Origin of the sequence: Mitsuaria sp. BK037, assembly GCF_014193045.1 — a bacterium.
In the GTDB taxonomy this organism is placed as follows: Bacteria; Pseudomonadota; Gammaproteobacteria; order Burkholderiales; family Burkholderiaceae_C; genus Roseateles.
On sequence record NZ_JACHYS010000001.1, the window covers coordinates 511,403 to 565,787 of the forward strand.

The following is a 54,385-nucleotide window of genomic DNA, read 5'->3' on the forward strand; positions in this document are numbered from 1 at the left end:
CCAGGTCATGGTTGCCCGCGACGACGACCGCGCCTGCGGCGCGCAGCGCGCGGACCTGGTCCACCACCCAGCCGGGATCGCTGCCGTAGCCGACGTAATCGCCCAGGAGGGCGAAATGCCCCGCGCCTTGCCGCCGGGCGTGCTCGAGGACGGCCTCGAAAGCCTGGCGGTTGGCGTGCAGGTCGGAGATCAGAGCGGTTTTCATGAGCAGGCACAGGATGCCACGGACGGCTGACGCCAAGCTTCGCATGTTGGCGAGGACCGGGCGAGGACCGGGCGAGGGCCACCCTCATTGGAGCGCAAGGCACGGGCCGGGGCTCCCCCGAACCGGAGGGCCTCCCCCAGACCGGAGGGGTGCTCCCCCTTCGGATGGGCGATGAACAGCGGGAGGCGCGGGTTTCACGCGTTGTGGCGCGCCGGCTCTTTGCTACCCTGGACGGCGACATGGCGCGCTGCGGGGGCGGACGGCTCCGCCGCCAGCGGCAGCGTCGGCACGGGAGAAGACAAGATGACGACGTGGGGATTCGGGCGGCCGGACCGGCCCGCGCGCAGGTGCGCGGGGCCGGCGGCGATCGATCGCTGGACGCGTGCGCCCTGGCGTGCCGCGGGCTGGCTACTCTGCGCACTGGGCCTGGTCGCCGGGACGGCGCGGGCCGACTGCACACGTCCGATCCGGGTGCCGGTGGCGCCCATCGGCATGAGCGTGGTGACCTCGGGCGGCGAGGTCAGCGGCGTCTTCCCGGAGCTGATGCGCAAGGTGGCCGCGGAGACCGGCTGCCAGTTCGAATTCACCGTCGTGCCGCGGGCGCGCGTCGAGGCGATGTTCGCCGCCAACGGCGCTGACGTGCTGGTGCCGGCGACCCGGACCTCCAAGCGCGACCTGCATGGCGACTTCATTCCGGTGATGAAGGCCCGGGCGCTGCTGATCTCGCTGGCGTCGGACCGCGCGCCGATCGAGAGTCTGGCCGAGCTGGCCGAGCGTCGCGAACTGCGCGTGGCGGTGGTGCGCGGTTTCGACTATGGCGAGCCCTACCTGGAGCTGCTCAGGACGCTCAAGGCGCAGCGCCGCCTGGTGGTCGAGGCCGATCCGGCGGCGGTCGTGCGCGCGCTGGAGCGCAGCCTGGCCGACGTCACGGTGATGGCGCCGTCGATCCTGGCGGGAACGCTGCTGCAGGACTCGCGCACGCGGCCGCTGCTGGAGCGGCTGCGGCTGGAGCCGGTGACCGAGCTCACCTGGACCGACAGCGGGATCTACCTGTCGCGCCACCTCGTGGCGAAGGACCGCGAACTGCTCGCCGACGCGCTCGAGCGCAGCGCGCGTTCGGGCGCGGCCTGGAAGACCGTGCAGAAGCACTACCCGGCGGGCTCCTACGAGGAAGGGCTCAAGCCCCTCGCCGCCACGAAGTAGCGCGGCCGCGCCGCACGGAAAAAGGCCCGCGCGAGGCGGGCCTGGTCGTGCCGGAGGGGCCTTTCACCGCTCAGCCGATCCGGCCCAGCAGCAAGTACTCCATCAGCGCCTTCTGCACGTGCATGCGGTTCTCGGCCTCGTCCCAGACCACCGATTGCGGGCCGTCGATCACCTCGGCGGCGACCTCCTCGCCACGATGCGCCGGCAGGCAGTGCATGAACAGCGCGTCCGGCTTGGCCACGGCCATCATGTCCGCGTCGACGCACCAGTCCGCGAAGGCGGCGCGGCGCGCCTCGTTCTCGGCCTCGTAGCCCATGCTGGTCCAGACGTCCGTGGTCACCAGGTCCGCGCCGCGGCAGGCTTCCTTGGGGTCCTGGAAGACCTTGTAGCAGCGGGTGTCCTTGATGCCGGCGACCGCCGGGTCGATCTCGTAGCCGCTGGGCGTGCTCACGTGCACGGTGAAGCCCAGGATCTCCGCCGCCTGCAGCCAGGTGTTGGCCATGTTGTTGCCGTCGCCGACCCAGGCCACCACGCGCCCCTTGAGGCAGTCCATGTCGATCGCGCCGCGGCGGTCCATGCCGCGCTGCTCGATGAAGGTGAACAGGTCCGCCAGGATCTGGCAGGGGTGGTACTCGTTGGTCAGGCCGTTGATCACCGGCACCCGCGAGTGCGCCGCGAAGCGCTCCAGCTTGGTCTGCTCATAGGTGCGGATCATCACGATGTCGACCATGCGGCTGATCACGCGGGCGCTGTCCTCGATCGGCTCGGCGCGGCCCAGCTGGCTGTCGCCGGTGGTCAGGTGCACCACCGAGCCGCCCATCTGGTACATGCCCGCCTCGAAGCTGACGCGGGTCCGCGTCGAGGCCTTCTCGAAGATCATCGCCAGGGTGCGATCCTGCAGCGGCTGGTACTTCTCGTAGTTCTTGAAGCGCCGCTTGATGATCGCGGCGCGGTCGAACAGGTGGGCGTACTCTTCCGCGCGCAGGTCCTTGAACTGCAGGTAGTGACGCATGAGGCGGTCTCCCGGCTTCATGGCGTCGTCGCCGGCGCGGCCAGGAAGGCCTTCACCAGCGGCACCAGTCGTGCCGCGATCTCCGCGGCCTCGGCGCTGGACAGGATCAGCGGCGGCACCAGGCGGATGACCTTGTCGGCCGTCACGCTCAGCAGCAGGCCCGCGTCCATGGCCTGCGTCAGCAGCACGCCGCAGGGGCGGTCCAGCTCGATGCCCAGCATCAGGCCCTGGCCGCGCACCTCGACGACGCCGGGCAGGCCCGCCAGGCCGTGCTCGATCGCCGCCTTCAGCTCGGCGCCGACGGTCGCGGCGTTGGCCAGCAGGCCGTCGGCCTCCATCACCGCCAGCGTCTCGACGCCGGCCCGCATCGCCAGCGGATTGCCGCCGAAGGTGGTGCCGTGGTTGCCCGGTCCGAAGACCTTGGCGGCCTTGTCGCCGCACACCACCGCGCCGATCGGCACGCCCGAGCCCAGGCCCTTGGCCAGCGGCATCACGTCCGGCACGATGCCGGCCCACTGGTGCGCGAACCACTTGCCGGTGCGGCCGATGCCGCACTGCACCTCGTCCAGCATCAGCAGCAGGTCGTGCTCGTCGCAGAGCTTGCGCAGGTCCTTCAGGAAGTCGACGCGCGCGGCGTTGATGCCGCCTTCGCCCTGGATGGTCTCCAGGAAGATCGCGGTCACGCCGGGATGCGCGGCGAGCGCCTGGCGCAGCGCCTCGATGTCGTTCAGGGGCACGCGGACGAAGCCCGGCACCAGCGGGCCGAAGCCGGCCTGGACCTTGGGATTGCCGGTGGCCGACAGCGTCGCGATCGAGCGGCCATGGAAGGCCTTCTCGAACACGATCACCTCGGGATTGGCGTTGCCGCGGTCATGGCCGTACTTGCGCGCGATCTTGAGCGCAGCCTCGTTGGCCTCCAGGCCCGAGTTGCAGAAGAACACGTTGGTCAGGCCCGACAGCGCGCAGAGCCTGGCCGCGAGCTGCTCCTGCAGCGGGACGTGGTAGTAGTTGCTGGTGTGGATCAGCTTGCCCACCTGGTCCCGCAGCGCCGCCACCAGCCTCGGATGGTTGTGTCCGAGGGTGTTGACGGCGATCCCGCCCAGGCCGTCCAGGTATCGTCGGCCGGCCGTGTCCCACACCCAGGCGCCTTCGCCGTGCGACAGGGCGATCGGCAGGCGGCCGTAGGTTTGCATCACATGGGGTTCGGTCGGGGCGGCGAACGAGGAGTCCGGGGCGTTCATCAAGTCTCCAGGAAGTAGGAGGGGCAAGGGGGAAGCGGCCGATTCTACGGGTCGACCCCGGCGGGTGAGGAGATTCCTCCTGGACAGCGTCGGCAGGCCGGCTGACCAATGGGCGAGCAGAAGGCCATGTGTGCTGCGGCGCAACACATCCGAGGCACAATAGCGGTTTTGCCTGCCGCGGTTGACCCTCGTCAAAGGAGTGCCGCAGCCGCCGCGGGCCGGGACGCAGACCGAGTAGCCAATGACTGAGCAGCCCAAGCCGCGAGAAGTGTTCATCCAGGGGATCACCACGGATGGTCGCACCTTCCGCCCGAGCGACTGGGCTGAACGTCTGGCTGGCGCCATGTCCTGCTTTCGGCCCGGCGGCACCCGCAGCGGCCGAGACGCCTACCTCGGTTATTCCCCCTACTGCGTGCCGCGCGTCGTCAACGGCGTGAAGTGCGTGATCGTCAACGAGGCGCTGAAGTCGGTCGAGCCGATGGCCTGGGACTTCGTCATGAACTTCGCCCGCGACAACAAGCTGCAGGTCGTCGACGCCTGCCTGCTGCCCGACGGGCGCGAGTCCGGCAAGGCCTGAGCGACGGCCCCTCCCCGGGAGGGTGAAGGCCCGGCCCGATCGGGCCATCGTCAGCGCGCCCCTCCTCGCCTACGCTGCCGGGTTCCCCGCGACCCTTAGCCCGAGCGCCCGGACATGGCCGTCCTTCCCACCGACGCGGCCCCGCGGGCCGCGGCCGCCCTGCCGGAACTGCAGGAGTTGCTGCGCCTGATCGATCAGGGGGGATCGATGCTGCAGGCCCGCGAGTTGGCGAGCGTCGCCACCTCCGCCGGCGCGCTCCCGGTGATCGGCGTGACCCTGGGCAACCCCGATCCGTCGGTTCCTGCGCTCGGGTTCATCGGCGGTGTTCATGGGCTGGAGCGCATCGGCGCGCAGGTGGTGCTGGCTTACCTCGGCAGCCTGGTGCGGCGGCTGCGCTGGGATTTGAGCCTGCACCAGCAGCTCGAGTCGCTGCGGCTGGTGTTCCTCCCCGTGGTCAATCCGGGCGGCGTCCAGGCCGGCACGCGCGCGAACCTGCGAGGCGTGGACCTGATGCGCAACGCGCCGCAGGACGCCGACCGCGGCGTGCCCTTCCTGATCGGCGGGCATCGCCTGACCCGGCAACTGCCGTACTTCCGCGGCCCGGGCGGCGCGCCGATGGAGGCGGAGAGCGAGGCCCTGTGCCGCTTCGTCCGCGAGGAGCTGCTGGGGCGGCCGGTCGCGGTGTCCATCGACTTTCACAGCGGCTTCGGCCTGCGCGACCGCATCTGGTTCCCGTACGCGCGCACGCGCCGGCCGATGCGCCACCTCGCGGAGATCCACGCGCTGTGCGAGGTGCTCGATCAATGCCTGTCCCCGCATCCCTACGTGATGGAGCCGCAGAGCCGGCATTACCTGACCCATGGCGACCTGTGGGACCACCTGTACGACGAGGCGCTCTCCCTTGATCGGGGGATCTTCCTGCCGATGACGCTCGAAATGGGGTCATGGCTGTGGGTCAAGAAAAATCCGCGCCAGCTACTCTCCCGGCACGGCATGTTCAACCCGCTGATCGAACATCGACAGCAACGGGTCTTGCGCCGGCACATGGCTTGGATGGATTTCATGACTCGCGCGACGCAGAGCGCGTTCCGGTGGCTGCCGGGGCCGGACACACGAATCGATCACGGGGAGCAGGCGTTGATCCGCTGGTATCGGAGGACGGTCCGATGAGCATGCACACCTGGGTGCTGCTGCGTGGCCTGACACGCGAGAGCGGCCATTGGGGCGACTTTCCGGCGCGCCTGCAGCGGGCGTTGCTGGTGCAGCAGCCCGATGCGCGACTGGAGTTGCTGGACCTGCCCGGCAATGGCGACAAGCACCGGCAGAGCAGTCCCACCCATGTGGACGCCATGATGGAGGCCTGCCGCGCGGAACTGCGCCGGCGCGGCGTGCCGCCGCCGTACCAGGTGCTGGCGATGTCGCTGGGCGCGATGGTCGCCAGCGAGTGGGCGGCGCGGCATCCGGGCGAGCTCGACGGCGTCGTGCTGATCAACACCAGCCTGAGGCCGTTCAGCGCCTTCTTCAGGCGGCTGCGGCCGTCGAACTACTGGTCCTTGCTGATGCTGAGCCTGACGCGGCTGAGCCTGCGCCGGCGCGAGGCCAAGGTGCTGCAGATGACGACGCGGCTGCAGCGCCAGCCCGACCAGGTGATTGATGACTGGGTCTCCATCCAGCGACGGCGCCCGGTGCGCCGTCGCAACGCGCTGCGCCAGCTGCTGGCGGCAGCGCGCTACAGAGCCAGCCTGGCCAAGCCCGAGCCGCCGATGCTGCTGCTGTGCAGCCAGGGTGATTCGCTGGTGGACTGGCGCTGCTCGCAGGCCATCAGCCGCGCCTGGGGGGCGCCGCTGCGGCTGCACAAGCACGCCGGCCACGACCTGCCGTTGGATGACGGAGACTGGGTGGCGCGCAACGTCGTGGACTGGCTCCACGTGCGCGAGGTGGTCGGCCAGATCACCACCCCCATGCCGCTTTGATGCGGGAACGAAAAAGCCCGCCGAAGGCGGGCTTTGTTCGTGCACCAGAGCTGGAACTTGGTTATCAGGCGGCCAGCGCCTTGATCTTGGCGGACAGGCGGCTCTTGTGACGAGCAGCCTTGTTCTTGTGGAAGATGCCCTTGTCGGCGACCGAATCGATCACGGGCTGGGCGGTCTTGAACAGGTCGGCGGCCTTGGCCTTGTCGCCAGTGACGATCGCCTTTTGCACGTTCTTGATGACCGTGCGGAACTTCGAACGCAGCGCCGAGTTGGCGGCGTTCAGCTTGACGTCTTGACGTGCGCGCTTGCGGCCCGAGGCCAGACGCACGGTTTTCTTCTTGGCTTTGGAAGAGCTTGCCATTGTCTTATGGGTCCAGTTGGTGCAAAGACGGCGAGTATAGCAGCCAGGAATGGAAAAACCAAATCCGCGGCATTGCGGCTGAGCGGGACACCCATAATGCGCGGTCGCCCGCCGGGCACCCCCGCGCCTTTGCGCTCCGCCGCGCCGCTCCCCGCATGAATCTGCTCCGCACCGCCTCCGTCGTCTCGATCTTCACGCTGTTGTCCCGCATCACCGGGCTGGTTCGCGAGCAGATGGTGGCCGGCCTGTTCGGCGCGAACGCGATGACCGACGCCTACAACGTCGCCTTCCGCATTCCCAACATGCTGCGGCGACTGTTCGCCGAAGGCGCGTTCTCGCAGGCCTTCGTGCCGGCGCTGGCCGCGGCCCGCGCCAGGGACGGCGATGACGCCACCCGGCACCTGATCGACGCCGTCGCGACGGTGCTGCTGTGGGCGCTGCTGGTGACCTGCGTGCTGGGCGTGGTCGGCGCGCCGGTGCTGGTGTGGGCGCTCGGCGCGGGACTGTCCGCGCCCGCCCACGAGGCGGCCGTCGTGATGACGCGCTGGATGTTCCCCTACATCGGCTTCATGTCGCTGGTGGCGCTGTCGGCAGGCATCCTGAACACATGGAAGCGCTTCGTCGTGCCCGCGGTGACGCCGGTGCTGCTGAACCTGGCCTCGCTCGCCTGCGGCTACGGGCTGGCGCCGGTGCTGGAGCGCCATGGCTACGCGCCGATCTATTCGCTGGCGGTGGGCGTGATGGTGGGCGGGCTGCTGCAGCTCGCGCTGCAGGTGCCGGCGCTGACGAAGATCGGACTGATGCCGCGTTTCGCGCTGGGCCTGTCCGGCCTGCGCCGCGCCGCCGCGGACGAGGGCGTGCGCCAGGTCTTGCGCAAGATGGGGCCGGCGCTGCTGGGCGTCGGCGTGGCGCAGCTGTCGCTGCTGATCAACACGCAGATCGCGATCGCGGTGGGCGAGGGCGCCGCATCCTGGCTGACGTACGCGGACCGGCTGATGGAATTCCCGATCGCGCTGCTCGGCGTCGCGCTGGGCGTGGTGCTGACGCCGCAACTGGCCGCCAGCACCGCCAAGGGCGAGACCGAGAAGTACTCGGGCCTGCTCGACTGGGGCCTGCGCCTGACGCTGCTGCTGGCGCTGCCCTGCGCGGTCGCGCTGGTGGTCTTCGCCGAGCCGCTGGTGGCGGTGCTCTATCAGCGCGGCGCCTTCCGGGCCGCCGACGTCACCAGCACCGCCCACGCGGTCATGGGCTACGGGCTCGGGCTGATGGGGCTGGTGTCGATCAAGGTGCTGGCGCCCGGCTTCTACGCGCGCCAGGACATGCGCACGCCGGTGCGCATCGCCGTCGGCGTGCTGGTGCTGACGCAGCTCTTCAACGCGATCTTCGTCTTCGGCTTGCAGATCGGCGTCGCCGGTCTGTCGCTGTCGATCGGCCTGGGGGCGGTGGTCAACGCGCTGCTGCTGCTGCGCGGGCTGCGCCGGCTGGGCACCTACACGCCGGAAGCCGGCTGGGCGCTGTTCCTGCTGCGCGTGCTGATCGCCAGCGCGGCGATGGGCGCGCTGCAGTGGTGGCTGGCCGGGCACTTCGCCTGGGTCGGCGGCAAGGGCTTCCACTTCGAGCTGGCGCGCGCCGGGTGGATGGCGCTGAGCCTGGGGGCGTCGGCGCTGCTGTATTTCGGCGTGCTGCTGCTGCTGGGCGTGAAGCTGCGCCACTTCGCGCGGCGGGCCTGAGCGCCGGGGCGTGAGTTTCCGGACTCGGGAACCGCGCCGATGACGCCGGCAGGCCAGGGCGTAGACTCGGGCGCATGAGTTCGCCCCTGCAGTGGACGGTGCCGTCGGCGCTGGACTATTTCTCGACGCTGGTTGCCGACGACGACACGCTGAACCTGGCCGAAGCCGCCGCCGCGATCGCGCTGGACGACGTCCCCCGGCTGGACGTGCAGCAGGTGATGGCGGAGCTGGACCGGCTCGGCGAGCGGCTGCGCCAGCGCCTGCCGGCCGATGCGCCGCCCAGCCACCGGCTCCGGATGCTCAACCAGTACTTCCATGGCGAGCTCGGCTTCGCGGGCAACGTCAACGACTACTACGCCATCGGCAACAGCTACCTGCACCAGGTGCTGGCGACGCGGCGCGGCATCCCGATCACGCTGGCGATCATCTACATGGAGCTGGCGGCCCATGTCGGCCTGCGGGTCAAGGGCGTCAGCTTTCCGGGGCACTTCCTGATGAAGCTGCGGCTGCCGCAGGGCGAGGTGGTGCTGGACCCGTTCAGCGGGCGCTCGCTGGGGCGCGGCGAGCTCGACGAGTTCCTCAGCCCCTGGCGCGAGCGCGCCGGGCTGATGCCGCAGGAGCCGATGTCGCTGGATGCCTTCCTGGGGACCGCGTCGCCGCGCCAGATCCTGGCGCGCATGCTGCGCAACCTCAAGCAGATCCACATGGACCGGCAGGACCTGCCCCGGCTGCTGGCCGTGCAGCGCAAGCTGGTGGCGCTGCTGCCGGGGGACCGCGTCGAGCAGGTCGAGCTGGAGCAGTGCCTGCAGCAGATCCGGGACGGCGAAGGCGGGCCGGCGACCTTCCACTGAGGCCCGGTTTCCCTGCCCGTCCTCCGTCGACCCCCGCCTCCGGGTGGTCGGCGAGGCGGGAGGGTGGGAGGCGCCGCTTAGAATCCCGCTCCTTGAGGGCCGGGGCCTGGCATCGCCGCCGGGTCTCCCTCCATCCAACGCTGAAGTGGTTTGAAGCAGATCCCGCTGTCGCTCGGTCCCGAGCCCGACTACACCTTTGACACGCTCCTCACCGGCGCCAACACTGCGGCCCTCACGCACGTGCTGGGGCTGGGCGCGGGTTCGCCGCCGGTCTTCCTGTGGGGGCCGCCGGGCAGCGGCAAGACGCACCTGCTGCGCGCGCTCGCCCAGCACTGGCAGCACGCCGGCGCGCAGGTCGGCTGGTACGACGCCGACACGCCGCTGCCCTGGGAACTGCCCACCCACCCCAGCCTGCTGCTGCTCGACGACACGCAGCGCTTCGACGACGGCCGGCAGCATGCGGCCTTCGCGCTGTTCGTCGAGGCCGCGACGTTGGGGCTGGCGGTGGTCTCGACCGGCACCGCGCCGCCGGTGGACCTCGCGCTGCGCGAGGACCTGCGCACGCGCCTGGGCTGGGGCCCGACCTTCGCGCTGGTGCCGCTGTCCGAGGCCGAGGTGCGCGCCGTGCTGCGCCGCGAGGCCGACCGCCGCGGCATCGCGCTGACCGACGACGTCATCGACTACCTGCTCACCCGCTACGCCCGCGACCTCAAGCACCTGATGACGCTGCTCGACGGGCTGGACGAATTCGCCCTGGCCAGCAAGCGGGCCGTCACCGTGCCGCTGCTGCGCCAGATGCTCGCCGACCAGGGCGCGCCCGCCTGAGGCGCGTCGTGCCGCTGGTTGCAACGATTTCAAGGTTTTTCAAGGACATCACGTGGACCTGACCCTGTTCGACCTGGACGGCACCCTGATCCCGCAGGACTCGGATCACGCCTTCGGCGCCTACATGGTGGAGATCGGCTGGGCCGACGGCGCCGCCTGGGCGGCCCGCAACGACGAGTTCTACGCGCAGTACCAGCGCGGCGAGCTCGACCTGGACGAATACGTCGAGTTCGCCACCTCCGTCTGGCGCGCCCGTCCGCTGGCCGAGGCCGAGGCCGCCCGCGCCGAATTCATGAGCCGGGTCGTCGCGCCGATGTTGCGCGACAATGCGCGCGCACTGGTGCAGCGCCACCTGGATGCCGGGGATCTCGTGGTCGTGGTGACCGCGACCAATGAATTCGTGACCGCGCCGATCGCCCAGGCCTTCGGCATCGATCACCTGATCGCCGTGCAGCTGGAACGCGACGCGGCCGGCGCGTTCACCGGTCGCGTGCGCGGCACCCCGTCCTTCCAGGCGGGCAAGATCGTGCGCGTGAACGAGTGGCTGGCCGCGCAGGGCCGGCGCTGGGAGGATTTCGAGCGCGTGCATTTCTACAGCGACTCGATGAACGACCTGCCGCTGCTGGAGCGGGTCAGCCATCCGGTGGCGACCAATCCCACCGCGGCCCTCGAGACGCTGGCGCGCGAGCGCGGCTGGCCGATATTGAAGCTGTTCGAATGATTAAAAAACTGATCAACAAGCTGTTGGGCAAGCCCGAGGGGACCGCCACGCCGCTGGGCAAGCGGGTGGAAATCGCCGCCGAGGAGCACCGCATCGATCCGGCGCTGCTGGACGAGCGCGGCGTCAAGGTCGTCAAGGGGCTGACCGACGCGGGCTTCGAGGCCTACATCGTCGGCGGCGCCGTGCGCGACCTGCTGCTGGGACGCCGGCCCAAGGACTTCGACGTCGCCACCAACGCCACCCCGGAACAGGTCAAGAACCAGTTCCGCCGCGCCTTCATCATCGGCCGGCGCTTCCGCATCGTCCACGTGGTCTACGGCCGGGGCCGCGAGCACGAGGTCATCGAGGTCTCGACCTTCCGGGCGCTGCTCAAGGAGGACGATGCCGAGCAGGTGCAGGGCAACGAGAAGACGTCCAAGAGCGCGCTGGATGGCAAGTCGCACGTCGTCGACGCGTCCGGCCGGGTGCTGCGCGACAACGTCTGGGGCCCGCAGATCGAGGACGCCGCGCGCCGCGACTTCACCGTCAACGCGATGTACTACGACCCGCAGCGCGAGCTGGTGGTCGACTACCACGGCGGCCTGGCCGATGCGCGCAAGAAGGTGCTGCGCATGATCGGCGACCCCGAGACCCGCTACCGCGAGGACCCGGTGCGCATTCTGCGCGCGGTGCGCTTCGCCGCCAAGCTGGGGTTCACGATCGAGCCCAAGACGCGCGCGCCGATCGTGGCGATGGGGCCGCTGCTCGCGAACGTGCCGCTGTCGCGGATGTTCGACGAGATGATCAAGCTGCTGCAGACCGGCCACGCGCTGGCCAGCATCGAGGAACTGCGCAAGCAGGGCCTGGCGCGCGGCGTGTTCCCGATCCTGGACGCGGTGCTGGACAAGGACGGCGCGCTGCCCGACAACGTGCACGGCAAGTTCGTCCGGCTGGCGCTGGAGGACACCGACAAGCGGGTGGCCGAGGGCCGCTCGGTGGCGCCGAGCTTCATGCTCGCCTGCATGCTGTGGGGCGAGGTCCAGCAGCGCTGGCAGCGCCTGATCGACGGCGGCGAAGGCGCGGTGCCCGCGCTGCAGCAGGCCATCGACCTGGTCTTCGACGCGCGCGTGGGCGACATCTCCGGCCGCGGCAAGCTGGCCGCGGACATGCGCGAGATCTGGATGATGCAGCCGCGCTTCGAGCGCCGCACCGGCAGCGGCCCGCACCGCCTGATCGAACAGCCGCGCTACCGCGCCGGCTTCGACTTCCTGGCGCTGCGCGCCGAGGCGGGCGAGATCGATCCGGCGCTGGCCGACTGGTGGGAGGACTTCGCGCTGGGCAGCGAGGACGACCGCCGCGCGCTGCTCGATCAGGCGCGCGAGACGCAGCGCCAGACCGGTCCGCGCAGCAAGCCCAAGGCGGGCGGCGGACGGGTGCATTCGGTGCCGCGCGGTTCGGTGGCGGCCGGCAACGTGCCGGCGGTGCCGGTGGCCGGCGAATCGGCCGCGGCCTTGCCCATCGATCCCGAGGTGATGGACGGGGAGGGCGGCGCGGCCCATCCGGCCAAGAAGCGCCGCCGTCGTCGCAAGCCGAAGTCGGCGGGTGCCGGCGAAGCGTCGAGCGCCGCGCCGGCGTCCTCCGCCGACGAATGATCACGGCCTACGTCGGCCTGGGCGCCAACCTCGGCGACCTGCGGCGCACGCTGGAGGCGGCGCTGGCCGACCTCGCCGACCTGAAGGACCTGAGCGTCGAGGCCGTCTCCGGCGCCTGGCGCAGCGCGCCGGTCGGCTGCGAAGGGCCCGACTATCTCAATGCGGTCGCGCGCGTGCGCACCGGCCTGGCCCCGCTGGCCCTGCTCGAGGCGCTTCAGGCGATCGAACAGCGCCACGGGCGCGAGCGGCCCTATGTCAACGCGCCGCGCACGCTCGACCTCGACCTGCTCCTCTACGGCGACGAGACCCTCGCACTCGAACGCCTGACCGTGCCCCATCCGCGGCTGCATCAGCGCGCCTTCGTCCTCAAGCCCTTGCTGGAGCTCGATCCGGCGTTGAGCGCGCCGGGGCTGGGCGATCTGCGGAGCCATCTACCCGGCGTCGCCGACCAGGCGATCGAACGCGAGGACGAGCCGTTGCGCCGGCCCCATGGCCCGTTCGGGCCCCAGGCCGCTACACTTGCCGGTTTTCCGTGACACGGAAATGAACCATTTGTGACGATCCGGCGTGGATCGCACCGCGCGGAGCCTCCCCATGTTTTTCGGCAAGCTGCTGCCCCGTGAGGGCAATTTTTTTGAACTGTTCAATGAGCACGGCACGCAGATCGTGGAAGGCGCCCGCGCCTTCATGCTCATGATCCAGAACTACAACGACCTGACGCTGCGCGAGAAGTACGCCGCCGAGGTCGACAAGGCCGAGCACCACGCCGACCGCATCACCGCCGAGGTGAACCGGCTGCTGCACCGGACCTTCATCACGCCGATCGACCGCGAGCAGATCCACGGCCTGATCAACGCGATGGACGACATCCTGGACCTGCTGCAGGACTCCAGCGAAACCATGCAGCTCTACGACGTGCGCTCCATCCCCGACGAAGTGCTGCGCCTGGGCGAGCTCTCGGCCAAGTGCTGCGAGCGCGTCAAGCATGCCGTCACGCTGCTGCCCAAGCTCAGCGAGCCGCACACCGCCGAAGCCGCCATCAAGGCCTGCGAGGAGATCGACAAGCTCGAGTCCGATGCCGACCGCGTGATGCGCGCCGCGATGTCCAAGCTGTTCCGCGAGCAGGAGGACGTGCGCGAGCTGATCAAGCTCAAGGCCATCTACGAGCAGCTGGAGTCGATCTCCGACCGCTGCGAGGACGTGGCCAACCTGATCGAGGGCATCGTCCTCGAGAACTCCTGATCCGATAGCGGAGCGTCTGCTATGGGAACGATGCAGGTGGCCTTCTGGGTCGTGGCCATGCTGGTGGTGCTGGCCATCGCCTTCGACTTCATGAACGGCTTCCACGATGCGGCCAACTCGATCGCGACGGTCGTGTCGACCGGCGTGCTCAAGCCGCAGCAGGCCGTGCTGTTCGCGGCCTTCTTCAACGTGATCGCGGTGCTGTTCTTCGAGCTGAAGGTGGCGGCGACGATCGGCAAGGGCTCGATCGACGCGAGCATCGTCGATCACCATGTGATCTTCGGCGCCTTGATCGGCGCGATCGCATGGAACGTGATCACCTGGTTCTACGGCATCCCGTCGAGCTCGTCGCACGCGCTGATCGGCGGCCTGGTGGGCGCGGCGATCGCCAAGGCGGGCACCAAGGGCCTGATCATGAGCGGCATCGGCAAGACGGTGCTGTTCATCTTCGTGTCGCCGCTGCTGGGCTTCCTGCTCGGCTCCTTGCTGATGGTGGCGGTGGCCTGGCTGTTCCGGCGCAGCTCGCCGCTGCGCGTGGACAACTGGTTCAGACGGCTGCAGCTGGTCTCGGCCGGCCTGTACAGCCTGGGCCACGGCGGCAATGACGCGCAGAAGACGATCGGCCTGATCTGGATGCTGCTGATCGCGTCGGGCTACGCGAGTGCCGGCGAGCACTCGCCGCCGACCTGGGTGATCGTCGTCTGCTACCTGGCCATCGGCCTGGGGACCATGTTCGGCGGCTGGCGCATCGTCCGCACGATGGGGCAGAAGATCACCAAGCTCAAGCCGGTCGGCGGCTTCTGCGCGGAAACCGGCGGAGCGATCACGCTGTTCCTGGCCACCGCGCTGGGGATTCCGGTGTCGACGACGCACACCATCACCGGCGCCATCGTCGGCGTGGGTTCGACGCAGCGCGCGTCATCGGTGCGCTGGGGCGTGGCCGGCAACATCGTCTGGGCCTGGATCTTCACGATCCCGGCGTCGGCCTTCATCGGCGGGCTGTTCTACTGGATCAGCTTCACGCTGTTCTGAGCGGGCTGGGGCGGGCTGCGCTCGCGGGCGGCTACTGGCTGATCTCGCGGGCGGCTTCGACCTGGGATTCGAAATAGCGCTGCGCCGAGAACGCGATCGTCGCCATCAGGCAGGCGCCGCCCACCATCAGGCAGGCGATGACGCCGAGGATCGGCCACCAGCCGGTCTTGCGCACCGGCTGGCCCGGATTGAAGCGCTCGGCCCAGCGCTCGTCCGGCATCAGGCCGTAGACGATGCCGGCCAGCATGCTCTGCGCCAGCATCAGCCCCAGCAGCGGAATCAGGAACCAGGCCACGACGTCGTCCTGGCCCAGGGTATCCATCCGGTGGACGCCATACAGCCCCAGCAGCGTCGGCAGCGGGTGCAACCAGCCCAGCCGGTCGCCGAAGCCGTGGAGATAGAAGCGGTGCGCCCCGAGGCTGCCAAGCGCGAAGCTCAGCCAGGTGGCCACGGTCTTGGACTTGGCGTCCGCGCCGCCGCCGTCGGTCGGGGCAAGGGCGCTCATGCGGCGGGCGTCGGATCCGGGGTGGCCGGCGCGGTCGCCGGGGCGGCGCCGGTGGGCGAGCTGGTGTCGCCCTGGCCCAGCTGGCGCTGCATCAGCACCACGTCCAGCCACTTGCCGAACTTCCACCCGGCGGCCTTCATGACGCCGACGTCCTCGAAGCCGTGGCTGCGGTGGACGCCGATGGAGCCCAGGTTCTGCGAATCGCCGATGACGGCGATCATCTGCCGCGCGCCGGCGGCTTCGCAGCGCGCGATCAGCTCCGCTAGCAGCAGGCGGCCGACGCCTTGTCCCTGCGCCTGTGGCGCGAGGTAGATCGAGTCCTCGACGAAATAGCGATAGGCCAGGCGCGGGCGGAAATAGTTGGCATACGCGTAGCCGAGCACCTGTCCGTCACGCTCCGCGACCAGGTAGGGCAGGCTGCGGCTGAGCACCTCGGTCCGGCGGCGGGCCATCTCGGCGCGATCGGGGACCTCGGTCTCGAAAGTGCCGGTGCCGTGCAGCACCGCGTGTTCGTAGATCTGCTGGATCGCGGCGATGTCGCCTTCCAGGCTGGGGCGGATCAGGAGCGGGGAGGAACTGCTGGTGGTTGTCGTCATTGGGGGAGGAGGACAAAGCGTCAAGAGCGAGTTTATAATGCCGGGTTTTGGCGCTGGCCCCTGGGTGTGGCTGTCACGCTTCGAAGCTTCCTGATCCGGGGCTGAGGGGGCGAAAGACGGACCGGGGGCGTATCTACGGTGCCAGCTGCCGACCTGTCCCGGGGACTCGATGCGCGACACACGCGCTCCCCGCACGGAACGGTCGGTTCATTGTCTGCTTGCCCCTGTGTGTCTCCCTGGTGCGGTGGAACGCTCAAAACCTGAAGGATAGATCATGGTCGTGATTCGACTCTCCCGCGGTGGCTCCAAGAAGCGTCCGTTCTACAACATCGTCGTGACCGACAGCCGCAACCGCCGCGACGGCCGCTTCATCGAGCGCGTCGGCTTCTACAACCCGGTCGCCTCCGGCAATGCCGAAGGCCTGCGCGTCTCGCAAGACCGCGTGTCGTACTGGGTCGGCGTGGGCGCCCAGCTGTCGCCGGCCGTCGCCCGCCTGGTCGACGTGTCCAAGAAGGCTGCCGCTCCGGCCGCCGCCGCTGCCTGATCCTCGGATCGCAGTGATGAAGCAGGCGCCTGACGACGTGATCGAGTCCTCCCCGGCCTTTCCGGAAGACGCCATCGAAGTCGGGCGCGTGCTGGACGCCTGGGGCATCAAGGGCTGGCTGAAGATCCTCAGCCACTCCGCCGATGCCCAGGCGCTCTTCGCCTCTCGCCGCTGGTTCCTGAAGCCCAGCGAGAAGGCCCTGCCGGGCAAGCCGCATGTCGTGCCGCCCGTGCTCAAGATCCTGGCTGTCCGCGACCACGCGGACGGCATCGTCGCCCAGGTGGAGGGCGTGGCCGACCGCAATGGCGCCGAAGCGCTCAAGGGCGCCCGCATCTTCGTCTCGCGCAGCGTGTTCCCCGAGACGGACGACGGCGAGTTCTACTGGGTCGACCTGATCGGCATGTCGGTCGTCAACAAGGACGGCACCACGCTGGGCGAGGTGATCGACCTGATCGACACCGGCCCCCACTGCGTGCTGCGCATCCTGCCCGCCGGCAAGACCGCACCGGTCAAGCCCGATGAAGAGATCCTGATCCCGTTCGTGAACGCCTATGTCGGCGACGTCGACAAGGCCGCGCGGGTCATCCCGGTCGACTGGGATCTCGACTACTGAAGCCGCGGGCCTGACTGCCCATGCGCTTCGACGTTCTCACCCTGTTCCCCGAACTCTTCGACCCCTTCCTGCGGGTCGGCGTGACGCGTCGCGCCTATGAGAGTCGGCAGGTCGACGTGCGTCTGTGGCAGATGCGCGATTACGCCGAGGACAACTACCGCCGCGTCGACGACCGCCCGTTCGGCGGCGGTCCCGGCATGGTGATGCTGGCCGCGCCGCTGGAGCGCGCGCTGGCTGCCGTGAAGGCCGATCGTGCCACCGCCCATCCGGGCGTGCCCGCCGTGATCCATTTCAGCCCGACCGGCCGCCGGCTCGACCAGGCGCTGGCGCGCGAGTTGGCCACGGGCGAGGGCGCCATCCTGCTGTGCGGCCGCTACGAAGGCATCGACCAGCGCGTGCTGGACCGCCACGTGACGATGGAGATCAGCCTGGGCGACTTCGTGTTGTCGGGCGGCGAACTGCCGGCGATCGCAATGCTGGACGCCATCGCCCGCCTGCAGGACGGCGTGCTCAACGATGCCGCCTCGCACCAGCAGGACAGCTTCTCCGACGGCCTGCTGGACTGCCCCCACTTCAGCCGTCCCGAGGTCCTGGAGACGCCCGAAGGACCGTTGCCGGTGCCGCCGGTGCTGCTGTCCGGCCACCATGCCGAGATCGCGCGCTGGCGCCGCGAGCAGTCGCTGGCGCTGACGCTGGCGCGTCGCCCGGAGCTGATCGAGGCCGCGCGCCGCGACGGCCGGCTTGACAAGAAGGACGAGAAATTCCTCGCCTCGCTCGCCGGTGGGACGGCTGTCAGGCCGCACAAAGTTTGACGGTCGCCCGCCCACGTCTATAATCGCCGGTTTTGCCGATCCTCTACCGGGCTGATGGGGCAAGGGCAGTACAGGACCAAGGGAAACCAGGGTCCAGGGTGCTGTTGGTTGAATCCCCACGCGGGCGGCGCCGAAGATGTCTTTCGATGGCGGCCAGTCCTGGAATCATCCTGATTCGCGCCGGCACGATCACCAGGAGATCCTCGTGAATCTGATCCAGACCCTCGAGCAAGAAGAAATTGCTCGCCTGAACAAGACCATCCCCGCGTTCGCCCCCGGCGACACCGTGATCGTCAACGTGAACGTCGTCGAAGGCACCCGCAAGCGCGTGCAGGCCTACGAAGGCGTGGTCATCGCCCGCCGCAACCGCGGTCTGAACTCCAACTTCATCGTCCGCAAGATCTCGAGCGGCGAAGGCGTGGAGCGTACCTTCCAGCTGTACAGCCCCCTGATCGCCTCGATCGAGGTCAAGCGCCGCGGCGACGTCCGTCGCGCCAAGCTGTACTACCTGCGTGAGCGTTCGGGCAAGTCGGCGCGCATCAAGGAAAAGCTGTCCTTCAAGGCAGCCGAATAATCCTTCGGCGCACGCCCCCTCAAAGCCGCTCCAAGGCCCTGCCCGGAGCGGCTTTGTCGTTTCTGGCGTCCAATCGGGGCTTCGCGCCCCGGGCGCCCACGAACAAGTCCGGCTCACCGGACGATCCCGCCGCATGTCGACGCCTTCCCCCAGCCGTCCCGCCATCAAGGATCCCCGCGTCGTTCCCGTCGCCGGCACCGATGCCCACCTGCCGGCCGTTCCGCCGGAGCGCCTGACCCCCGCCTGGCTGCGCCAGCGCTTCCTCCATCCGCCCGACATCGATCCGGAGATTCCCGGCGACGGCGGCATCTTCCCCGGCCGCATCACGACCCAGGCGGCGGTGCTGGTGCCGCTGGTCCAGCGGGCGTCCGGCCTGCAGGTGCTGCTGACGCAGCGCACCGCGCACCTGCGCGACCACGCCGGCCAGGTGAGCTTCCCCGGCGGCCGCGCCGAGCCCGAGGACGGCTCGCCCGAGCGCACCGCGCTGCGCGAGGCGCAGGAGGAGATCGGGCTGGAGGAGCATCACGTCGACCTGATCGGCCAGTTGCCGGTCTACCGCACGGTGACCGCCTACGAGGTCACCCCGGTGGTCGCGTTGGTGCGCCCCGACTTCTCGCTGCGGCTGGACGCGTTCGAGGTGGCCGAGGCCTTCGAGGTGCCGCTGGCCTTCCTGATGGACCCGGCCCACCACCAGCGCCACAGCTTCGAGTACGAGGTCCCCGGCACGGACGGCCCGCTGATGGGACGACGCCAGTTCCTCTCCATGCCGTGGACGGGGCCAGGTCTTGCGGTCTCGAACGCGGACCCCGACGTCGCCCTCACCGCGGCCAGTCCGAAGGAGTTCTTCATCTGGGGCGCGACGGCGGCGATGTTGCGCAATCTCTACCGCTTCCTGCAGGTCTGACGCCCGCTATCATCCCGGGCCATGAACTTCTTCGCGGTCTTGCTGGCGCTGGTGTGCGAGCAGCTCAAGCCTCTGCCGCACGGGAACCCGGTCCACCAGGGCATGATCGCCTGGGTGCGCTGGACCGGGCGCAACTTCGACGCGGGACGGTCGCATCACGCGGCCGTCGTGTGGACGATCACCGTCGTCGGCCCGGCGCTGCTGGTCGGCGCGATCTACGCGCTGGTGCGCCCCTACAGCCTGCTGCTGTCGCTGGCACTGGACGTGCTGGTGCTCTACCTGACGCTGGGCTTCCGCCAGTTCAGCCACTACTTCACCGACATCCGCGACGCGCTCGAGCGCGGTGACGAGCTCGAGGCCCGTCGCCTGCTGGCCGAATGGCGCCATCTGGACGCCAGCGAGCTGCCGCGTACCGAGCTGCTGCGGCATGTACTGGAGCACTCGCTGCTGGCGGCGCACCGGCATGTCTTCGGTGTCTTCTTCTGGTTCGTGCTGTTCTCGACGCTGGGCCTGGGGCCGGCCGGCGCGGTGCTGTACCGGATGGCCGAATTCGCCGGCCGCTACTGGGCCTTCAAGAGCCGCACGCTGGACGCGCCGACCAACGAGCGCCTGATGGCGCTGTCGCGCAAGCTGTTCGGCATGATCGACCACATCCCGGCGCGCCTGACGGCGACCGGCTTCGCCATCGTCGGCAATTTCGAAGAGGCGGTGAACGCCTGGCGTCGCGACGCGGCGCTCTGGGCGCATGACAACGAGGGCATCATCCTGGCCTCCGCGGCCGGCGCCGTCGGCGTGCAGCTGGGCGGCAGCGCCGCGCCGGGCGTGACCCCCGACCGCAGCAAGACCTTCGAGTCCGGCGGCGACATGGACGCCACCCGCGCCGAGGGCTCGACCGGCGGCGTGCCGCCGCAGCTGGGCCACCTGCAGAGCGTCGTCGGCCTGGTCTGGCGCTCGGTGGTGCTGTGGATGATGCTGCTGGCGCTGCTGACGCTGGCGAACCTGGTCGGCTGAACGACGCTCAGGCGTCGCGCACGTCGGCAAGCACCTGCTGGCCGAAGTCGTCGCGCGCCAGGAAACGCAGCACGCGCGTCGCGGTGTCCTCGGCGCTGACGAGCTGGCCCTCGGCCTTGAACGCGGCGAAGCGGTCGCGGTCCGGGAACTTCGACGCATCGCCACCGCGCAGCTGCGCCTGCATGTCGGTGTCGATGATGCCTGGCGCCAGTGACACGACACGCGCCGCCCGCTCGCCCTGCGCGGCCTTGTGTTCCTCGTCCAGCGCCATCGCGCGGCTGAGGTTGTCCATGCCGGCCTTGGCCGCGCAGTACAGGGCGCTGCCGGCCATCGCGCGGCGACCCAACCCGGACGAGATGTTCAGCACCTTGCGCGCCGCCGGCCAGTCGCGCGTGGCGTCGAGGAAGGCGGCGCTCAGCAGCACCGTGGCCTCCAGGCCGACGCGCAGCGCGGCGGACAGCACCTCCAGCGATTCCCCGTCGATCGGTCCCGGCGGCGTGACGACACCGGCGTTGTTGATCAGCGTGGCCGAGCGCCAGTCGCGCGGCTGCGTGCGCAGCCAGTCGGCCAGGTGCCGCGCAATCGCCAGCGGCGCGGACAGGTCCGCCTGCCATTGCTGCAGCGGCAGGCCGCGCTCGTGGGCGAAGCGCTCCAGCGCCTCGCTGCGCCCGCGGGCGATGCCGACCACCAGGTGACCGGCCGCTAGCGACTGGCGCGCCAGCGCTTCGCCCAGGCCGCGGGAACTGCCGGTGATCACGGTGAGGGCGGTGGGGGCGTTCGGGACGCCGGGGGCGTCGGGGGAAGGGGACATGACGAGGACTCCTGGGTCGGACGGCGCAAGGGGCGCTCAGAACGCGGGGGGCGAATGCAGCGACAGCGGCGGCGCGTCGAGCACCGCCGGCAAGCGCAGGTCCCGCGCGTGCAGCAGCAGGCGCGGCGCGCGGGCAAGGATCTCGGGCGGCGCGTACAGCGCGTCGCCGAGGATGGGGTGGCCGGCGGCCAGCAGGTGCACGCGCAGTTGGTGCGAGCGCCCGGTGACCGGCTCCAGCTCGACGCGTGTGGTGCCCGCGGCGAGGTCGCGATGCAGCACCCGCACCCGTGTGAGGCTGGGTTTGCCGCGCTCGGCATCGACCATCTGGCGCGGCCGGTTGGGCCAGTCGACGATCAGCGGCAGGTCGATCTCGAACGCATCGCGCGCGACCAGACCATGCACGACGGCCTCGTAGCGCTTGTCGACGAGCCGGGCCGCGAAGGCCTCGCTGAGCGCGCGCTGCATCGCCTCGCCGCGGGCGAAGACGATCAGCCCGGAGGTCGACTGGTCCAGTCGATGGACGATCAACGCATCGGGCCAGCGCGCCGCGACACGGGCCCAGGCGCAATCCTGCTTGTCCTCGCCGCGACCCGGCACCGACAGCAGGCCCGACGGCTTGTCGACGACAACACGATCGTCGTCGGCGTGCAGGACCTGCGGGTCGAGGTGGGCGAAGGGCAAGGGCGAGGGCGACATGAGGGGAATTGGGACGCCGGTTCCGACGCGCGTCAGAACTGGTGGATCCAGCCGGACTGCAGCGCCGATTGGGGATTCGATCCGGCGGCGCTGACCGCGGCGAGCGCTTCCGCCGCCGGCATGCCCAGGCGCTTGAGCACGCAGGCCGCCATCGTGCCGGTGCGGCCCATGCCGGCGGCGCAATGCAGCAGCGCGCGATCGCCCATGCGCAGGCCCTGCGCGACCTGCTCCACCCCTTGCCGGAAGGCGGCGGCATCCGCGGCGAGGCCGAAGTCGCGCATCGGCACATGCAGCCAGCGGAACGGCATCCGGCCCTGCGCGACCGCCTTGTGATACGCCGGCGACAACTCAGCCACCTCCTCCAGCGGATTGAGGCAGACCAGCATGTCGAGCCGGTTCAGCCGCGCCTCGTCGAGGAAGGCGCTCCAGGGCTCGCGGCGGCCCGGCATCGACTGCAGCCAGAGCCGGCCGGGGACGTCATCGGGGAGGGGAAGGGGTCGGAAAGCCATGGGCGCGATTGTCGGGTCTCCCTGCGGGGAAGAGTGTTAATAAACAAACTGTTTATTAAATCGATGAGCGGCGCGATCATGGCGCAACGACAGCAAGCACAAGGAGCTCGCCATGATCAAGATCCAGGGCCTCGACCACCTCGTCCTGCGGGTGCGGGACCTGTCCGCCTCGCTGCACTTCTACGTGGACCTGCTCGGCTGCACGGTCGAGCGCCGCCAGGACGCGATCGGCCTGGTGCAGCTGCGCGCCGGCGCGCAGCTGATCGACCTCGTGCCGCTGGACGGCAAGCTCGGCAGCGCCGGGGGCGCGGGGCCGGGCGCGGAGGGGCGCAACGTCGACCACTTCTGCCTGCGGGTCGAGTCGCTGGACGAGCCGGCGCTGCGCCGCTGGCTGACCGAACGCGGCGTGCGCGTCGATGCCTACGGCTCGCGCTACGGTGCGGAGGGCGACGGCCCGTCGCTGTACCTGTTCGATCCGGACGACAACGAGCTCGAGCTCAAGGGGCCGCCCTGGCCTGCGGGCCTGCACGAGGCGCTGGACCGGTCGGTCCGTTTCGGCCCGATGTACGGCACCGAGGCGATGCCGCTGTTCAACCACCTGCCGATGGCGCTGGGCGCGCTGGCGCGGCTCGGCGCGCCGCGCGCGGCGTTGCAGCGGCAGATCGACCACTGGGCGCCGCTGTCGCGTCCGGCCGTGGCGGACGACATGCCCGCCCCGACGGTGGAGGAGGCCTTGCTGCGCGTGCTGGACGTACCCGAGGCGCAGGCCTTCCATGTGGCGATCCGGCTGGCCTACGCGCTGCAGTCGGGGCATGCGAAGGAACTGGACGCGGCGCTGCGGACGACGGTGGGACTGACCTCGCCGCTCGGCGCGCCGGTGCCCTCGGGCCAGGGCAGCGCGCGCCTGCGCGACGTGATCGACGCGGTGCGCGCCGATCCGGCGATGGCCATGCCGGCGATGCCGGGCAGCCTGATCACGACCCGCATGCAGCACGCGGCGGCGCTGCCCGGCTTCGCGGCCTACGTCGAGCGTCCGCGCCTGACGCTGGACGACCTGGCCGAGGCCTCGCTGGCGGTCTACCTGGCGCGGCACCAGTTCGCCGCCTTGCACCTGGTGACCGGCACCCATGCGCTGCGGGTGCTGCTGGCGGCGGCGGCCTCGCGCGGTCTGGTCGTCGACGAAGGCCAGGTCCTGCGCAGCGTCTGGCGCGCCTGGCTGGGCACCTACCTGTCGGACCAGCGGCCGGCGCCGGCCTGGGCGCTGGTGCATGCGGGCAGCGCGTCCGAGGACGACTGGACGCGCGAGCTGCCCGCGCTGCACGAGACCATGAACGATCACCGCATCAAGGTCGCCGACGCCGCCCGCGAGGAGTGGCGCCATCGCGGCTGGCCCGGCTATGCCTTGTGCCTGCGCCGGGAAGGGGCCGCACAATGAGCGCCGTGCTGTCCTCGTCCGCGTCCCCTTCCGCCTCGCCGGCGCCGCTGCGCCATCCGCACCTGCTGCTCTGGGCCGTCTGCGCGCTCGCGCTGATGAGCACCGCCGGCGTCGCGCTGCCGTATCCGATCCTGGCGCCGATCTTCGTCGGCGGACCGGTGGATGACTTCACCCACTTCCTCGGCCTGCGGCCCGAGCTGTTGATGGGCCTGGCGCTGGCCGTGAATCCCGCCGGCATCCTGGTCGGCAGCCTGTTCGTGGGGCCGATGTCCGACCGCTACGGGCGCCGCCGCGTGCTCGGCATCACCATCACCGCGACGCTGGTCGGCTACGGGTTGAGCGCCTTCGCGCTGGCCTCGCGGGACTATCCGCTGTTCGTGCTGTCGCGCTTCGCGACCGGGCTGACCGAGGGCAATGTGGCGGTGGTGCGGGCGCTGCTGGCCGACTGGCATCCGCAGCTGGAGCGCACCCGCAGCTTCGCCTGGCTCAACGCGAGCCTCTACATCGGCTGGCTGGTCGGCCCGCTGCTGGGTGGCCTGACGCTGCCCTGGGGCGAGGCGGTGCCCTTCATCGTCGCCGCGGTCGTGCTGGTGCCCTGCCTGGTGCTGCTGGGCCTGGGGCTGCCGGACGACCGGCCGGCGGCGCGGCCGCAGGGCGGCCTGCTGGCGGCGATGCGGCGCCAGCAGTCGCTGGGGCTGGTGGTGCAGGACCCGGTGCTGCGGCATCTGGCGCTGCTGCAGCTGGCCTACACGCTGGGGGTCAATGCGCTGTACGAGTTCGCGCCGCTGTGGATGCTGCAGCAGGCCGGGCTGGGCAGCCGCGGGATCGCGCTGGTCACGGCGGTGCAGTGCGCCGCGATGACCGCGGCCAGCCTCTTCGCGGCCCGCATCGGCTCGGGGCCGACGCCGCTGCATCGCGCGGCGCGCTTCGCGGTGGTGGCGGCGATCGGGCTGCTGGCGCTGAGCCTGGCGCCGTCGTGGCTGGGGCTGGCGCTGATCCCGCTGCTGGGCGTGCCGCTGTCGTTCTACAACGCGCTGATGCCGGCGTGGATGTCGGAGCGCTTCGCCGCGCATGGCCAGGGCCGCGTGATGGGGCTGCTGACGACGGTGTTCTGCCTGTCCAACACGCTGATCGCGCTGATCGGCGGCGCGCTCGGGATGCTCTCGGCGCGCTGGATCATGCTGCTGGGCGGTGCGACCTGCCTGCTGGCGGCGATCGGTTTCATCCGCTTCGCGAGGCGCCATTCATGAGCCAGGGCAACGAGGACCGGCTGCTGTTCGAGCTCAAGAGCCGCGGCCCGCAGCCGGCGGCCGCGCTGGCGGCGGCGCTGGCGATCACGCCGATGGGCGCGCACAAGCTGCTCGCGCGGCTCCAGGAGCAGGGGCTGGTCGATGCGCGCGATGAGCGCCGCGACATGCGGTCGTTCGGTGAGGGGGCGGAGGAAGGCGCGGAGGAGGGCGAGGGCATGGTCAGGACCCTTCGCAGCGTTGAGAGCAGCGGCACCGACGAGCCGGGCGCCGTGTCGCGCCCGGGGCGGCCGCGCAAGCTCTGGGCCTTGACGGAGGCCGGGCACGGCCGCTTTCCTGATCGACATGCCGACCTGACGCTGCAACTGATCCAGCAGGCGCGTGCGGTGTTCGGCGACGCGGGGCTGGACCAGCTGATCTCCGCCCGCGAGCGCGACAGCGAGCAACGCTATCGCGCCGCGCTCGCGCGCTGCCGCACGACCGGCGACAAGGTCCGGGAGCTCGCCCGGCTGCGTGCGGAGGAGGGCTACATGGCGCGCGCCGAGCGCGCGGGCCGCGACTGGCTGCTGGTGGAGGACCACTGCCCCATCTGCGCCGCGGCGCGGAGCTGCCAGGGCTTCTGCCGCTCGGAACTGGCGCTGTTCCAGCGCTGCCTGGGACCGGCGCTCGCGGTCGAGCGCACCGAGCACCTGCTCGCCGGCGCGCGGCGCTGCGCGTATCGGATCAAGGCGGTCAAGGAAGAGGTCGCGGCGGATTGATCCGAGGACTGCCACGGCAGTCCTCGAATCGGTGGTCACGACACGATGTACGCCGCCGCTCCGGTGGCCAGCAGCCGCCCCTGTTCATCGGTGAACGCCATGCGCGTGTTGGCGACGCGGCTGCCCAGGCGCATGACCTCGGCCTCGCAGCGGAAGACGGCGCCGATGGCCGGGCGCAGGTAGTCCACGCGCAGGTCGATCGTGCCGAGCTTGGCGAAGCGCTGCAGCCGCTGCTGCGGCGCCTCGTCGAGGTGGCGCGCGCCGGTGGCGGCCATCACCGCCAGACCGCCCATCGCGTCCAGCGTCGCGCTGATCACGCCGCCGTGCAGCCGGTTGTGGGCGTAGTGGCCCACCAGGTCCGGCCGCATCCGGATGTGGGCCCGGACGATCTCATGCTGCAGCTCGTCGACCTTCAGCCCCAGCACCTGGTTGAAGGTGATCAGCCGCTCGAAGATCTCGCACAGCGCCTCGGTGAACTCCGGCTCGAACGGGCTCTTCACGCCAGTCGGCGCGGCGCCCGGGTCGTCGTGGATCGCGTCGGACGCGGTCCCGGCGGGGCCGGCCTTCGATTCATGCTTCGCATCGGTCATGAGCGCGGACCATAGCGCAAGCCCGCGCGCCGCAGGAGAGCGCTCCCCCTAGCCGCGCCTGACGCCGAGGTGACACGGCGACCCCGGCCCGCATCGGGTCGCTGACGCTTCGGCACAATGCGCGCCATGAGCGACACGACATTCCCTTCGACCGCCCCCGCCGCCGATGCCGCCCGCCCCGACGGCTTCCAGCGCGTGTGCGCCGCCTTGCGCGCGCTGTCCCATGAGCACGAGCCGCGCTGGCTCGAGGTCTCGGCCCGCAGCTCGCAGGAAGCGGCCGACGCGCTGGGCGTGGCGCTGGGCCAGATCGCCAAGAGCGTCGTGTTCCGGCGCAAGGCCGACGACGCGGCCGTGCTGGTGATCGCTTCGGGCGACAAGCGCGTCGACGAGCGCAAGCTCGAGGCCCACACCGGCAAGCTCGGCCGTGCCGATGCCGACTACGTGAAGGCGCGCACCGGCTTCTCGATCGGCGGCGTGTCGCCGCTGGGCTTCCAGCCGAGCTACGCCGCCGACGGCGACCCCGCGCCGCCGCTGCTCTTCATCGACCAGGAACTGTTCCGCTTCGATGCCATCTGGGCCGCGGCCGGGCATCCGAATGGCGTGTTCCTGATGTCGCCGCCGCAGCTCGTGGCGCTGACCGGCGCGCCGGTGATCGAGGTGACGCAATGACCGCCCCGACCGCGCTGCCAGCGGACGTCGACGCCCCGATCACCGCCGGGAACGCGCGGCGCACGCCGGAAGGGCGGGTGGCCTCGCCCTGCATCAACATCTGCAAGATGCATGAACCCACCGCGCTGTGCCGAGGCTGCGCGCGCACGATCCCCGAGATCGCCGGCTGGAGCAAGTCCGACGACGCGGACCGGATCCGGCTGCTCAACCTGCTGCCGCAGCGCCGCGCGCTGCTGGCCGCGCACGGCGCGCTCGCGACCGAGCCGCCGCGCGACTGATTCCGCGCGCTCCCCGATCCGCGCCCACGCCGCCGGCGACGGGCCCTCGACCCCAACGACGGCGGCCGGCATCGGCGCCAGAAGGAGACCTGACCGTGCACACGATCGACTTCTACTTCGACCCGATCTCCCCGTATGCCGCGCTGGCCTTCGAGCGCCTGCCCGAGGCGCTGGCCGGGCGCAGCGTGGCGGTGCGCTACCTGCCGATCGTGTTCGGCGCGATGCTCAAGTCGCTCGATCACAAGGGCCCGGCCGAGATCCCCGGCAAGCGCGACTGGACTTACCGCCAGGTGCTGTGGCTGGGCCACCGGCTCGGCGTGCCGCTCGATCTGCCGGCGGCGCATCCGTTCAACCCGCTGCCGCTGCTGCGGCTGCTCTGGGCCACCGCGCCGGCCGGACAGACGCCGGGCCGCTACGCCGTCGAGCAGGTGCTGCGCCACGTCTGGCGCGGCGGCCAGGACGCGGCCGACCCGGCGCGCCTGGCAGCGCTGGCGACGGCGCTCGCGCCCCAGCGCGACCCGGCGTCCGACGAGGTCAAGGCCGCGCTGCGCGAGGCCACCGACGCCGCCCTGGCGCGCGGCGTCTTCGGCGTGCCGACGATGGCCGTCGCCGACAAGCTGTTCTGGGGCCTGGACGCGATGGACATGGTGACCGCGTACCTCGACGGCGACACCTGGTTCGACGGCCCCGCCTGGACAGCCGCGGCGACGCTGCCGGTGGGGGTGCGGCGCAGCTGATTCGAGCTAGCAAGCATGGGTAGGGACATACCCTTTGATGCGGCGCACAGGCTTCGAAATTCCGCATCGAGAAATCGCGACCCCGGGTTACGCCGGAGTTTGTCAGCCTGAGGCAAGGATGCCGTCAGAAACGGGTCAGAGCGCGCTCGGATAGTCCCGCCCCAAGGGCCATCGGTCGATGGTTCTGGGAATCGAGGAGACAACCCCATGGCAACTGCAAGCGCAGTGACCACCAATGCGCCGATGACAGCGGAGGAGAAGAAGGTCATCTTCGCCTCGTCGCTGGGTACGGTGTTCGAGTGGTACGACTTCTACCTGTACGGCTCGCTCGCCGCGATCATCGGCAAGCAGTTCTTCACCGGCCTGGATCCCACGGCCCAGTTCATCGCCTCGCTGATGGCCTTCGCGGCCGGCTTCATCGTGCGTCCGTTCGGCGCGCTGGTGTTCGGCCGCCTGGGCGACATGATCGGCCGCAAGTACACCTTCCTGGTGACCATCCTGATCATGGGCCTGTCGACCTTCATCGTCGGCGTGCTGCCCACCTATGAAACCATCGGTCCCGCCGCCGCGGTGATCCTGGTCGGCCTGCGCCTGCTGCAAGGCCTGGCGCTGGGCGGCGAGTACGGCGGTGCCGCGACCTACGTCGCCGAGCACGCCCCGCACGGCAAGCGCGGCGCGTACACCTCGTGGATCCAGACCACGGCGACGCTGGGCCTGTTCCTGTCGCTGATCGTCATCCTGGGCACCCGCACGGCGCTCGGCGAGGCGACCTTCGCGGCCTGGGGCTGGCGCATCCCGTTCATCGTCTCGATCCTGCTGCTGGCCATCAGCGTGTGGATCCGGCTGTCGATGAACGAGTCGCCCGCCTTCCAGAAGATGAAGTCCGAGGGCAAGACCTCCAAGGCGCCGCTGTCCGAGTCCTTCGGCCAGTGGAAGAACCTGAAGATCGTGCTGCTGGCGCTGTTCGGCCTGGTCGCCGGCCAGGGCGTGGTCTGGTACACGGGCCAGTTCTACGCGCTGTTCTTCCTGCAGAGCGTGGTCAAGGTCGACCCGGCCGCGGCCAACATCATGGTGGCCGTCGCGCTGCTGATCGGCACGCCGTTCTTCGTCGTGTTCGGCACGCTGTCGGACCGCATCGGCCGCAAGCCCATCATCATGGCCGGCCTGCTGCTGGCGATCCTGACCTACTTCCCGCTGTTCAAGGCGCTGACCAACGCGGCCAACCCGGACCTGGCCAAGGCCCAGGCCACCGCGCAGATCACGCTGACGACCGACCCGGCGCAGTGCTCCTTCCAGGGCAGCCCGGTGGCGCGCGACGTGGACTTCACCACGCCCTGCGACATCGCCAAGCGCGCGCTGGCGCAGGCCGCGGCGAACTATGAGACCGTGCCCGGCGCCGCCGGCTCCGGCCAGGTGAAGGTGGGCGACAAGGTCATCGAGGCGCCGAGCGCCACGCTGACCGCGGGCGGCCACAAGTTCGACGAGGACAGCACCAAGAAGATCGCCGCGTTCAAGAAGGAACTGGGCGAGGCGATGAAGGCGGCCGGTTATCCGTCCAAGGCCGATCCGGCCAAGATCAACACGCCGCTGGTGGTCGCGATCCTGAGCGTGCTGGTGCTGTACGTGACCATGGTCTACGGCCCGATCGCCGCGATGCTGGTCGAGCTGTTCCCGACCCGGATCCGCTACACCTCGATGAGCCTGCCGTACCACATCGGCAACGGCTGGTTCGGCGGCCTGCTGCCGTCGATCAGCTTCGCGATGGTGGCCCAGAACGGCAACATCTATCACGGCCTCTGGTACCCGATCGGCATCGCCGCGCTCACCCTGGTGGTCGGCCTGCTGTTCGTGCGCGAAACCAAGGACGTGGACATCTACGCCCGCGACTGAACGCGCGGCACGGACGAGGGACGCGGCGCGCGGCGCCCGTTCCCTCGAGGACCAGGGCGGCCTTCGGGCCGCCCTTTTTCATGGCGCCGGCCGCCGGTCCGGTCGCCCCTGCGATGGCCTTTGCGATGGCCTTTGCGATCGCCTTTGCGATGGCGCGCATCGGCGCGGCCGAAGCGGCGCTCAGCCTGATGTCAGGCTGGCTTTCCACAATGGCCGCCAACCCGGTCGACCGTCGTGACCGGCAACCTCAAGAAGGAAACTCGCAGCCATGTGGAAACTCGTCCTTGGATTCATCGTCTTCGCCGCGGTGGCCCTGTTCGTGCTGATGAAGAGCGGCGGCAACATCGACCTGACGGGCGAGAAGCACGATGTGACCGGCGGCCACGTCGATCAGGCGGCGAGCGACGCGGCCTCGGCCGCGATCGCGGCGGCGTCCGCGGCACTGCCCACGCAGGCAGCCTCGGCCGCGGCGTCGGGCGCTTCGCAGTAAACGTAGGCGACGTCAGCGACGTCAGCGACGTCAGCGACGTCCACGACGTCCACGAACGGAGGACGGATCAGGCGATCCGTTCCTCGCCGGTGGCGCGCAGCGGCGCGTCGACCGGCAGGCGCATCACCATGCGCGTGCCTTCCTCGGGCTGCGAGATCACCTCGATCTGCCCGCCCAGCACATTCGTCACGATGTTGTGGACGATGTGCATGCCCAGGCCCGAGCCGCCCTTGCCGAGCTTGGTCGTGAAGAACGGATCGAAGATGCGCCGCACGACCGAGGCGTCCATGCCGCGCCCGTCGTCGCTGACGCTGAGCTCCACCTGGCCGTCGTCGAGCCGGTGACAGCTGACGGTCACCTGGCCGCGCTCGCTGCCCTCGAAGGCATGCACCAGCGCATTCATCAGCAGGTTGGTCAGCACCTGGCCGAGCGCGCCGGGATAGCTGTTCATGCGCAGGTCTTCCCGCAGCTCGGTGACGATGCGCAAGGGCGTGTGCTTGAAGCTGGGCTCGACCATGACAAGCACGTCCTCGACCACCTGGCTCAGCTCGAAGTCGCGGCGCGTGTCGCTGGTCTGGTCGATGGCGACCTGCTTGAAGTCGCGCACCAGGTCTGCGGCCTTCTGCACGTTGCGGTGCAGGATGTCCTGGCCGCGGCGCGTGTCCTTGACGAGTTCCTCGAGCTGGCTGCGGCGCATCGGCGTGTTGTCGGCCAGCATGCGGTCGAGCTTGTTCCAGCGGTCCTCCAGCGCGGAGACCACGGTCAGCGCGTTGCCCAGCGGCGTGTTCAGCTCATGCGCGACGCCGGCCACCAGGCGGCCCAGCGAAGCGAGCTTCTCCGACTCCACCAGTTCGCGCTGCGCGGTCTTGAGGTTGGCCAGCGCCTGCGTCAGCTCGGCGTTGGCCTCGGTCAGCTGCGCGGTGCGCTGCGCCACCTGGTCCTCGAGCGTGCTGGCATGGCCGCGCAGGTCGTCGAAGGCCTTGAGCAGCGCCAGCCGCATGCGCTCCATCGCCTTGCCGACGCGCGCGATCTCGTCCTCGCCGCCGAGCTCCAGCGGCTTGTCGAGCTGGCCGGAGGCCAGTTCGTCGGCCGCGCCGGACAGGCGATCGATCGGGCGCAGCACGCGGCGCTGCATGACGACCAGGATCAGCGCCAGCGACACCGTCAGCGTCAGCAGGCTGCGCCACAGCGCGTTCCACAGGTCGGCGCGCTTGCGCGCCATCAGCGGCTCGGCGCTCATGACGACGGTGAGCTTGGCGATCTCGCGGCCGTCGCGCATCACCGTGCGGGTCTCGCTGAGCGTCATCGCGTCGTCGGGCGAGCCGCGGTGGAACTCGACGAAGGCCTGCTGGGCGGAGTTCTCGGTCACGACGACCGAGACGAAGCGCGGGTCCTCCACCTGCGCCTTGACCATGGGTTCGGCCAGGTCGGGCGAGACCTGCCAGATCGGCTCGGCCAGCGACAGCGCCAGCACCTCCGACACGCGCGACAGGTCGCGCTGCAGGTCCTCCATCACGACGCGGCGGCTGAGCTGCTGCTCGTACAGCAGCACGCCGCCGGTCGGCAGGGCCAGGCCCACCAGCAGCGCCAGGATCACGGCGCTGCGCAACGAAGTCTTCATCAGGGCCACGTCCGTCCCTCTGTCCCACCCTTGTGACGGCCGATGATACGCACCGGGGAAGGCGGCCTCATGCGGCGAAACGCTCATCCGCGGCCAGCACGGTGACCCGGTTGCGACCCTGCGCGCGGGACGAGCGCAGCGCCTGGTCGGCGCGGCCGAGGAAGTCGCGCGCCGTCTCGCCGCCGCCCAGCTGCGTGACGCCCAGCGAGAGGCTGAGCCGGCGCTCCGCGTCCGCCTGCAGCTGCCCGACGCCGTGCCGCAGCTGCTCGGCCAGGGTGTAGGCCTCGTGCAGGCCGGCGCCCGGGATCAGCAGCGCGAACCCGTCGTCTTCCAGGCGCGCGGCCAGGTGGTGGCTCTGCGCGATGCTGCGCACCGTGTTGGCGACCTGGCGCAGCGCCTCGTCCAGGCGCGCCGGGCCGAGGCGCTCGCGCAGGGCGGCGAAGTCGTCCACGTCGCCGAGCAGCAGGCAGGGCGCGGTCGGCGTGCCGGCCTCGGGGCAACGCACGCAGTCGGCCAGGGCGCGGTCGAAGCCGCGGCGGTTGCTCAGCCCGGTGAGCGGATCCAGCAGTGCCTCGCTGCGGGCGCGGTGGACCTCCTGACGCAGCGAGGCCACCTCCTGGCGGCTGGCCTCCAGGCGAGTCACCAGGCTGTCGACCGCGTGGCGCATGTCCCGCGTGCCCTGCAGCGCGGCGGCCAGCACCGCCACGTGCTGGCCCGGCGCGGCCTCGCGCAGCGCGCGCTCCCAGCCCTGCAGCGCGCGTGCGTAGTGCTGCACCTGCTGGCCGGCCTGGTCGGTGCAGTCGGACACGCCGCGCAGCACCTCGCCGACGTCCCGCGCCAGCGTCGCGGCCATCTGCTCGTCCAGCTCGGCGATGTGCCGGCGATAGAGCGCCCAGGTCTGCGGCTCGTCCAGCGTCGCGCCGTCCTGGGTGAGGTTCATCAGTTCGCGGCTCAGCGCGCCGTTCATCGCGGTCACGTGCTCGTACCAGACCGCGTAGGTGACGGGGTGCAGCGCCGCGCGCTGCCTCGACATCAGCGGCAAGGCGGCGCGCAGCGCCTGCGCGCTGGCGGCGATGCTCTCGGTGTATCTCATGCAGGGTCCCTCTCAGGTCCGAGGCCTTGTCGCGCCCGTCGGCGCGCTGCCCCTTGTCGTTGCCATCCCCACGGCGCCTCCCGCTGGATGGCGGCAGGCGCTTCCGGTCATCGGCGTGCGGGGGCAGGTCTTGAGGGCGCCACCGCACGGCGGCGGCAGGCGGCACAACTATTCACGCGGGAAGGGACAGGGGAGGGGACACGAGCGCGGCGCGCGTGGCACCAGCGGCTCGGCGAGGGCGAAGGGCGAGGACGACGGGCGCGGTGCGGACAGAGACGAACGGCTGGCAATCATCCATTGCCCCTTCGCGAAAGCGGGGCCGGCCTCGATTCCTAGAATCGTCCGCCATGAGCAGTCCCACACCGGCGGTCCCGGTCGCCCGCCCCGATCCCCACGGCGCGCGCGCGCCGCTGCCGGGCCTGATGCTGGCCGTCGGCGGCGCGATCGGCTTCTCCGGCAAGGCCATCATCGTGAAGCTCGCCTACCGCCATGGCGTCGACGCGATCACGCTGCTGATGCTGCGCATGCTGCTGGCGCTGCCGCTGTTCCTCGCGCTGGCCTGGTGGGCCGGCCGCGGCAAGCCCGCGCTGACGTGGCGAGAGAAGCTCGCGGTGCTGGGCCTGGGCTTCAGCGGCTACTACCTGGCCAGCTTCCTGGACTTCGCCGGCCTGGCCTACGTCAGCGCCAGCTTCGAGCGCCTCATCCTCTACCTCAACCCGACCCTGGTGCTGCTGCTGTCGTGGGCGATGTTCGGTCGCCGCGTGACGCTGCGCCAGGCCGGCGCGCTCGCCGTGAGCTACGCCGGCGTGCTGCTGGTGTTCGGGCATGAGCTCCAGGTCGCGGGCGCCAACGTGTGGCTCGGCGGCGCTTTGGTCTTCGGCAGCGCGGTGTCCTATGCGCTCTATCTGGTCTACAGCGGGGAATGGGTCCAGCGCCTCGGTGCGATGCGGCTCACCGGCCTGGCGACCTCGGTGGCCTGCGGCTTCTGCATCGCGCAGTTCCTGTTGACGCGGCCGGTCTCGGGACTGGCTGAACTGGCGCCGGCGGTGTGGTGGCTGTCGGCGCTGAACGCGCTGGCCTGCACCTTCGCGCCGGTGCTGATGGTGATGATGGCCATCGAACGGCTGGGGGCGGGTGTCGCCGCGCAGACCGGCATGGTGGGACCCATGTCCACGATATTGATGGGCGTGCTCATCCTCGACGAGCCGCTCACCGGCTGGGTCGTCGCGGGCACGGTGCTGGTGCTGGGCGGCGTATGGCTGCTGGCGCGCCAGCGTCGGTGACTCTCTTCCCCTCTCCCCTTGGGGAGAGGAAGTTCTCGGCACAATCGCGCCGGCATCGATACGACGACGGAGATCGACATGGACTTGGGACTTTCGGGCAAGTGGGCCCTGGTATGCGCGGCCTCGAAGGGCCTGGGCGCGGGCTGCGCCGAGGCGCTGGCCGCTGAGGGCGTCAACGTGGTGATCACCGCGCGCGGCGAGGAGGCCCTGCAGGCGCAAGCCGCGCGGCTGCGCGCGATCAACCCGGCCGTGCAGATCGTGGCGGTCGCGGGCGACATCGCCACCGAGGCCGGCCGCGCTGCCGCGCTGGCCGCCGCGCCGCGCGTCGACATCCTGGTCAACAACGCCGGCGGTCCGCCGCCCGGGGATTTCCGCGACTGGGACCGCGAACAGTGGCTCGCCGCCCTGGACGCCAACATGCTGACGCCGATCGCGCTGATCAAGGCGACGGTCGACCAGATGGCCGATCGCGGCTTCGGCCGCATCGTCAACATCACCTCCGGCGCGGTGAAGGCGCCGATCGACGTGCTGGGGCTGTCCAACGGCGCCCGCTCCGGCCTGACCGGCTTCGTCGCGGGCATCGCGCGCCAGCCGCGCATCGCCGGCCGCAACGTCACGATCAACAACCTGCTGCCGGGCGCCTTCGACACCGAACGCCTGCAGAAGACCCTGGCCGCCGGCGCGCAGAAATCCGGCCAGCCGATCGACGACGTGCGCGCCAAGCGCATGGGCGCGATCCCGGCCCAGCGCTTCGGCAGCGCCGCGGAGTTCGGCGCGATCTGCGCGCTGATGTGCTCGGCCCACGCCGGCTACCTGACCGGTCAGAACATCCTGCTGGACGGCGGCGCCTATCCGGGCACCTTCTGAAGGGGGAGTGATTCGGCCCCGTCTGGAGCGGGGGGCCGCGTATCGAGTGGCGGACTAGCAAGCCATTGCTAGTTGCCCACCTAAAGAGGTGGGTAGATGGCGCATTTGGCGCATGAAGGGGATGGAACCGATCCGGTCGGCGCCGAAGAATGGCCCGGTCCTCACCACCCCGCCTTTCGGCGTCGGATCGTCCCCATGCCCCGCGACCGGATCGAGATCGTCGAGCGCATTGAATGCGTCGAACGCGTCGAGCGTGTCGAACGCGTCGTGCGTTTGGAGCGCGTCGAGCGCCGCGCGCGCATCGGTGCCGGCGATGCGGGCGGCCGGTCGACGCGCCTGATGGGGCGAGCGGAGCGGGACGTCGTCGACGTCGAAGCGCGGGACGTGAGCCCAGCGCCCCGTGAACCGGTCCGGACGGCGCCGCGCGGTCTGGTCCTCAACGGCGTGTGGGTGCCGCTGGCGCCGTGACGCCGCGAGCGGCTTCCGACTTCAGCGCCGGCCCGAGGACACCACGATCCCCGCCGCGATCAGCGCGAAGGCCGCGCCATGGAACCAGGCCGGCCACTCGCCCAGCAGCGCCGCCGACATCAGCGCCGCGAACACCGGCGTCAGGTTGCCGAAGAAGGCGGCCAGCGTCGGCCCCGCCTGCGCGACGCCCAGCCCCCAGCAGCGGTAGGCGATCAGCGACGGCCCGACCGCCACGTAGACCAGCGCCGCCGCCATCGGCCAGCCCCAGCGCACCGGGGGCACGCCGATGGCCTGCTCCGCGCCGGCCGAGGCCCAGCTGAAGGCCAGCCCGAACAGCATCTGCGCCATCAGCAGCGCGGACCAGTCCCAGTCGGGCCGGCGCTCGCCCTGCATGTGGGCGGGCGGCCGCGCCAGCAGCCAGCTGTAGAAGGCCCAGGTCAGCACGGCAAGCAGCATCAGCAGGTCGCCCCGCACGAACTGCACCTGCGCCAGGCGTTCCAGGTGCCCGCGCGAGATCACCAGCGCGACGCCGCCGAGCGACAGCAGCGCCCCGGCGAGCTGGCGGCGCGTCGGCCAGACGCGATAGAGCAGCGCGCCCACCGCCAGCATCCACACCGGCAGGCTGGCGGCGATCAGCGTCACGTTGAGCGCGGTGGAGCTGTGCAGCGCCTGGTACTGCAGCGCGTTGTAGCAGCCCATGCCCAGCAGCCCGGTCAGCGCGAAGTAGCCCCAGCGGGACCGCAGCGGGGCCAGGTCTTGCAGCAGCGCGCGCGCCGGGCGGGCGATCAGCAGCAGCAGCGCGAAGGCCAGCGTCCAGCGCATCGCGTTGAGCAGCAGCGGCGGCACCAGCGGGCCGACCGAGCGCCCGACCACGGCGTTGCCGGCCCACAGCAGCGGGGGCAGGGTCAGCATCAGGGCCAGGCGTGGGGTCAAGCTCATCGCGGCGATGCGCGTCGGTCGGGAGGCTGGCACGATAGCCGCAATCGACGCGTCGGGCGACGCGCGAGCGACATCCCCCCATGAGGAGAACCCCGATGAGCGACAGAGCCGTGCGCATCTCGCAAGCTGGTGGACCGGAAGTCCTGACGATCGAGCCGGTCCAGGTCGGCGACCCCGGTCCCGGCGAGATCCGCATCCGCCACGCGGCCTGCGGCCTGAACTACATCGACATCTACCACCGCAGCGGCGTCTATCCGCTGCCCCTGCCCAGCGGCCTGGGCATGGAAGGCGCCGGCGTCGTCGAGGCGGTGGGCGAGGGCGTCACCCACCTGCGCCCCGGCGACCGCGCCGCGTATGCGAGCCAGCCCATCGGCGCCTACGCGACCGCGCGCGTGATGCCGGCCCGCTGCGTCGTGAAGCTGCCGGACTTCCTGAGCTTCGAGCAGGGCGCCGCGATGATGCTCAAGGGCATGACGGTGCAGTACCTGCTGCGCCGCACGCTGCCGCAGGGCGGGCTGCAGCCGGGCGACCACGTGCTCTTCCACGCGGCGGCGGGCGGCGTCGGGCTGATCGCCTGCCAATGGGCCAAGGCGCTGGGGCTGCGGCTGATCGCCACCGCCGGCAGCGACGCCAAGTGCCGCCTGGCGCTCGACCACGGCGCCGAGTTCGCGATCAACTACGCGACCGAGAACTTCGCCGAGCGGGTCAAGGGGATCACCGGCGGCCGCGGCGTGAAGGTGGTCTACGACTCGGTCGGCGCCTCGACCTGGGAAGGCTCGCTGGCCAGCCTGCGGCCGTTTGGGCTGATGGTGAGCTTCGGCAATGCCTCGGGCGTGGTCCCGCCGGTGGCGCTGGGCGCGCTGTCGGCCAAGGCGCTGTACCTCACGCGGCCCTCGCTGTTCGTGCACCTCGATTCGCTCGAGACCACGCAGGAGGTCGCCGGCGACCTGTTCGCCGCGGTCGAGCGCGGCGCGGTGCGGATCGAGGTCGAGCAGCGTTATCCGTTCGACGAGGTCCAGCGCGCCCATCGCGAGCTGGAGGCCCGCACGACCACCGGCTCAGGCGTGCTGCTGGTTTGAACCAGACGCGGTGATCGGGCCGTCGAGGTCGGCGGCCACCGTCTCCGCGTCGAGCAGCGCCTCGTTGGCGCTGCGCTCGTCCCGCGCGTCGGTCCGCGTCGGTGTCAGCGTGGCCCGGCGCGTGTCCGCGAGCGCCTGCGGACCGCCCGCGTCGGTGACGACGCGGCGCGGCGGCGGCAGCTCGTCGAGCCCCGCCGGCACGGTGTCCGCGCCGAAGTCGGTGGCGGTCTCGTCGTCGAGCGCCCCGGCGGTCGTCTCGTGGACATCGACGTCCACCGTTTCGGTGCGCAGCACCTCGTCCAGCACCAGCGGCTGCGAGACCTTGACCTCGAAGCTGAAGCAGGAACCGGCGCCGGGCTGGCTTTCCACCTGCACCTCGCCGCCCATCAGCTCGACCAGGCGCTTGACGATGGTCAGGCCCAGGCCGGTGCCGCCGTAGCGGCGGGTGATGCTGCCGTCGGCCTGCGTGAACGGGCTGAAGATCTGCGCGATCTGCTCGCGCGTCATGCCGATGCCGGTGTCATGCACCGCGATGCGCAGCCGCAGCGGGCCGGCATGGAGCGGCTCGTCGGCGTCGATGCGCTGGATGTCGACGCGGACCTCGCCGCGCTCGGTGAACTTGAGCGCATTGCCGACCAGGTTCACCAGGATCTGGCGCAGCCGCAGCGCGTCGCCCAGCAGGTGCTGCGGCACGCCGGGCTGCACCCGCGCATGCAGTTGCAGGCCCTTCTCGTGCGCCTGCAGCAGCAGCGGATGCAGCGCCTCGCGCAGGCAGTCGTGCAGGCTGAACGGGGCCTGGTCGATGATCACGCGGCCGGCTTCGATCTTCGCGATGTCCAGCAGGTCGTTGATGATGACCATCAGGCCCTTGGCCGAGCTGTGCGCGAGTTCGATGAACTTGCGCTGGCGCTCGTTGAGCTCGGTCTGCAGCACCAGCTCGGTCAGGCCCAGCACGCCATTCATGGGCGTGCGGATCTCGTGGCTCATGTTGGCCAGGAAGGAGCTCTTGGCCTGGCTGGCGGCCTCGGCGGCTTCGCGCGCGGCCTCGAGCTGCGCCTGCGTCGCCTTGAAGTCGCCGATGTCGCGGGCGTTGAGCTGCAGCACCACCTCGCCGCTGACGGGATCGCGCATCGGTCGCGCGTCGACGGCATGCCAGCGCCGGCCATTGGCGGTGTTGATCTCGAGCTCGGCGCCGAAGGTCTGCCCGCCGCGCACCTGCGCCATGATGCGGCGCGCCAGGTCGGGCTCCGGGAAGATGGCGCTGAAGTCGGTCGCGCCGATGGTCTTGCGCAGGCCGTTGAAGCACATCGCTGCGGCCGGGTTGCGCATCAGCACGCTGCCGTCGCGCAGCGAGAACACGGCGATGCGCACCGAGGTGTGCTGCAGCGCCTCGACGCCGCGCAGCAGGCTCTTGTCGACGCCGCTCACCAGCGAGTCGGCGGCGAACAGCATCACCTGGCGCTTGTCGGGCGTGCGGATGCCGCGGGAGACCAGCATCACCGTGGTGGGCTGGCCCTTGGGGTAGAGCGTCCACTGCTCGCGCACGAGCTTGCCCTGCGTGTGGTCGGCGGCGGTCACGGCCAGCCGCTCGGCCACCGAGGGGCTCATGTCGCTGAGGTCGCGGGACAGGAACTCCTCGGCGTTGTCCGCCCGCCAGAAGGCCAGCGCCGCGGCGTTGGCCCACAGGTTGCGCTGACGCTCCTGGTCGTAGACCCACATGGGCACATCGAGCCAGTCATAGTGGGTCAGGCAGGAGAAGTCGAGCATGGGGGCGAGGCCCTGTTCTGGTTACGTTTGGTCGCAGCGGATTGTCGCCGCCGGCCGTGTCCTGTCCATGGTCGCGATGTCCACTTCGTCACGTCCCCCGCGCGGCCGTGCGCGGCCCCGCGCCAGTGCGTGAAGAGCGCCCGCCGTCGCGTCGCGCGCGCACTGCCGCGGCGCTCGCCGGATGGCGGGCCGATGTCGCCCGGTGGAATCCCTCCGAGCCGCGCATGCGTGACGCGGCCCTCGATGTCGACAAGGCTACGCAGGCGGGCGCCGGAACGCCAGCCTCGTTTCTCCGGAGGAACCCTGGGGTGGAGGGGGCAGGGCGCGGATCAGCCGCGCTTGACGCGGCGCAGCTCGTCCCAGATCAGCAGGACGGCGCCGATGGTGATGGCGCTGTCGGCGATGTTGAACGACGGGTAGTACCAACCGGCCCAGTGCAGCTGGATGAAGTCGACGACGTAGCCATGCAGCAGCCGGTCGACGATGTTGCCCACCGCGCCGCCCAGGATCAGGCTGAGGGCCCAGGCGAACTGGGTCTGGTGGCCGTGGCGGCGCAGCATCCAGACGATGAAGACCGCGGCGGCCACGCCCAGGCCGACGAAGAACCAGCGCTGCCAGCCCGAGGCGCCGGCCAGGAAGCTGAAGGCCGCGCCGGTGTTGTGGACCCGCACCAGGTTGAAGAAGGGCAGGACGTAGTGGCTGTCCCCGTACTGGAAGCTGTGCAGGATCAGCACCTTGGTGAACTGATCGGCCACGATCACCAGCAGGGCGATGGCCAGCCACTGGATCAGGCGGTTGTTCGACGAGGACGGGGACTTGGTGGCCATGGCTGCTGCGGGTAGGGAAGGCGCGGGCGCGAAACCCGCAACTGTAGCGTCCGCCACGGGCGCGCCGTGCGGCTACAGTGCGGGCCCGAAGAGGACCCGATGAGACTGCGCCTGAAGATCCTGCTGCTGGCGCTGCTGCCGCTGGTTGCCTCGCTGCTGCTGATCGCGGTGGCGGTGCGCCAGCAGGAGCGCGAGCTGCTCCAGCGCGAGCATGCCGCCGTGCAGCGCGCCTACATGGACGCCCGCCGCGACGAGCTGCGCCATTACGTCGAGCTGGCCGTCAGCACGCTGCAGCCGCTGTACGAGCGCTCGCCCGCGCTGGCCGCCCGGACCAGCGACGCCGACGTCGAGCGCGACAAGCGCGAGGCGCTGCGGCTGCTGTCCGCGCTGGACTACGGCGAGGACGGCTACTTCTTCGTCTATGACCTGCAGGGCCGGGTGCTGATGCATTCGCGGCAGCCGGAACTGGTCGGGCGCAACCTCTGGGGCCTGCGCGACGCGCAAGGGCGGCCGACCATCCAGCAGCTGGTCGCGCAGGCCAAGGCCGGCGGCGGTTATGTCGACTACGAATGGCGCAAGCCGTCCAGCGGCGAGCGCGCGCCCAAGCTCGGTTACGTCGTGGCGATGGAGCGCTGGAACTGGATGCTGGGCACGGGGCTCTACCTGGACGGCATCCGCGCGACGCTGGAGCAGCTCGACCGGGAGGCGCAGGCCAACATCGCCCGCACGATGTGGGGCATCGCGGCGATCGCGCTCTTCGGCGTGGCGCTGATCAGCGCCTGCGCGCTGGCGCTCAACCTCAGCGAGCACCGCCAGTCCGAGGCCAAGCTGCGCGCGCTGGCGCACGAGGTCGTGCGCTCGCAGGAGGAAGAGCGGGCCCACCTCTCGCGCGAGCTGCACGACGGCGTCAGCCAGACGCTGGTGTCGACCAAGCTGCTGATCGAATCGGCGCAGCAGGCCGGCTCGACCGCGCTGCTGCCCCGCGCGCTGGAGCGCCTGAATGCCAGCCTGACCGAGGTCCGCGGCCTCTCGCACCGGCTGCGGCCGGCGCTGCTGGACACACTCGGCCTGCCGGCCGCGCTCGAACACCTGGCGCGCGAATTCGACGAGGGCGGCGCGGTGCCGGTCTCGATGCGCGTGTCCGGCGAGCCGCGCGAATTGCCGGAGCTGCTCAACACGGTGCTGTTCCGGGTCGCGCAGGAGGCGCTGACGAACGTGGCCAAGCATGCGGGCGCGGCGCGGGTCGAGATGGCGCTCGAGTTCGCGCCCGAGGATCCGCGCGGCGAGCCCGGCGGCGTCCTGCTGCGGGTGCTCGACGACGGGGACGGCTTCGACCCCGAGGCGGCCGAGCGCGCCGATCCCCGGCTGGGCATCGGCCTGCGCAACATGCGCGAGCGCATGGCCTCGGTCGGCGGCGCGCTGGACCTGCAGACCAGCCCGGGACACGGCACCCAGATCGAGGCGCTGGTGAGCGCCGCGGCGATCCGGCGTCTGGCGCGCGACAATCCCGCCCCATGAGCCCCGAGCGCCTCTCCGCCCCCGGCACGGCCACGCCCGTGCGCCTCCTGCTGGTCGACGACCATCCGCTGGTGCGCGAGGGCGTGCGCTCGCGGCTGCAGGGCGAGCCGCGCTACCTCGTCGTCGGCGAGGCCGGCAACGCGGAGGAGGCCATGATGATGCTCATCGCCACGCAGCCCGAGGTCGTGCTGCTGGACGTCGGCCTGAAGGGGCACAACGGCATCCAGCTGGCGCAGACCATGCTGGAGCGCGCGCCCGAGCTGCGCGTGCTGATGTACAGCATGTACGACAACCCCGAGTACGTGCAGCGCGCGCTGCAGGCCGGGGCCCGCGGCTACGTGCTCAAGGACGCGCCGGCCGGCGAGATCGTCGCCGCCATCGACGCCGTGGCGGCGGGCGGCACCTTCCTCAGCCCGGGCGTGTCCAAGCGGATGTTCCGCAGCCAGCAGCCGCGGCCCATCCTCTCGCCGCGCGAGAGCGAAATCCTCTCCGCGCTCGGCCGCGGCGAATCGAGCAAGCAGATCGCCAAGGCGCTCGACCTCTCCGTGAGGACCGTCGAGACGCACCGCCAGAACATCAAGCGCAAGCTCGAGCTCGAGGGCCAGGCCGAGCTGATCCGCTACGCGGTCGAGCACGCCCGCGGCCCGCATCGCGACGAGGTCTGACGGGCTGCGCGGGCCTCGCCCCGAGGGGCGATCGCCGCGCCGCCGAGGGTTTCCACTTAAGCGCTCCTACGCCGGTGGACTAGTCCGCTCGACGGATGTGGGGAAGCGCACGGGCATGGAAACTGCCGCGGCAAACAGAGCTCGCGTGCCAGGTCCCACTCGTCCGTCGGTGCGCGCCCAATAAGGAGACATCGATGTCGAACTTGAGTCGCCACCTCGCCTGGGCGGGCGTGGCCATCCTCGGGGCGTTCGCCCTGGCCACCGTGGCGCTCGCCAACGGAGAAGCGGTGAGCGCCCTGTGGGTCGTCGTCGCCGCGATCTGCGTGTACCTCATCGGCTACCGCTACTACAGCCTCTTCCTGGCGACCAAGGTCCTGGGCCTGGACCCGACCCGCCAGACGCCCGCCTGGAAGTACAACGACGGGCTGGATTTCGTCCCGACCCACAAGTACGTCCTGTACGGCCACCACTTCGCCGCCATCGCCGGCGCCGGCCCGCTGGTCGGCCCCGTGCTCGCGGCGCAGATGGGTTACCTGCCGGGCCTGCTGTGGATCCTGGCCGGCGTGATCTTCGCCGGCGCGGTGCAGGACTTCATCGTGCTGTTCATCTCCACGCGCCGCGACGGCCGCTCGCTGGGCGACCTCGTCAAGCAGGAGATGGGCACGGTGCCCGGCGTCATCGCGCTGTTCGGCGCCTTCATGATCATGATCATCATCCTGGCGGTGCTGGCGCTGATCGTGGTGAAGGCGCTGGCGCACTCGCCCTGGGGCACCTTCACCGTCGCGGCGACGATCCCGGTCGCGCTGTTCATGGGCGTGTACCTGCGCTTCATCCGTCCGGGCCGCATCGGCGAGGTCTCCGTCATCGGCTTCGTGCTGCTGATGCTGGCGATCGTCGCCGGCCAGTGGGTGCATGAGAGCCCGACCTGGGCGCCGATGTTCACCTACGACGGCAAGGTGCTGACGTGGATGCTGATCGGTTACGGCTTCGTCGCCGCCTGCATCCCGGTGTGGCTGCTGCTGGCGCCGCGCGACTACCTCTCCACCTTCCTGAAGATCGGCACGATCATCGCGCTGGCGATCGGCATCGTGGTCGTCGCCCCGCCGATGCAGATGCCGTCGTTCACCCAGTTCGCGGCCGGCAACGGCCCGGTCTGGTCGGGCAACCTGTTCCCCTTCCTGTTCATCACCATCGCCTGCGGCGCGGTGTCGGGCTTCCATGCGCTGATCAGCTCGGGCACCACGCCCAAGATGCTGGACAACGAGGTCAACGCGCGCTTCATCGGCTACGGCGGCATGCTGGCCGAATCCTTCGTGGCGGTGATGGCGCTGGTGGCGGCCTCGTGCATCGAGCCGGGCGTCTACTTCGCGATGAACAGCCCGGCCGCGCTGGTCGGCAGCACGCCCGAGACGGTGGCGGCGACGCTCTCCACCTGGGGCTTCGTGATCACGCCGGAGATGCTGGTGCAGACCGCCAAGGACGTCGGCGAGAACACCATCCTGGCGCGCGCCGGTGGCGCTCCGACGCTGGCGGTGGGCATGGCGCACATCCTGCATCAGGTCGTGGGCGGCAAGGCGATGATGGCCTTCTGGTACCACTTCGCGATCCTGTTCGAGGCGCTCTTCATCCTGACCGCGGTCGACGCGGGCACTCGGGCGGGCCGCTTCATGCTGCAGGACCTGCTGGGCACCTTCGTGCCGGCGCTCAAGCGCACCGAATCGCTGCCGGCCAACCTGATCGCCACGGGCCTGTGCGTGTCGGCCTGGGGCTACTTCCTGTACCAGGGCGTGGTGGATCCGCTGGGCGGCATCAACACCTTGTGGCCGCTGTTCGGCATTGCCAACCAGATGCTGGCGGCGGTGGCGTTGCTGCTGGGCACGGTGGTGCTGTTCAAGATGAAGAAGGACCGTTACGCGTGGACCACGATCGTGCCGGCGGCCTGGCTGCTGGTGTGCACGATGACGGCGGGCTGGCAGAAGATCTTCAGTGCCGATCCGAAGGTGGGCTTCCTGGCGCATGCCTCGAAGTACGCTGACTCCCTGGCGGCGGGCAAGGTCCTGGCGCCGGCCAAGAGCCTGGAGGCGATGGAGCGGGTGATCTTCAATGACCGGCTGGATGCTGCGCTGTGCGGCCTTTTCATGTTCGTCGTGATCAGCGTGCTGGTGTACAGCGTGAAGGCGGTGCTGAAGGCGCGAGCCGAGCGCAAGCCCACGGTGCAGGAGACGCCGTTCGTGCGCATGCCTGAGGGCGTGGTGGCGGGCGGCCATGCTTAAGCAGGTGGCTGCGGACGCGGCGCAGGCGGCGTTGTCCGCTGCGTCGGACATGCTGCAGGCGGGCCGCTACATGGCACGTGGCGTTCGTCAGCAGCTGATTGGCGCGGACTACGGCGCTTACCTGGCGCACATGGCCCGCACGCATCCTGACGATGAGCCCCTGAGCTACGAGGCCTTCTTCCTCGAGCGCCAGGAGGCTCGCTACAGCGCCCGCACTGGCCGCTGCTGTTGACGCCAACGCCCGACGCACTTTTCCAGAACGGCCCTTCGGGGCCGTTCCTCGTGGAGGGGGCGCAGAACTGCCCGAGGCCGGCGGCGGAGCCCGCTTCCAGAACTGACCAGGCGCGTTCTGTTTGAGCGTCGCGAGCCGAAGGTGAGCAGAGCGAGTTGAGCGCCGAAAGCGGGCTCCGCCGCCGGCCTCGGGCAGTTTTGCGCGGGCTCGGTGACACTACGCCGCATGCCTCGATTCGCTGCCAACCTTGGATTCCTGTACCAGGATCTCCCGTTCCTCGACCGTTTCTCTGCTGCAGCCCGCGACGGGTTTGCGGCAGTGGAGTGTTTGTTCCCGTATGACATGCCGGCTGCTGAGTTGCGAGCCCGGGCGGATGCGGCGGGTGTTGAGGTCGTGTTGATCAATGCGCCGCCGGGCGACTGGGCGGCGGGTGAGCGTGGTTTGGCGTCGCTGGCGGGGCGGGAGGCTGACTTTCGAGATTCGATCGAGCGCGGGCTGGATTACGCGAGCCGGGTGGGGTCGCCGCGGCTGCACGTGCTGGCGGGGGTGTTGCCGCCGGATGTTTCGCGCGATGCCGCGCTCGCGCGCTACGAGGCGGGTCTGCGCTGGGCTGCTGAGCAGGCTGCGCGCGCGGGCGTGACGCTGATGATCGAGCCCATCAATCCGCACGACATGCCGGGCTACCTGCTGCAGCGCCAGGAGGAGGCGCATGCGATCGTCGATCGCATTGGCGCGGCGCATCTGAGGGTCCAGATGGACCTGTACCACTGCGCGCGTGTCGAGGGGGATGTGGTCGCGCAGGTGCGGCGCTGGCTGCCGACGGGTCGTGTCGCGCATTGCCAGATCGCCGGCATGCCGGGCCGGCATGAGCCGGACGTGGGCTCGCTGGACTGGCGCGGCGCGCTGGCTGCAATCGACGAGATCGCGGCGGCCACCGGCTGGGACGGCTGGATCGGCTGCGAGTACCGGCCGCGGCGGGGCGATGTCGCAGGTGGCACCTCCGACGGTTTGGTCTGGATGCGAGGGTTGAGTAGCAAGGATTGATGGCCAGACCCACCTAACGAGGTCGGCGCCTGAGCCGCCACGACCTCCAATAGCGATCCCGGTTTAGAAGGGGTCTCAACACGATCGCTGCCTCTCTCCAAGAGCACAGGCAGCGACGATGACCCCCAGGATCAAACGAGCGGCGATCGCGATCGCCACGGCAGCGGCGGCCACCAAGGCCCTCGCCATCGGTATCAACGAACAGCGGTTCGAGGCCCTCGGTGGCCGGCTCGACGAGCCGCTGTCCTTCCTGCACCTGGTGCAGACCCCCCTGGAGCGGGAGAGCCTCCAGCCCAGGTTCCGCAATGTGGGTCAGTTGCGCTTTCCCGGCACCGACCGCGACTGCACCGCGACCTGGCTCGGCGAAGACGAGCAGCATGCCTTCGTCATGACCGCGGCGCATTGCGTGGCCAGTGATTTCCGGCACGCCCCCTGGGCCCGGTCCCTGGGGCCGGTGACGTTGAGCAGCCGTCTCCCGTCGAGGCATGAAGGGCGAGGCCTGGCCTTCATCCCGATGCCGCGCCCGTCGCAGGACGGCGACGCGGTCGAGCAGGACGGCAGCGCCAGCGACAGCGACCTGGCGATCCTGCGGCTGCCGCGCCGGACGGCTCGCCCGCTGGCGTCGGAAACGCCGCCATTGCTCGACGACCTCGACGACGACCCCGTCGCCAGCGCCCATCCCGTGGGGGCAGTCACCGAGTTCGTCGGTTATGGCGCCTGGCATGTCGGCACCCGGTCGATTGACCGCGCCGGGCGCCTCTGGGCCCGTGCGCCCGGCCGCGCGACCGGGCGCGCGCGGCAGCGGTTCACCGTCGGTTATCAGCCGACCGGCGACACCGATCGCTGGTTCACGCTGACCTCGGGCGACAGCGGCGGTGCCTTCTGGCAGGCGCGCTGGGGCTACTGGCATGTCGTTGCCACGGCGAGCGCCCGTGACAAGGGCTGGCGTGGCTCGGAAGGCCCTCGCATGGCGGCGCTCGTCCACTGGGTGAAAGGCGTCTTCCCCGGCATCCGCACCTTGAGCGACCGCCTCAGCGTCGGCGCCGGCGCCCCGTTCGTTTCCCGCGATCACTCGGAAGACGTCTCGAGCGGCACGGTGGTCTATCTCGTGCCGGCGCAGACCGGGGCCACCGGGCCTGCCGAGCCCGCCACTTCCGGCGCCTCGGGCTACAGCGTCATCCAGGCCGTCGTGGAGGACGAACTGACGCGCCACCGGGCCGAGATCCGTCTGCGCGGCCAGCGCGAGACCGGTTGCGGCTGGGCCTCGCGGATGGAGGACGACACCACGTGCGGCGAGCGGCGGGGCGCCCGCCTGACGGTGTCCTTCCATGCGGAAGACAACCCCGGACTGATGCGAGGCAGCTATGTCGGCCAGATCGAGATCGAGGCGGTCGGCACGAGCGACGGGCGTTATCGCGAGCGCTTCCCGCTGCGGTTGCGGATCGGGCACCTGACCGCAGGCACCGTCACGGCGAGCCGTGGCTACGAGTCGCCGGATCTGGCGGGGCTGCTTTCCGCGCAAGGCGGCTCGCCAGTGCGTGTCGCGCTGCCCGTCCAGGCGCGTGCGCATCGCGATGGGGAGGCGTCCGGCGGCGTGCAGCCCTCGAGTCGCGTCATCGTCACGGTGAGGGATGTGCTGGAAGGCCGGGACCGAACCCTCGTGCTGCGCGCGTTCCGGCGGCCGGCGACTGCCGGCGCCTGCGCGCCGATGCCGATGGCAGCGACGGTTGATTGCGAGGGGCGCCGGCTGCCTCGTGTGAGCCTGCAGTTCGTCGAGGGCGACAATCCGGGCCTGCCGGCGGGGCTCTATCGGGGACGCGTGTTCCTGGAGGCGCGCGGCGGACCCGGCGGCACACGCCGTGAGCTGATCGGTGTCGGGTTGAACGTCGACACGCTCTGACCCCACGCCGATCCCGAGGGATCGCCCGCGGCGACGCGCCGACCCGCGCGACCATGAGAAAGGCCGCCGGCCCGCAGGGGCTCGGCGGCCTTGCCGTCGATGCGCGCAGGCTCAGGCCACCGTGCGCGTCTCGCCGTCGCCGTGGAGGTTGCTCTCGCAGCGGCCGCAGATCGTCGGATGCGCGGGATTGGCGCCGACGTCCGCGCGGTAGTGCCAGCAGCGCTCGCACTTCTGGTGCGTCGACGGCGTCACGGTGATGCTCAGTTCATCGGCCAGCACCGCGTTCGCGGCCGAGGTGATCAGCACGAACTTCAGGTCGTCGCCCAGGCTGCTCAGCAACGCCAGGTCCTCGCCGTTCACGCCCAGCGTGATCTCCGCCTGCAGCGACGAGCCGATCGCGCCGGTCGTGCGCACCGCCTCGATCGCCTTGTTCACCGCGTCCCGGACCTCGTGGATGCGGTTCCACTTGGCGATCAGGCCGTCGTCGTGCGCGACGCCGAAGGACCAGAAGGTCTCGGTGAAGATCGTGTCGCCGGCCTGCTTGCCGGCGAAGACCTTCCAGGCTTCCTCGGCGGTGAAGCTCAGGAACGGCGCCATCCAGCGCAGCATCGCGTGGGTGATGTGCCACAGCGCGGTCTGCGCCGAGCGGCGCGCGGCCGACTTCGGCGCGCTGGTGTACAGGCGGTCCTTCAGCACGTCCAGGTAGAACGCGCCCAGGTCCTCCGAGCAGTAGACCTGCAGCTTGGCCACCACCGGGTGGAACTCGTAGCGCTGGTAATGCGCCAGGATCTCCTCCTGGAACTGCGCGGCGCGCGCCAGCGCATAGCGGTCGGCCTCGAGCAGCTGGTCCATCGGCACGGCGTCGCGGGCGGCGTCGAAGTCCGAGGTGTTGGCCAGCAGGAAGCGCAGCGTGTTGCGGATGCGGCGGTAGCCGTCCACCACGCGGTCCAGGATCTTCTTGTCGCCGGCGATGTCGCCCGAATAGTCCGATGCCGCCACCCACAGCCGGATGATCTCGGCGCCCAGCGACTTGCTGGTCTCCTGCGGATCGACGCCGTTGCCCAGCGACTTGCTCATCTTGCGGCCCTGGCTGTCCACGGTGAAGCCGTGGGTCAGCAGGCCGCGATAGGGCGCGCGGCCATTGATCGCGCACGAGATCAGCAGCGACGAGTGGAACCAGCCGCGATGCTGGTCATGGCCCTCGAGATAGAGGTCGGCCTCGGGGCCGGTCTCGTGCGCCGCGCCGGCATGCGAGCCCTTGAGCACGTGCTGGAAGGTGGAGCCCGAGTCGAACCACACGTCGAGGATGTCCTGGCCCTTCGAGTACTGCTCGGCCTCGGCGCCCAGCCACTCGGCCGGGTCGAGCTTGGACCAGGCCTCGATGCCGCCGGCCTCGACCAACTGCGCGGCGCGCTCGATGAACTCGAGCGTCTTCGGATGCGGCTGGCCGCTGTCCTTGTGCAGGAAGATCGGCAGCGGCACGCCCCAGCTGCGCTGGCGCGAGATGCACCAGTCGGGCCGTCCGGCGATCATGTCGTGCAGCCGGGTGCGGCCGTTCTCCGGATAGAAGCTGGTCTGCTCGATGGCGTCCAGCGCCAGCTGGCGCAGCGTCTTCTCCGCCTTGTCGACGGTGAACACGCCGTCGCCTTCGTCCATGCGCACGAACCACTGCGCCGCGGCGCGGTAGATCACCGGGCTCTTGTGGCGCCAGCAGTGCGGGTAGCTGTGGCTGATCTTGCTCTGGGCCATCAGGCGGCCGGCATCCTGCAGCGCCTGCGCGATGACCGGATTGGCCTTCCAGATGTGCTGGCCGCCGAACAGCGGCAGCTCGGCCTCATAGACGCCGTTGCCCTGCACCGGGTTCTTGATGTCCTTGAAGGTCATCCCGTGCGCCATGCACGAGTTGAAGTCGTCCACGCCGTAGGCCGGCGCCGAGTGGACCACGCCGGTGCCGTCGTCGGCGGTGGCGTAGTCGGCCAGGTAGACGGGGCTTTCGCGATCGAAGCCCGGATGCACGTGCGCCAGCGGGTGCTTGAACTTCAGCAGCTCCAGCGACTTGCCCGGCGTCACGGCGACCTGCCGGCCCTCGATGCCCCAGCGGGCCAGGCACTTCTCGACCAGCGCCTCGGCCACGACGAAGTAGCCGCGCTCGGTGTCCACCAGCGCATAGGGCAGCTCGGGGTTCAGGTTGAGCGCCTGGTTGGCGGGGATGGTCCACGGCGTGGTCGTCCAGATGACGGTGAACGCGTCCTTGTCGAGCTTCTGCAGGCCGAAGGCCGCCGCCAGCTTGTCCGGCTCGGCGCTCAGGAAGGCCACGTCGACGGCGGGCGACTGCTTGTCGGCGTACTCGATCTCGAACTCGGCCAGCGAGGAACCGCAGTCGAAGCACCAGTACACCGGCTTGAGCCCGCGGTACACGAAGCCGCGCTCGAACAGGCGCTTGAGCACGCGGATCTCGCCGGCCTCGTTCTTGAAGTCCATCGTGCGGTAGGGGTGGTCCCAGTCGCCCAGCACGCCCAGGCGCTTGAAGTCGGCGCGCTGCTGGTCGATCTGTTCGCCGGCGTACTTGCGGCTCTTGGCCTGCACCTCGTCGCGCGGCAGGCCGCGGCCGAAGGTCTTCTCGATCTGGTTCTCGATCGGCAGGCCGTGGCAGTCCCAGCCCGGGATGTAGGCGGCGTCGAAGCCCTCGAGCTGGCGCGCCTTGACGATCATGTCCTTCAGGATCTTGTTGACCGCGTGACCCATGTGGATCTGGCCGTTGGCATAGGGCGGGCCGTCGTGCAGCACGAACTTGGGCTTGCCCTGGCGCGCCACGCGCAGGCGCTGGTAGATGCCCTGGTCCTCCCATTCCTTGACCCAGCCCGGCTCGCGCTTGGGCAGGTCGCCGCGCATGGGGAAGGGCGTGTCGGGCAGGTTGAGCGTGGCGCGGTAGTCGGGCTTGGACGTGTCGGTCATGGCAGCGGCAATCGAAGAGGGCAGCCCCGGCGTGCGCGGGGCGGCGAGGCATGAAGAGAAGGGCGCGGAGGCGGCGAGGTGGGATGCACTGGGCCGCGCGCCGGCTGAGCGCAGGGGAGGGCGGTCAGCCCTTCAAATTCGGTCGCGGGTGGTCTGACGGCGGACGGCGGCGTGGGTGGCCGCCTGTTGCGCGAAGTAGTCGCGCGCCTGACGGACGTCTTCGCGGATCGCGGCCGTCAACGAATCAAGCCCGTCGAAACGGGCTTCATCGCGCAGTTTTTGGAGGAGTTCCACGCGCACGAGTTTACCGTAGGCCTCCGCGGCCCCCAGGCGGGCGGCCAGGTCCGCCGGCCAGTCCAGCGCGTGGACTTCCAGCAGCACCCGCCCCGCGTCCTCGACGGTGGGGCGCACGCCCAGCGAGGCGACGCCGTCCAGCGCCGGGCCGTCGTCCCCGTCGATGCCATGCACCCGCACCGCGAAGATGCCGTGCGCCGCCGGCTTGTCGTGGTCGAAGCGCAGGTTCAGCGTGCGGAAGCCGTCGCCGCGGCCGGGCGCGGTCTCGGCCAACTGGCGGCCCAGCTTCTGGCCGTGGATCACATGGCCGGAGATCGCGTACGGCCGGCCCAGCAGCCGCGCCGCGCCGTCCATGTCGCCGGCGGCCAGCGCCTCGCGCACGGCCGAGCTCGACACCCGCAGCCCATGCACCTCGTAGCTCATCATCCGGGCGACGTCGAAGCCCAGGCGTTGCCCGGCGGCGTCCAGGGTCGCGTAGTCGCCCTGGCGCTTGGCGCCGAAACGGAAGTCGTCGCCGACCAGCACGTATTTCGCGCCCAGGCCCTCGACCAGCACCTGCTGGATGAAGTCCTGCGCCGGCAGCGAGGCCAGCGCCTCGTCGAAGCGCAGCACCACGACCTGGTCCACGCCGCAGCGCTCCAGCTCCTGCAGCTTGTCGCGCAGCGTGGCGATGCGCGCCGGCGCCAGTTCGGGCTTGCCGAGCTTGCTGGCGAAGAAGTCGCGCGGATGCGGCTCGAAGGTCAGCACGCAGGTCGGCAGGCCGCGGTGGCGGGCCTCGGACAGCAGCAGCGCCAGCATGGCTTGATGGCCGCGGTGGACACCGTCGAAGTTGCCGATCGTCAGCGCGCAGTGCGCCGCGACGCCGGGATGGTGGAAGCCTCGGAAAACGTGCATGGGCCGGGATTATCTGCCGGCCGGGCGCCGCCCGTCAGGCCGCGGCGGCGGCCGGCGGTGCGGCTTGCGCCGAGGGCGAGGCCGCCGGGCCGCGCAGGTGCTGCGTGACGACGGCCAGCAGCTCGTCCATCTCGAACGGCTTCACCAGGTAGCCGTCCATGCCGCAGGCCAGGCAGCGGGCCCGGTCGTCGTCGACGGCGCTGGCGGTCAGCGCGACCAACGGCGTGCGCGGCAGCAGCCGGCGCGCCTCCTCCTGGCGCCAGGCCACGGTGGCCGCATAGCCGTCGAGCTCCGGCATCTGGCAGTCCATCAGCACCAGGTCGAAACGCTGCGCGCGCAGCTGCTCGAGCGCGTCGCGGCCGTGTTCCGCCGGCGTCACGCGCAGGCCGCAGCGCTCCAGCATGGTCGTGGCGACAAGCAGGTTGACCGGGCTGTCGTCGACCAGCAGCACGCGGCCTTCGAGCCGCGGCAGCGGCGCCGCGGTCGAGGCCGCGGGCTCGGTCGATGCGGCGGGCGCGTCCGATCCAGGCAGCGCGGCGGACGGGGCGAGCGCCGTCGAGGACGGTGCCGGGGAGGCCACCTGCAGCGGCAGGGTGAACTCGAACACCGAGCCCTGGCCGGGCGCCGATGCGCAGCGCAGGTCGCCGCCCATCGCGCGCGCCAGTTCGCGCGAGATCGTCAGCCCCAGCCCCGCGCCATCGCGGCGCGCGCGGTGGTCGCCGGCGCGGCCGGCCTGCTCGAACGGGGCGAAGATGCGCTCGAGCTGGTCCGCCGGGATGCCGTCGCCGGTGTCCTTGACCGCGAAGCGCAGCAGCGTGCCCGCGCGCATGTCCAGCACCGACGAGACCTCGACGTCGACGCTGCCCCGGTCGGTGAACTTGATCGCGTTGCCGACCAGGTTGTGCAGCACCTGCTGGATGCGCGAGGCATCGCCCATCGCGCGCGCCGGCAGCTGCGGCGCGACGGTCAGCGAGAAGGCCAGGCCCTTGGCGCGCGCCGTCTCGCCCAGCAGGCGGCCGACGTCGCCGGCGACCTCGCGCAGGTCGAAGGGGCGGGCCTCGACGACCAGCTTGCCCGACTCGATGCGCGCCAGGTCCAGGATGTCGTTGACCAGCGTCATCAGGTGGCGGCCGGAGCGGCGCACGATCTCCACCTGCTCGCGCTGCTGCGGGCTGAGCTCGCCGCGCTCCAGCAGCTGGGCCATGCCGATGATGCCGTTCAGCGGCGTGCGGATCTCATGGCTCATCACCGCGACGAAGCGGCTCTTGCTGCTGCTGGTTTCCTCCGCCGCGTCCAGCGCGAGGCGGCGCTGCTCGGCCAGCCGGGCCTGCTCGAAGCGCAGCCGCAGCAGCTCCAGCGTGCGCGCCTCGATGCGGCGCGACTCGAGCACCGTCAGCAGCCAGAACATCGTCAGCCCACCGGCGCTGAGCCAGCCGGTGGTGCCGCCTTGCAGCGCCAGCCGGATCGCCAGCGGCGCGATGACCAGCGAGGCGAACAGCGCCTGCCCGCGCGCCCAGTGGCCCAGCGACACCATGGTGAAGGCGACCAGGCCGACCAGCGTGGTCATGACCGCGCCGTCGATCTCCGGCAGGTTGGGCGTGGCGAAGAGGGCGCCGATCACGCCCCAGGCCAGGCCGTCCAGCCCCAGGCCGACGAGGTAGCGCCGCTCCCGGCCCGGCGAGGCGCGCTCGACCAGCGGCAGCCGCAGGAAGCTGCGGGCTTCCAGCGCGCGCCAGGCCGAGATGCCCCAACGCGCCGCCAGCCAGCCGAGCAGGTCCACGGCCGGCAGGTGCGACCACAGCAGCGCCACCGGCAGCAGGCTGAACAGCCCGCCGACGCAGGCCGGCATCGCCACGCGCGCCTGCAGGCTGGTCAGGCGTTCCGCCCGCACCTGCATGGCCACGCTGGCGCCGCCAGGATCCCCGTGATGTTTGATTTCAGGCACTCCCATACGACCCGGCCGTCGAGGATTCCGGCCGACCGCCCTCCAGATCGGTGGCGCCGCTTCGCGGGCGGCGTCCAAGTGGGGCGTTTCTACCGAAGGTCGTGAGCGGCGAGGCTCGGGGACTTCCCGGGGACCGTCCGGTCCTCGTGCGCAGGCGCGGTGCCGGTGGGCGCCTGACGCCCATCCGGCTCGAGGTCTAGGCCGAAGCCGGTCCCGATCCTGATCCCGACGCCGGATCTGTCATCGCCAGTTCGCGTTGGTGCTCGTCGAGCCAGATCCAGCCGCCGGACGGCAGCTCGGCCGGCAGGTCCAGCGCGCCGATGCGCTGGCGGTGCAGCGCCAGCACCCGGTTGCCGACCGCGGCGACCATGCGCTTGGCCTGGTGGTAGCGGCCCTCGGTGAGCGCCATCTGCAGGCGGCCGTCGGGCAGGCGCTCGGCGGACACGGC

The 54,385-nt window shown here is 70.6% G+C and carries 55 protein-coding genes and 1 pseudogene (2 of these 56 cut by a window edge); 37 read left to right on the forward strand and 19 right to left on the reverse strand.

Going from position 1 to position 54,385, the window contains the following annotated elements; translation table 11 throughout:
- Positions 1 to 205, reverse strand: partial view of a metallophosphoesterase gene (locus FHT37_RS02240; RefSeq protein ID WP_091723454.1) — the 5' end (the start) only. Its footprint begins 554 nt before the window's first position; only the first 205 of its 759 coding nucleotides appear in the window; its start codon is at positions 203 to 205; the stop codon falls past the left edge of the window.
- Positions 206 to 508: 303 nt separating this feature from the next.
- On the opposite strand from FHT37_RS02240, the gene FHT37_RS02245 reads away from it, so the two are divergent.
- On the forward strand, positions 509 to 1,408 hold the full coding sequence (locus FHT37_RS02245; RefSeq protein ID WP_183478646.1) for an ABC transporter substrate-binding protein: 900 nt from the start codon (positions 509 to 511) through the stop codon (positions 1,406 to 1,408).
- A gap of 70 nt (positions 1,409 to 1,478) precedes the next feature.
- Here FHT37_RS02245 and argF read toward each other — a convergent pair whose 3' ends face one another.
- Positions 1,479 to 2,441, reverse strand: a complete 963-nt coding sequence (gene argF, locus FHT37_RS02250) for an ornithine carbamoyltransferase (RefSeq protein ID WP_091723459.1) — start codon at positions 2,439 to 2,441, stop codon at positions 1,479 to 1,481.
- Positions 2,438 to 3,661, reverse strand: coding sequence for an aspartate aminotransferase family protein (locus FHT37_RS02255; protein ID WP_091723463.1), 1,224 nt, complete (start codon positions 3,659 to 3,661; stop codon positions 2,438 to 2,440). The genes argF and FHT37_RS02255 overlap by 4 nt, the downstream gene beginning before the upstream one ends.
- A gap of 241 nt (positions 3,662 to 3,902) precedes the next feature.
- Between FHT37_RS02255 and FHT37_RS02260 the strand changes: the two genes are divergently transcribed.
- The 3 genes from FHT37_RS02260 to FHT37_RS02270 all read left to right on the forward strand — a co-directional run bounded on the left by FHT37_RS02260 (position 3,903) and on the right by FHT37_RS02270 (position 6,211).
- A complete protein-coding gene (locus FHT37_RS02260) occupies positions 3,903 to 4,238 on the forward strand; it encodes a DUF3579 domain-containing protein (protein ID WP_091723465.1) in 336 nt (111 codons plus the stop codon).
- Between the two features lie 177 nt (positions 4,239 to 4,415).
- Positions 4,416 to 5,408, forward strand: a complete 993-nt coding sequence (locus tag FHT37_RS02265; RefSeq protein WP_310739707.1) for a M14 family zinc carboxypeptidase — start codon at positions 4,416 to 4,418, stop codon at positions 5,406 to 5,408.
- Complete coding sequence (locus tag FHT37_RS02270) at positions 5,405 to 6,211, forward strand: alpha/beta fold hydrolase (protein WP_310732145.1); 807 nt, start codon at positions 5,405 to 5,407, stop codon at positions 6,209 to 6,211. The genes FHT37_RS02265 and FHT37_RS02270 overlap by 4 nt, the downstream gene beginning before the upstream one ends.
- 64 nt (positions 6,212 to 6,275) lie before the next feature.
- On the opposite strand, the gene rpsT is transcribed toward FHT37_RS02270, so the two are convergent.
- Positions 6,276 to 6,572 carry a 30S ribosomal protein S20 gene (rpsT, locus tag FHT37_RS02275; RefSeq protein ID WP_067066702.1) on the reverse strand — a complete coding sequence of 99 codons (297 nt, stop codon included), beginning with the start codon at positions 6,570 to 6,572 and terminating at the stop codon, positions 6,276 to 6,278.
- Between the two features lie 155 nt (positions 6,573 to 6,727).
- On the opposite strand from rpsT, the gene murJ reads away from it, so the two are divergent.
- The 8 genes from murJ (at position 6,728) to FHT37_RS02315 (ending at position 14,604) form a co-directional block, all read left to right on the forward strand.
- Positions 6,728 to 8,302 carry a murein biosynthesis integral membrane protein MurJ gene (gene murJ / locus FHT37_RS02280; protein WP_183478648.1) on the forward strand — a complete coding sequence of 525 codons (1,575 nt, stop codon included), beginning with the start codon at positions 6,728 to 6,730 and terminating at the stop codon, positions 8,300 to 8,302.
- A gap of 74 nt (positions 8,303 to 8,376) precedes the next feature.
- Complete coding sequence (locus FHT37_RS02285) at positions 8,377 to 9,153, forward strand: SirB1 family protein (RefSeq protein ID WP_091723472.1); 777 nt, start codon at positions 8,377 to 8,379, stop codon at positions 9,151 to 9,153.
- A 150-nt stretch (positions 9,154 to 9,303) separates the two neighbouring features.
- Positions 9,304 to 9,978 carry an HdaA/DnaA family protein gene (locus tag FHT37_RS02290; protein WP_091723475.1) on the forward strand — a complete coding sequence of 225 codons (675 nt, stop codon included), beginning with the start codon at positions 9,304 to 9,306 and terminating at the stop codon, positions 9,976 to 9,978.
- Between the two features lie 52 nt (positions 9,979 to 10,030).
- Positions 10,031 to 10,699 carry an HAD family phosphatase gene (locus tag FHT37_RS02295; protein ID WP_091723477.1) on the forward strand — a complete coding sequence of 223 codons (669 nt, stop codon included), beginning with the start codon at positions 10,031 to 10,033 and terminating at the stop codon, positions 10,697 to 10,699.
- Positions 10,696 to 12,330, forward strand: a complete 1,635-nt coding sequence (gene pcnB, locus FHT37_RS02300) for a polynucleotide adenylyltransferase PcnB (protein WP_091723479.1) — start codon at positions 10,696 to 10,698, stop codon at positions 12,328 to 12,330. Before FHT37_RS02295 ends, pcnB begins: the two co-directional genes overlap by 4 nt.
- Positions 12,327 to 12,866, forward strand: coding sequence for a 2-amino-4-hydroxy-6-hydroxymethyldihydropteridine diphosphokinase (gene folK / locus FHT37_RS02305; protein WP_183478649.1), 540 nt, complete (start codon positions 12,327 to 12,329; stop codon positions 12,864 to 12,866). Before pcnB ends, folK begins: the two co-directional genes overlap by 4 nt.
- A gap of 58 nt (positions 12,867 to 12,924) precedes the next feature.
- Positions 12,925 to 13,572 carry a DUF47 domain-containing protein gene (locus FHT37_RS02310; RefSeq protein WP_091723483.1) on the forward strand — a complete coding sequence of 216 codons (648 nt, stop codon included), beginning with the start codon at positions 12,925 to 12,927 and terminating at the stop codon, positions 13,570 to 13,572.
- Between the two features lie 21 nt (positions 13,573 to 13,593).
- The gene (locus tag FHT37_RS02315) at positions 13,594 to 14,604 is read left to right on the forward strand and encodes an inorganic phosphate transporter (protein WP_183478650.1); all 1,011 of its coding nucleotides are present in this window, start codon (positions 13,594 to 13,596) and stop codon (positions 14,602 to 14,604) included.
- Between the two features lie 31 nt (positions 14,605 to 14,635).
- On the opposite strand, the gene FHT37_RS02320 is transcribed toward FHT37_RS02315, so the two are convergent.
- On the reverse strand, positions 14,636 to 15,109 hold the full coding sequence (locus FHT37_RS02320; RefSeq protein WP_183478651.1) for an NINE protein: 474 nt from the start codon (positions 15,107 to 15,109) through the stop codon (positions 14,636 to 14,638).
- Complete coding sequence (locus FHT37_RS02325) at positions 15,106 to 15,705, reverse strand: GNAT family N-acetyltransferase (RefSeq protein WP_091723490.1); 600 nt, start codon at positions 15,703 to 15,705, stop codon at positions 15,106 to 15,108. The genes FHT37_RS02320 and FHT37_RS02325 overlap by 4 nt, the downstream gene beginning before the upstream one ends.
- A gap of 274 nt (positions 15,706 to 15,979) precedes the next feature.
- On the opposite strand from FHT37_RS02325, the gene rpsP reads away from it, so the two are divergent.
- From rpsP to FHT37_RS02355, 6 genes are all read left to right on the forward strand, one after another.
- Positions 15,980 to 16,249, forward strand: a complete 270-nt coding sequence (gene rpsP, locus FHT37_RS02330) for a 30S ribosomal protein S16 (protein WP_091723493.1) — start codon at positions 15,980 to 15,982, stop codon at positions 16,247 to 16,249.
- A 16-nt stretch (positions 16,250 to 16,265) separates the two neighbouring features.
- Entirely contained in the window at positions 16,266 to 16,862 is a 597-nt protein-coding gene (gene rimM, locus FHT37_RS02335) for a ribosome maturation factor RimM (RefSeq protein WP_183478652.1), read from the forward strand.
- Between the two features lie 20 nt (positions 16,863 to 16,882).
- Positions 16,883 to 17,674 (forward strand): tRNA (guanosine(37)-N1)-methyltransferase TrmD, encoded by a 792-nt coding sequence (gene trmD / locus FHT37_RS02340; protein WP_091723499.1) that lies wholly within the window; start codon positions 16,883 to 16,885, stop codon positions 17,672 to 17,674.
- A 205-nt stretch (positions 17,675 to 17,879) separates the two neighbouring features.
- Positions 17,880 to 18,248 carry a 50S ribosomal protein L19 gene (gene rplS / locus FHT37_RS02345; RefSeq protein WP_091723501.1) on the forward strand — a complete coding sequence of 123 codons (369 nt, stop codon included), beginning with the start codon at positions 17,880 to 17,882 and terminating at the stop codon, positions 18,246 to 18,248.
- Positions 18,249 to 18,381: 133 nt separating this feature from the next.
- The gene (locus tag FHT37_RS02350; RefSeq protein ID WP_183478653.1) at positions 18,382 to 19,152 is read left to right on the forward strand and encodes a CoA pyrophosphatase; all 771 of its coding nucleotides are present in this window, start codon (positions 18,382 to 18,384) and stop codon (positions 19,150 to 19,152) included.
- Positions 19,153 to 19,173: 21 nt separating this feature from the next.
- Entirely contained in the window at positions 19,174 to 20,163 is a 990-nt protein-coding gene (locus FHT37_RS02355; protein ID WP_091723506.1) for a CobD/CbiB family protein, read from the forward strand.
- A 7-nt stretch (positions 20,164 to 20,170) separates the two neighbouring features.
- Here the strand turns inward: FHT37_RS02355 and FHT37_RS02360 are convergent, their stop codons facing one another.
- Genes FHT37_RS02360 through FHT37_RS02370 form a run of 3 tightly spaced genes read right to left on the reverse strand, consistent with a single transcriptional unit; the run spans position 20,171 to position 22,179 of the window.
- Positions 20,171 to 20,974, reverse strand: coding sequence for an SDR family NAD(P)-dependent oxidoreductase (locus tag FHT37_RS02360; protein ID WP_091723509.1), 804 nt, complete (start codon positions 20,972 to 20,974; stop codon positions 20,171 to 20,173).
- A 36-nt stretch (positions 20,975 to 21,010) separates the two neighbouring features.
- Complete coding sequence (locus tag FHT37_RS02365) at positions 21,011 to 21,670, reverse strand: RluA family pseudouridine synthase (RefSeq protein WP_091723511.1); 660 nt, start codon at positions 21,668 to 21,670, stop codon at positions 21,011 to 21,013.
- Between the two features lie 32 nt (positions 21,671 to 21,702).
- Positions 21,703 to 22,179 carry a tyrosine-protein phosphatase gene (locus tag FHT37_RS02370; protein WP_091723514.1) on the reverse strand — a complete coding sequence of 159 codons (477 nt, stop codon included), beginning with the start codon at positions 22,177 to 22,179 and terminating at the stop codon, positions 21,703 to 21,705.
- A gap of 112 nt (positions 22,180 to 22,291) precedes the next feature.
- Here FHT37_RS02370 and FHT37_RS25250 point away from each other — a divergent pair.
- From FHT37_RS25250 to FHT37_RS02385, 4 genes and pseudogenes are all read left to right on the forward strand, one after another.
- Positions 22,292 to 22,696 (forward strand): annotated as a pseudogene (locus FHT37_RS25250) (VOC family protein); the annotation flags it as partial.
- Between the two features lie 468 nt (positions 22,697 to 23,164).
- Positions 23,165 to 23,614 (forward strand): questin oxidase family protein, encoded by a 450-nt coding sequence (locus FHT37_RS25255; RefSeq protein WP_255489558.1) that lies wholly within the window; start codon positions 23,165 to 23,167, stop codon positions 23,612 to 23,614.
- Complete coding sequence (locus FHT37_RS02380) at positions 23,611 to 24,864, forward strand: MFS transporter (RefSeq protein ID WP_183478655.1); 1,254 nt, start codon at positions 23,611 to 23,613, stop codon at positions 24,862 to 24,864. The genes FHT37_RS25255 and FHT37_RS02380 overlap by 4 nt, the downstream gene beginning before the upstream one ends.
- Positions 24,861 to 25,619: a metalloregulator ArsR/SmtB family transcription factor gene (locus FHT37_RS02385; RefSeq protein ID WP_183478656.1), complete on the forward strand. Its 759-nt coding sequence runs from the start codon at positions 24,861 to 24,863 to the stop codon at positions 25,617 to 25,619. Before FHT37_RS02380 ends, FHT37_RS02385 begins: the two co-directional genes overlap by 4 nt.
- Positions 25,620 to 25,654: 35 nt before the next feature.
- Here the strand turns inward: FHT37_RS02385 and FHT37_RS02390 are convergent, their stop codons facing one another.
- Complete coding sequence (locus FHT37_RS02390) at positions 25,655 to 26,209, reverse strand: thioesterase family protein (RefSeq protein WP_183478657.1); 555 nt, start codon at positions 26,207 to 26,209, stop codon at positions 25,655 to 25,657.
- Positions 26,210 to 26,335: 126 nt separating this feature from the next.
- Between FHT37_RS02390 and FHT37_RS02395 the strand changes: the two genes are divergently transcribed.
- The 5 genes from FHT37_RS02395 to FHT37_RS02415 all read left to right on the forward strand — a co-directional run bounded on the left by FHT37_RS02395 (position 26,336) and on the right by FHT37_RS02415 (position 30,273).
- A complete protein-coding gene (locus FHT37_RS02395; protein ID WP_091723527.1) occupies positions 26,336 to 26,878 on the forward strand; it encodes a YbaK/EbsC family protein in 543 nt (180 codons plus the stop codon).
- A complete protein-coding gene (locus FHT37_RS02400; protein ID WP_183478658.1) occupies positions 26,875 to 27,156 on the forward strand; it encodes a DUF1289 domain-containing protein in 282 nt (93 codons plus the stop codon). The genes FHT37_RS02395 and FHT37_RS02400 overlap by 4 nt, the downstream gene beginning before the upstream one ends.
- A gap of 95 nt (positions 27,157 to 27,251) precedes the next feature.
- Positions 27,252 to 27,893: a 2-hydroxychromene-2-carboxylate isomerase gene (locus FHT37_RS02405; RefSeq protein WP_183478659.1), complete on the forward strand. Its 642-nt coding sequence runs from the start codon at positions 27,252 to 27,254 to the stop codon at positions 27,891 to 27,893.
- Positions 27,894 to 28,100: 207 nt separating this feature from the next.
- Positions 28,101 to 29,783 carry an MFS transporter gene (locus FHT37_RS02410; RefSeq protein WP_217648391.1) on the forward strand — a complete coding sequence of 561 codons (1,683 nt, stop codon included), beginning with the start codon at positions 28,101 to 28,103 and terminating at the stop codon, positions 29,781 to 29,783.
- Between the two features lie 268 nt (positions 29,784 to 30,051).
- Positions 30,052 to 30,273, forward strand: a complete 222-nt coding sequence (locus FHT37_RS02415) for a hypothetical protein (RefSeq protein ID WP_147241729.1) — start codon at positions 30,052 to 30,054, stop codon at positions 30,271 to 30,273.
- A 67-nt stretch (positions 30,274 to 30,340) separates the two neighbouring features.
- On the opposite strand, the gene FHT37_RS02420 is transcribed toward FHT37_RS02415, so the two are convergent.
- On the reverse strand, positions 30,341 to 31,894 hold the full coding sequence (locus FHT37_RS02420) for an ATP-binding protein (protein ID WP_183478660.1): 1,554 nt from the start codon (positions 31,892 to 31,894) through the stop codon (positions 30,341 to 30,343).
- Between the two features lie 67 nt (positions 31,895 to 31,961).
- Entirely contained in the window at positions 31,962 to 32,987 is a 1,026-nt protein-coding gene (locus tag FHT37_RS02425; RefSeq protein ID WP_183478661.1) for a GGDEF domain-containing protein, read from the reverse strand.
- 347 nt (positions 32,988 to 33,334) lie between these two features.
- Between FHT37_RS02425 and FHT37_RS02430 the strand changes: the two genes are divergently transcribed.
- From FHT37_RS02430 to FHT37_RS02440, 3 genes are all read left to right on the forward strand, one after another.
- Complete coding sequence (locus FHT37_RS02430) at positions 33,335 to 34,270, forward strand: DMT family transporter (RefSeq protein WP_183478662.1); 936 nt, start codon at positions 33,335 to 33,337, stop codon at positions 34,268 to 34,270.
- A 78-nt stretch (positions 34,271 to 34,348) separates the two neighbouring features.
- Positions 34,349 to 35,137, forward strand: a complete 789-nt coding sequence (locus FHT37_RS02435) for an SDR family NAD(P)-dependent oxidoreductase (protein ID WP_183478663.1) — start codon at positions 34,349 to 34,351, stop codon at positions 35,135 to 35,137.
- Between the two features lie 195 nt (positions 35,138 to 35,332).
- Positions 35,333 to 35,605 carry a hypothetical protein gene (locus FHT37_RS02440; protein ID WP_183478664.1) on the forward strand — a complete coding sequence of 91 codons (273 nt, stop codon included), beginning with the start codon at positions 35,333 to 35,335 and terminating at the stop codon, positions 35,603 to 35,605.
- A 21-nt stretch (positions 35,606 to 35,626) separates the two neighbouring features.
- Here FHT37_RS02440 and FHT37_RS02445 read toward each other — a convergent pair whose 3' ends face one another.
- A complete protein-coding gene (locus FHT37_RS02445) occupies positions 35,627 to 36,544 on the reverse strand; it encodes a DMT family transporter (RefSeq protein WP_183478665.1) in 918 nt (305 codons plus the stop codon).
- A gap of 95 nt (positions 36,545 to 36,639) precedes the next feature.
- Between FHT37_RS02445 and FHT37_RS02450 the strand changes: the two genes are divergently transcribed.
- Entirely contained in the window at positions 36,640 to 37,623 is a 984-nt protein-coding gene (locus FHT37_RS02450) for a quinone oxidoreductase (RefSeq protein ID WP_183478666.1), read from the forward strand.
- On the opposite strand, the gene FHT37_RS02455 is transcribed toward FHT37_RS02450, so the two are convergent.
- Both FHT37_RS02455 and lspA read right to left on the reverse strand, forming a co-directional pair.
- Positions 37,603 to 39,390, reverse strand: a complete 1,788-nt coding sequence (locus FHT37_RS02455; RefSeq protein WP_183478667.1) for an ATP-binding protein — start codon at positions 39,388 to 39,390, stop codon at positions 37,603 to 37,605. The genes FHT37_RS02450 and FHT37_RS02455 overlap by 21 nt on opposite strands.
- A 329-nt stretch (positions 39,391 to 39,719) precedes the next feature.
- On the reverse strand, positions 39,720 to 40,217 hold the full coding sequence (gene lspA / locus FHT37_RS02460; protein WP_183478668.1) for a signal peptidase II: 498 nt from the start codon (positions 40,215 to 40,217) through the stop codon (positions 39,720 to 39,722).
- 99 nt (positions 40,218 to 40,316) lie between these two features.
- Between lspA and FHT37_RS02465 the strand changes: the two genes are divergently transcribed.
- From FHT37_RS02465 to FHT37_RS02490, 6 genes are all read left to right on the forward strand, one after another.
- On the forward strand, positions 40,317 to 41,735 hold the full coding sequence (locus FHT37_RS02465) for a cache domain-containing protein (protein ID WP_147240879.1): 1,419 nt from the start codon (positions 40,317 to 40,319) through the stop codon (positions 41,733 to 41,735).
- Positions 41,732 to 42,400: a response regulator transcription factor gene (locus FHT37_RS02470; protein ID WP_147240880.1), complete on the forward strand. Its 669-nt coding sequence runs from the start codon at positions 41,732 to 41,734 to the stop codon at positions 42,398 to 42,400. The genes FHT37_RS02465 and FHT37_RS02470 overlap by 4 nt, the downstream gene beginning before the upstream one ends.
- A 194-nt stretch (positions 42,401 to 42,594) precedes the next feature.
- Positions 42,595 to 44,673 carry a carbon starvation CstA family protein gene (locus tag FHT37_RS02475; protein ID WP_183478669.1) on the forward strand — a complete coding sequence of 693 codons (2,079 nt, stop codon included), beginning with the start codon at positions 42,595 to 42,597 and terminating at the stop codon, positions 44,671 to 44,673.
- Positions 44,674 to 44,722: 49 nt separating this feature from the next.
- On the forward strand, positions 44,723 to 44,905 hold the full coding sequence (locus FHT37_RS02480) for a YbdD/YjiX family protein (RefSeq protein WP_091725110.1): 183 nt from the start codon (positions 44,723 to 44,725) through the stop codon (positions 44,903 to 44,905).
- 225 nt (positions 44,906 to 45,130) lie between these two features.
- A complete protein-coding gene (locus FHT37_RS02485; RefSeq protein WP_183478670.1) occupies positions 45,131 to 45,949 on the forward strand; it encodes a hydroxypyruvate isomerase family protein in 819 nt (272 codons plus the stop codon).
- Between the two features lie 118 nt (positions 45,950 to 46,067).
- Complete coding sequence (locus FHT37_RS02490) at positions 46,068 to 47,849, forward strand: serine protease (RefSeq protein ID WP_183478671.1); 1,782 nt, start codon at positions 46,068 to 46,070, stop codon at positions 47,847 to 47,849.
- A gap of 111 nt (positions 47,850 to 47,960) precedes the next feature.
- On the opposite strand, the gene ileS is transcribed toward FHT37_RS02490, so the two are convergent.
- From ileS to FHT37_RS02510, 4 genes are all read right to left on the reverse strand, one after another.
- Positions 47,961 to 50,804: an isoleucine--tRNA ligase gene (ileS, locus tag FHT37_RS02495; RefSeq protein WP_183478672.1), complete on the reverse strand. Its 2,844-nt coding sequence runs from the start codon at positions 50,802 to 50,804 to the stop codon at positions 47,961 to 47,963.
- 132 nt (positions 50,805 to 50,936) lie between these two features.
- Positions 50,937 to 51,992, reverse strand: a complete 1,056-nt coding sequence (locus FHT37_RS02500; protein ID WP_147240883.1) for a bifunctional riboflavin kinase/FAD synthetase — start codon at positions 51,990 to 51,992, stop codon at positions 50,937 to 50,939.
- A gap of 34 nt (positions 51,993 to 52,026) precedes the next feature.
- A complete protein-coding gene (locus tag FHT37_RS02505) occupies positions 52,027 to 53,937 on the reverse strand; it encodes an ATP-binding protein (protein ID WP_183478673.1) in 1,911 nt (636 codons plus the stop codon).
- A gap of 196 nt (positions 53,938 to 54,133) precedes the next feature.
- Positions 54,134 to 54,385 carry the final stretch of a pseudouridine synthase gene (locus FHT37_RS02510; RefSeq protein ID WP_091723577.1) on the reverse strand. It continues 546 nt past the right edge of the window, so the window shows 252 of its 798 coding nt (coding positions 547-798); its start codon lies off the right edge, out of view; its stop codon occupies positions 54,134 to 54,136.

Excerpts from the sequence above, each read along its gene's own strand:
- FHT37_RS02440 (WP_183478664.1), top strand. The coding sequence starts at position 35,333 with ATGCCCCGCGACCGGATCGAGATCGTCGAGCGCATTGAATGCGTCGAA.
- FHT37_RS02490 (WP_183478671.1), top strand. The coding sequence starts at position 46,068 with ATGACCCCCAGGATCAAACGAGCGGCGATCGCGATCGCCACGGCAGCG.
- FHT37_RS02485 (WP_183478670.1), top strand. The coding sequence starts at position 45,131 with ATGCCTCGATTCGCTGCCAACCTTGGATTCCTGTACCAGGATCTCCCG.
- FHT37_RS02245 (WP_183478646.1), top strand. The coding sequence starts at position 509 with ATGACGACGTGGGGATTCGGGCGGCCGGACCGGCCCGCGCGCAGGTGC.
- FHT37_RS02455 (WP_183478667.1), bottom strand. The coding sequence starts at position 39,390 with ATGCTCGACTTCTCCTGCCTGACCCACTATGACTGGCTCGATGTGCCC.
- rpsP (WP_091723493.1), top strand. The coding sequence starts at position 15,980 with ATGGTCGTGATTCGACTCTCCCGCGGTGGCTCCAAGAAGCGTCCGTTC.
- FHT37_RS02400 (WP_183478658.1), top strand. The coding sequence starts at position 26,875 with ATGACCGCCCCGACCGCGCTGCCAGCGGACGTCGACGCCCCGATCACC.
- FHT37_RS02500 (WP_147240883.1), bottom strand. The coding sequence starts at position 51,992 with ATGCACGTTTTCCGAGGCTTCCACCATCCCGGCGTCGCGGCGCACTGC.
- FHT37_RS02325 (WP_091723490.1), bottom strand. The coding sequence starts at position 15,705 with ATGACGACAACCACCAGCAGTTCCTCCCCGCTCCTGATCCGCCCCAGC.
- FHT37_RS02390 (WP_183478657.1), bottom strand. The coding sequence starts at position 26,209 with ATGACCGATGCGAAGCATGAATCGAAGGCCGGCCCCGCCGGGACCGCG.
- FHT37_RS02470 (WP_147240880.1), top strand. The coding sequence starts at position 41,732 with ATGAGCCCCGAGCGCCTCTCCGCCCCCGGCACGGCCACGCCCGTGCGC.
- FHT37_RS02285 (WP_091723472.1), top strand. The coding sequence starts at position 8,377 with ATGAGTTCGCCCCTGCAGTGGACGGTGCCGTCGGCGCTGGACTATTTC.
- FHT37_RS25255 (WP_255489558.1), top strand. The coding sequence starts at position 23,165 with ATGCAGCACGCGGCGGCGCTGCCCGGCTTCGCGGCCTACGTCGAGCGT.
- FHT37_RS02430 (WP_183478662.1), top strand. The coding sequence starts at position 33,335 with ATGAGCAGTCCCACACCGGCGGTCCCGGTCGCCCGCCCCGATCCCCAC.
- FHT37_RS02450 (WP_183478666.1), top strand. The coding sequence starts at position 36,640 with ATGAGCGACAGAGCCGTGCGCATCTCGCAAGCTGGTGGACCGGAAGTC.
- FHT37_RS02385 (WP_183478656.1), top strand. The coding sequence starts at position 24,861 with ATGAGCCAGGGCAACGAGGACCGGCTGCTGTTCGAGCTCAAGAGCCGC.
- folK (WP_183478649.1), top strand. The coding sequence starts at position 12,327 with ATGATCACGGCCTACGTCGGCCTGGGCGCCAACCTCGGCGACCTGCGG.
- FHT37_RS02395 (WP_091723527.1), top strand. The coding sequence starts at position 26,336 with ATGAGCGACACGACATTCCCTTCGACCGCCCCCGCCGCCGATGCCGCC.
- FHT37_RS02355 (WP_091723506.1), top strand. The coding sequence starts at position 19,174 with ATGAACTTCTTCGCGGTCTTGCTGGCGCTGGTGTGCGAGCAGCTCAAG.
- FHT37_RS02465 (WP_147240879.1), top strand. The coding sequence starts at position 40,317 with ATGAGACTGCGCCTGAAGATCCTGCTGCTGGCGCTGCTGCCGCTGGTT.
- FHT37_RS02380 (WP_183478655.1), top strand. The coding sequence starts at position 23,611 with ATGAGCGCCGTGCTGTCCTCGTCCGCGTCCCCTTCCGCCTCGCCGGCG.
- FHT37_RS02320 (WP_183478651.1), bottom strand. The coding sequence starts at position 15,109 with ATGAGCGCCCTTGCCCCGACCGACGGCGGCGGCGCGGACGCCAAGTCC.
- FHT37_RS02255 (WP_091723463.1), bottom strand. The coding sequence starts at position 3,661 with ATGAACGCCCCGGACTCCTCGTTCGCCGCCCCGACCGAACCCCATGTG.
- FHT37_RS02360 (WP_091723509.1), bottom strand. The coding sequence starts at position 20,974 with ATGTCCCCTTCCCCCGACGCCCCCGGCGTCCCGAACGCCCCCACCGCC.
- FHT37_RS02365 (WP_091723511.1), bottom strand. The coding sequence starts at position 21,670 with ATGTCGCCCTCGCCCTTGCCCTTCGCCCACCTCGACCCGCAGGTCCTG.
- FHT37_RS02310 (WP_091723483.1), top strand. The coding sequence starts at position 12,925 with ATGTTTTTCGGCAAGCTGCTGCCCCGTGAGGGCAATTTTTTTGAACTG.
- FHT37_RS02370 (WP_091723514.1), bottom strand. The coding sequence starts at position 22,179 with ATGGCTTTCCGACCCCTTCCCCTCCCCGATGACGTCCCCGGCCGGCTC.
- murJ (WP_183478648.1), top strand. The coding sequence starts at position 6,728 with ATGAATCTGCTCCGCACCGCCTCCGTCGTCTCGATCTTCACGCTGTTG.
- argF (WP_091723459.1), bottom strand. The coding sequence starts at position 2,441 with ATGAAGCCGGGAGACCGCCTCATGCGTCACTACCTGCAGTTCAAGGAC.
- lspA (WP_183478668.1), bottom strand. The coding sequence starts at position 40,217 with ATGGCCACCAAGTCCCCGTCCTCGTCGAACAACCGCCTGATCCAGTGG.
- trmD (WP_091723499.1), top strand. The coding sequence starts at position 16,883 with ATGCGCTTCGACGTTCTCACCCTGTTCCCCGAACTCTTCGACCCCTTC.
- rimM (WP_183478652.1), top strand. The coding sequence starts at position 16,266 with ATGAAGCAGGCGCCTGACGACGTGATCGAGTCCTCCCCGGCCTTTCCG.
- pcnB (WP_091723479.1), top strand. The coding sequence starts at position 10,696 with ATGATTAAAAAACTGATCAACAAGCTGTTGGGCAAGCCCGAGGGGACC.
- ileS (WP_183478672.1), bottom strand. The coding sequence starts at position 50,804 with ATGACCGACACGTCCAAGCCCGACTACCGCGCCACGCTCAACCTGCCC.
- FHT37_RS02415 (WP_147241729.1), top strand. The coding sequence starts at position 30,052 with ATGTGGAAACTCGTCCTTGGATTCATCGTCTTCGCCGCGGTGGCCCTG.
- FHT37_RS02420 (WP_183478660.1), bottom strand. The coding sequence starts at position 31,894 with ATGAAGACTTCGTTGCGCAGCGCCGTGATCCTGGCGCTGCTGGTGGGC.
- FHT37_RS02270 (WP_310732145.1), top strand. The coding sequence starts at position 5,405 with ATGAGCATGCACACCTGGGTGCTGCTGCGTGGCCTGACACGCGAGAGC.
- FHT37_RS02260 (WP_091723465.1), top strand. The coding sequence starts at position 3,903 with ATGACTGAGCAGCCCAAGCCGCGAGAAGTGTTCATCCAGGGGATCACC.
- FHT37_RS02425 (WP_183478661.1), bottom strand. The coding sequence starts at position 32,987 with ATGAGATACACCGAGAGCATCGCCGCCAGCGCGCAGGCGCTGCGCGCC.
- rpsT (WP_067066702.1), bottom strand. The coding sequence starts at position 6,572 with ATGGCAAGCTCTTCCAAAGCCAAGAAGAAAACCGTGCGTCTGGCCTCG.
- FHT37_RS02410 (WP_217648391.1), top strand. The coding sequence starts at position 28,101 with ATGGCAACTGCAAGCGCAGTGACCACCAATGCGCCGATGACAGCGGAG.
- FHT37_RS02445 (WP_183478665.1), bottom strand. The coding sequence starts at position 36,544 with ATGAGCTTGACCCCACGCCTGGCCCTGATGCTGACCCTGCCCCCGCTG.
- FHT37_RS02435 (WP_183478663.1), top strand. The coding sequence starts at position 34,349 with ATGGACTTGGGACTTTCGGGCAAGTGGGCCCTGGTATGCGCGGCCTCG.
- FHT37_RS02475 (WP_183478669.1), top strand. The coding sequence starts at position 42,595 with ATGTCGAACTTGAGTCGCCACCTCGCCTGGGCGGGCGTGGCCATCCTC.
- FHT37_RS02315 (WP_183478650.1), top strand. The coding sequence starts at position 13,594 with ATGGGAACGATGCAGGTGGCCTTCTGGGTCGTGGCCATGCTGGTGGTG.
- FHT37_RS02350 (WP_183478653.1), top strand. The coding sequence starts at position 18,382 with ATGTCGACGCCTTCCCCCAGCCGTCCCGCCATCAAGGATCCCCGCGTC.
- FHT37_RS02480 (WP_091725110.1), top strand. The coding sequence starts at position 44,723 with ATGCTGCAGGCGGGCCGCTACATGGCACGTGGCGTTCGTCAGCAGCTG.